This is a genomic window from Pseudomonas sp. SWRI68, assembly GCF_014269165.1.
Classification (GTDB): Bacteria; Pseudomonadota; Gammaproteobacteria; order Pseudomonadales; family Pseudomonadaceae; genus Aquipseudomonas; species Aquipseudomonas capeferrum.
This window is the reverse complement of the sequence record NZ_JABWRU010000025.1, coordinates 1-56,864: the sequence shown is the minus strand read 5'-3', so window position 1 is coordinate 56,864 and position 56,864 is coordinate 1. Positions and strand designations below refer to the sequence as shown.

Annotated in this window: 53 protein-coding genes and 1 other RNA gene (1 of these 54 running past the window's edge); 18 read left to right on the top strand and 36 right to left on the bottom strand. The window is 60.1% G+C overall.

Translation table 11 applies throughout. The annotated features are described in order from the left end of the window. From HU770_RS24145 to puuE, 4 genes are all read right to left on the bottom strand, one after another. Nucleotides 1-1,297: the 5' portion of a urate hydroxylase PuuD gene (locus HU770_RS24145; protein ID WP_033699385.1), read on the bottom strand. The gene continues 32 nt to the left of window position 1, outside the view; the window shows 1,297 of its 1,329 coding nt (coding positions 1-1,297); its start codon is at nt 1,295-1,297; its stop codon lies off the left edge, out of view. A 43-nt stretch (nt 1,298-1,340) separates the two neighbouring features. Beyond that, nucleotides 1,341-1,844: an ureidoglycolate lyase gene (locus HU770_RS24140; RefSeq protein WP_027592958.1), complete on the bottom strand. Its 504-nt coding sequence runs from the start codon at nt 1,842-1,844 to the stop codon at nt 1,341-1,343. Between the two features lie 61 nt (nt 1,845-1,905). Next, a complete protein-coding gene (gene uraD, locus HU770_RS24135; RefSeq protein WP_033699383.1) occupies nt 1,906-2,421 on the bottom strand; it encodes a 2-oxo-4-hydroxy-4-carboxy-5-ureidoimidazoline decarboxylase in 516 nt (171 codons plus the stop codon). After that, nucleotides 2,421-3,347: an allantoinase PuuE gene (gene puuE, locus HU770_RS24130; protein ID WP_019471481.1), complete on the bottom strand. Its 927-nt coding sequence runs from the start codon at nt 3,345-3,347 to the stop codon at nt 2,421-2,423. The genes uraD and puuE overlap by 1 nt, the downstream gene beginning before the upstream one ends. 377 nt (nt 3,348-3,724) lie before the next feature. Between puuE and uraH the strand changes: the two genes are divergently transcribed. Beyond that, nucleotides 3,725-4,078, top strand: a complete 354-nt coding sequence (uraH, locus tag HU770_RS24125) for a hydroxyisourate hydrolase (RefSeq protein WP_008091641.1) — start codon at nt 3,725-3,727, stop codon at nt 4,076-4,078. A 182-nt stretch (nt 4,079-4,260) separates the two neighbouring features. Here the strand turns inward: uraH and HU770_RS24120 are convergent, their stop codons facing one another. Beyond that, on the bottom strand, nt 4,261-5,580 hold the full coding sequence (locus HU770_RS24120) for an NCS2 family permease (protein ID WP_156311365.1): 1,320 nt from the start codon (nt 5,578-5,580) through the stop codon (nt 4,261-4,263). Between the two features lie 383 nt (nt 5,581-5,963). Here HU770_RS24120 and HU770_RS24115 point away from each other — a divergent pair, with 383 nt between their 5' ends. After that, nucleotides 5,964-6,719 carry a GntR family transcriptional regulator gene (locus HU770_RS24115; RefSeq protein ID WP_047583646.1) on the top strand — a complete coding sequence of 252 codons (756 nt, stop codon included), beginning with the start codon at nt 5,964-5,966 and terminating at the stop codon, nt 6,717-6,719. 151 nt (nt 6,720-6,870) lie between these two features. Beyond that, entirely contained in the window at nt 6,871-7,569 is a 699-nt protein-coding gene (gene aqpZ, locus HU770_RS24110) for an aquaporin Z (RefSeq protein ID WP_033699378.1), read from the top strand. Here the strand turns inward: aqpZ and guaD are convergent. The 4 genes from guaD to xdhA all read right to left on the bottom strand — a co-directional run bounded on the left by guaD (nt 7,566) and on the right by xdhA (nt 13,748). Further along, nucleotides 7,566-8,870 carry a guanine deaminase gene (gene guaD, locus HU770_RS24105; protein ID WP_033699377.1) on the bottom strand — a complete coding sequence of 435 codons (1,305 nt, stop codon included), beginning with the start codon at nt 8,868-8,870 and terminating at the stop codon, nt 7,566-7,568. The genes aqpZ and guaD overlap by 4 nt on opposite strands. Nucleotides 8,871-8,880: 10 nt before the next feature. Beyond that, a complete protein-coding gene (gene xdhC / locus HU770_RS24100; RefSeq protein WP_095063711.1) occupies nt 8,881-9,726 on the bottom strand; it encodes a xanthine dehydrogenase accessory protein XdhC in 846 nt (281 codons plus the stop codon). Nucleotides 9,727-9,901: 175 nt separating this feature from the next. After that, nucleotides 9,902-12,301, bottom strand: coding sequence for a xanthine dehydrogenase molybdopterin binding subunit (xdhB, locus tag HU770_RS24095; protein ID WP_186665948.1), 2,400 nt, complete (start codon nt 12,299-12,301; stop codon nt 9,902-9,904). Further along, nucleotides 12,294-13,748 (bottom strand): xanthine dehydrogenase small subunit, encoded by a 1,455-nt coding sequence (gene xdhA / locus HU770_RS24090; protein ID WP_186656407.1) that lies wholly within the window; start codon nt 13,746-13,748, stop codon nt 12,294-12,296. The genes xdhB and xdhA overlap by 8 nt, the downstream gene beginning before the upstream one ends. Nucleotides 13,749-14,015: 267 nt before the next feature. On the opposite strand from xdhA, the gene HU770_RS24085 reads away from it, so the two are divergent. From HU770_RS24085 to HU770_RS24060, 6 genes are all read left to right on the top strand, one after another. Next, nucleotides 14,016-14,675: a GntR family transcriptional regulator gene (locus HU770_RS24085; protein WP_033699372.1), complete on the top strand. Its 660-nt coding sequence runs from the start codon at nt 14,016-14,018 to the stop codon at nt 14,673-14,675. Nucleotides 14,676-14,677: 2 nt separating this feature from the next. After that, nucleotides 14,678-18,166, top strand: a complete 3,489-nt coding sequence (gene smc, locus HU770_RS24080; RefSeq protein ID WP_186665941.1) for a chromosome segregation protein SMC — start codon at nt 14,678-14,680, stop codon at nt 18,164-18,166. A gap of 204 nt (nt 18,167-18,370) precedes the next feature. Continuing rightward, nucleotides 18,371-19,252 carry a cell division protein ZipA gene (zipA, locus tag HU770_RS24075; protein WP_095063709.1) on the top strand — a complete coding sequence of 294 codons (882 nt, stop codon included), beginning with the start codon at nt 18,371-18,373 and terminating at the stop codon, nt 19,250-19,252. A gap of 236 nt (nt 19,253-19,488) precedes the next feature. After that, a complete protein-coding gene (gene ligA / locus HU770_RS24070) occupies nt 19,489-21,819 on the top strand; it encodes an NAD-dependent DNA ligase LigA (RefSeq protein WP_186665933.1) in 2,331 nt (776 codons plus the stop codon). Nucleotides 21,820-22,095: 276 nt separating this feature from the next. Beyond that, an RNA gene (gene ffs / locus HU770_RS24065) (signal recognition particle sRNA small type) lies at nt 22,096-22,192 on the top strand. Between the two features lie 307 nt (nt 22,193-22,499). Then, the gene (locus tag HU770_RS24060; protein ID WP_186665924.1) at nt 22,500-23,618 is read left to right on the top strand and encodes an NUMOD3 domain-containing DNA-binding protein; all 1,119 of its coding nucleotides are present in this window, start codon (nt 22,500-22,502) and stop codon (nt 23,616-23,618) included. Between the two features lie 107 nt (nt 23,619-23,725). Here HU770_RS24060 and HU770_RS24055 read toward each other — a convergent pair whose 3' ends face one another. Together HU770_RS24055 and HU770_RS24050 are read right to left on the bottom strand one after the other, a co-directional pair. Beyond that, nucleotides 23,726-24,733, bottom strand: a complete 1,008-nt coding sequence (locus HU770_RS24055; RefSeq protein ID WP_186665922.1) for a DUF2806 domain-containing protein — start codon at nt 24,731-24,733, stop codon at nt 23,726-23,728. 278 nt (nt 24,734-25,011) lie between these two features. After that, a complete protein-coding gene (locus HU770_RS24050; RefSeq protein WP_186665920.1) occupies nt 25,012-25,734 on the bottom strand; it encodes a hypothetical protein in 723 nt (240 codons plus the stop codon). A gap of 668 nt (nt 25,735-26,402) precedes the next feature. On the opposite strand from HU770_RS24050, the gene HU770_RS24040 reads away from it, so the two are divergent. Next, nucleotides 26,403-26,867, top strand: a complete 465-nt coding sequence (locus HU770_RS24040; protein ID WP_186665918.1) for a hypothetical protein — start codon at nt 26,403-26,405, stop codon at nt 26,865-26,867. 224 nt (nt 26,868-27,091) lie between these two features. On the opposite strand, the gene HU770_RS24035 is transcribed toward HU770_RS24040, so the two are convergent. The 4 genes from HU770_RS24035 to HU770_RS24020 form a co-directional block, all read right to left on the bottom strand. Continuing rightward, entirely contained in the window at nt 27,092-27,298 is a 207-nt protein-coding gene (locus HU770_RS24035; protein ID WP_186665916.1) for a hypothetical protein, read from the bottom strand. Between the two features lie 41 nt (nt 27,299-27,339). Beyond that, nucleotides 27,340-27,912: a recombinase family protein gene (locus HU770_RS24030; RefSeq protein WP_186665950.1), complete on the bottom strand. Its 573-nt coding sequence runs from the start codon at nt 27,910-27,912 to the stop codon at nt 27,340-27,342. A 415-nt stretch (nt 27,913-28,327) separates the two neighbouring features. Beyond that, the gene (locus tag HU770_RS24025) at nt 28,328-28,756 is read right to left on the bottom strand and encodes a hypothetical protein (protein ID WP_186665914.1); all 429 of its coding nucleotides are present in this window, start codon (nt 28,754-28,756) and stop codon (nt 28,328-28,330) included. A 626-nt stretch (nt 28,757-29,382) separates the two neighbouring features. After that, on the bottom strand, nt 29,383-29,613 hold the full coding sequence (locus HU770_RS24020; RefSeq protein WP_186665906.1) for a helix-turn-helix transcriptional regulator: 231 nt from the start codon (nt 29,611-29,613) through the stop codon (nt 29,383-29,385). A gap of 97 nt (nt 29,614-29,710) precedes the next feature. Between HU770_RS24020 and HU770_RS24015 the strand changes: the two genes are divergently transcribed. Continuing rightward, a complete protein-coding gene (locus HU770_RS24015) occupies nt 29,711-30,046 on the top strand; it encodes a hypothetical protein (protein ID WP_186665904.1) in 336 nt (111 codons plus the stop codon). 496 nt (nt 30,047-30,542) lie between these two features. Here HU770_RS24015 and HU770_RS24010 read toward each other — a convergent pair whose 3' ends face one another. From HU770_RS24010 to HU770_RS23985, 5 genes are all read right to left on the bottom strand, one after another. Next, nucleotides 30,543-31,451 (bottom strand): hypothetical protein, encoded by a 909-nt coding sequence (locus HU770_RS24010; protein ID WP_186665902.1) that lies wholly within the window; start codon nt 31,449-31,451, stop codon nt 30,543-30,545. 629 nt (nt 31,452-32,080) lie between these two features. Then, the gene (locus HU770_RS24000; protein ID WP_186665900.1) at nt 32,081-32,455 is read right to left on the bottom strand and encodes a Rha family transcriptional regulator; all 375 of its coding nucleotides are present in this window, start codon (nt 32,453-32,455) and stop codon (nt 32,081-32,083) included. Nucleotides 32,456-32,561: 106 nt separating this feature from the next. Next, nucleotides 32,562-33,149: an ATP-dependent Clp protease proteolytic subunit gene (locus HU770_RS23995; RefSeq protein WP_186665898.1), complete on the bottom strand. Its 588-nt coding sequence runs from the start codon at nt 33,147-33,149 to the stop codon at nt 32,562-32,564. 351 nt (nt 33,150-33,500) lie between these two features. Continuing rightward, complete coding sequence (locus HU770_RS23990; protein WP_186665889.1) at nt 33,501-34,238, bottom strand: phage antirepressor KilAC domain-containing protein; 738 nt, start codon at nt 34,236-34,238, stop codon at nt 33,501-33,503. Nucleotides 34,239-34,774: 536 nt separating this feature from the next. Then, complete coding sequence (locus tag HU770_RS23985) at nt 34,775-36,109, bottom strand: site-specific integrase (RefSeq protein ID WP_186665880.1); 1,335 nt, start codon at nt 36,107-36,109, stop codon at nt 34,775-34,777. A 485-nt stretch (nt 36,110-36,594) separates the two neighbouring features. Between HU770_RS23985 and HU770_RS23980 the strand changes: the two genes are divergently transcribed. Both HU770_RS23980 and HU770_RS23975 read left to right on the top strand, forming a co-directional pair. Beyond that, nucleotides 36,595-37,173, top strand: a complete 579-nt coding sequence (locus HU770_RS23980; protein WP_186656427.1) for a GNAT family N-acetyltransferase — start codon at nt 36,595-36,597, stop codon at nt 37,171-37,173. Nucleotides 37,174-37,241: 68 nt separating this feature from the next. Further along, entirely contained in the window at nt 37,242-38,411 is a 1,170-nt protein-coding gene (locus HU770_RS23975) for an MFS transporter (protein ID WP_186665878.1), read from the top strand. On the opposite strand, the gene HU770_RS23970 is transcribed toward HU770_RS23975, so the two are convergent. Next, nucleotides 38,358-38,801, bottom strand: a complete 444-nt coding sequence (locus HU770_RS23970) for a helix-turn-helix domain-containing protein (protein WP_186656434.1) — start codon at nt 38,799-38,801, stop codon at nt 38,358-38,360. The two genes, HU770_RS23975 and HU770_RS23970, sit on opposite strands and share 54 nt — an antisense overlap. An 81-nt stretch (nt 38,802-38,882) precedes the next feature. Between HU770_RS23970 and HU770_RS23965 the strand changes: the two genes are divergently transcribed. After that, nucleotides 38,883-39,368, top strand: a complete 486-nt coding sequence (locus HU770_RS23965; protein WP_186656436.1) for a DUF2938 domain-containing protein — start codon at nt 38,883-38,885, stop codon at nt 39,366-39,368. A 15-nt stretch (nt 39,369-39,383) separates the two neighbouring features. Here the strand turns inward: HU770_RS23965 and HU770_RS23960 are convergent, their stop codons facing one another. Continuing rightward, nucleotides 39,384-39,563 (bottom strand): hypothetical protein, encoded by a 180-nt coding sequence (locus tag HU770_RS23960; RefSeq protein WP_186656438.1) that lies wholly within the window; start codon nt 39,561-39,563, stop codon nt 39,384-39,386. A gap of 29 nt (nt 39,564-39,592) precedes the next feature. Further along, a complete protein-coding gene (locus tag HU770_RS23955) occupies nt 39,593-39,787 on the bottom strand; it encodes a hypothetical protein (RefSeq protein WP_186656440.1) in 195 nt (64 codons plus the stop codon). A gap of 412 nt (nt 39,788-40,199) precedes the next feature. On the opposite strand from HU770_RS23955, the gene HU770_RS23950 reads away from it, so the two are divergent. Next, nucleotides 40,200-40,370, top strand: a complete 171-nt coding sequence (locus tag HU770_RS23950) for a hypothetical protein (protein WP_186665954.1) — start codon at nt 40,200-40,202, stop codon at nt 40,368-40,370. A 38-nt stretch (nt 40,371-40,408) separates the two neighbouring features. On the opposite strand, the gene HU770_RS23945 is transcribed toward HU770_RS23950, so the two are convergent. Then, complete coding sequence (locus HU770_RS23945; protein ID WP_186665876.1) at nt 40,409-41,176, bottom strand: transporter substrate-binding domain-containing protein; 768 nt, start codon at nt 41,174-41,176, stop codon at nt 40,409-40,411. Nucleotides 41,177-41,299: 123 nt separating this feature from the next. On the opposite strand from HU770_RS23945, the gene dnaX reads away from it, so the two are divergent. From dnaX to recR, 3 genes are all read left to right on the top strand, one after another. Next, the gene (gene dnaX / locus HU770_RS23940; protein ID WP_186665874.1) at nt 41,300-43,372 is read left to right on the top strand and encodes a DNA polymerase III subunit gamma/tau; all 2,073 of its coding nucleotides are present in this window, start codon (nt 41,300-41,302) and stop codon (nt 43,370-43,372) included. Between the two features lie 64 nt (nt 43,373-43,436). Then, complete coding sequence (locus tag HU770_RS23935; protein ID WP_008093501.1) at nt 43,437-43,772, top strand: YbaB/EbfC family nucleoid-associated protein; 336 nt, start codon at nt 43,437-43,439, stop codon at nt 43,770-43,772. Between the two features lie 88 nt (nt 43,773-43,860). Beyond that, nucleotides 43,861-44,463, top strand: a complete 603-nt coding sequence (gene recR / locus HU770_RS23930; RefSeq protein WP_033699359.1) for a recombination mediator RecR — start codon at nt 43,861-43,863, stop codon at nt 44,461-44,463. 40 nt (nt 44,464-44,503) lie between these two features. On the opposite strand, the gene HU770_RS23925 is transcribed toward recR, so the two are convergent. The 12 genes from HU770_RS23925 to ccoN form a co-directional block, all read right to left on the bottom strand. After that, nucleotides 44,504-45,052, bottom strand: coding sequence for an adenine phosphoribosyltransferase (locus tag HU770_RS23925; RefSeq protein ID WP_156311360.1), 549 nt, complete (start codon nt 45,050-45,052; stop codon nt 44,504-44,506). Between the two features lie 53 nt (nt 45,053-45,105). Continuing rightward, the gene (gene fnrA, locus HU770_RS23920; protein ID WP_033699356.1) at nt 45,106-45,840 is read right to left on the bottom strand and encodes a Crp/Fnr family transcriptional regulator FnrA; all 735 of its coding nucleotides are present in this window, start codon (nt 45,838-45,840) and stop codon (nt 45,106-45,108) included. 185 nt (nt 45,841-46,025) lie between these two features. Next, nucleotides 46,026-47,408 carry an oxygen-independent coproporphyrinogen III oxidase gene (gene hemN, locus HU770_RS23915; RefSeq protein ID WP_033699355.1) on the bottom strand — a complete coding sequence of 461 codons (1,383 nt, stop codon included), beginning with the start codon at nt 47,406-47,408 and terminating at the stop codon, nt 46,026-46,028. A gap of 105 nt (nt 47,409-47,513) precedes the next feature. Further along, nucleotides 47,514-48,197 (bottom strand): sulfite exporter TauE/SafE family protein, encoded by a 684-nt coding sequence (locus HU770_RS23910; RefSeq protein WP_186665872.1) that lies wholly within the window; start codon nt 48,195-48,197, stop codon nt 47,514-47,516. Then, nucleotides 48,190-48,405 carry a cbb3-type cytochrome oxidase assembly protein CcoS gene (gene ccoS / locus HU770_RS23905; protein WP_033699353.1) on the bottom strand — a complete coding sequence of 72 codons (216 nt, stop codon included), beginning with the start codon at nt 48,403-48,405 and terminating at the stop codon, nt 48,190-48,192. Before ccoS ends, HU770_RS23910 begins: the two co-directional genes overlap by 8 nt. Nucleotides 48,406-48,419: 14 nt before the next feature. Further along, the gene (locus tag HU770_RS23900) at nt 48,420-50,864 is read right to left on the bottom strand and encodes a heavy metal translocating P-type ATPase (protein WP_186665869.1); all 2,445 of its coding nucleotides are present in this window, start codon (nt 50,862-50,864) and stop codon (nt 48,420-48,422) included. A 144-nt stretch (nt 50,865-51,008) separates the two neighbouring features. Beyond that, nucleotides 51,009-51,536, bottom strand: a complete 528-nt coding sequence (locus HU770_RS23895) for a FixH family protein (protein WP_186656477.1) — start codon at nt 51,534-51,536, stop codon at nt 51,009-51,011. Nucleotides 51,537-51,551: 15 nt separating this feature from the next. Continuing rightward, the gene (ccoG, locus tag HU770_RS23890; protein ID WP_186665861.1) at nt 51,552-52,967 is read right to left on the bottom strand and encodes a cytochrome c oxidase accessory protein CcoG; all 1,416 of its coding nucleotides are present in this window, start codon (nt 52,965-52,967) and stop codon (nt 51,552-51,554) included. A 341-nt stretch (nt 52,968-53,308) separates the two neighbouring features. Further along, complete coding sequence (gene ccoP, locus HU770_RS23885; RefSeq protein ID WP_186665852.1) at nt 53,309-54,289, bottom strand: cytochrome-c oxidase, cbb3-type subunit III; 981 nt, start codon at nt 54,287-54,289, stop codon at nt 53,309-53,311. Beyond that, the gene (locus tag HU770_RS23880) at nt 54,286-54,483 is read right to left on the bottom strand and encodes a CcoQ/FixQ family Cbb3-type cytochrome c oxidase assembly chaperone (protein WP_033699345.1); all 198 of its coding nucleotides are present in this window, start codon (nt 54,481-54,483) and stop codon (nt 54,286-54,288) included. Before HU770_RS23880 ends, ccoP begins: the two co-directional genes overlap by 4 nt. 5 nt (nt 54,484-54,488) lie before the next feature. After that, the gene (ccoO, locus tag HU770_RS23875) at nt 54,489-55,097 is read right to left on the bottom strand and encodes a cytochrome-c oxidase, cbb3-type subunit II (RefSeq protein WP_003254286.1); all 609 of its coding nucleotides are present in this window, start codon (nt 55,095-55,097) and stop codon (nt 54,489-54,491) included. Beyond that, nucleotides 55,097-56,539 (bottom strand): cytochrome-c oxidase, cbb3-type subunit I, encoded by a 1,443-nt coding sequence (ccoN, locus tag HU770_RS23870; RefSeq protein ID WP_047581310.1) that lies wholly within the window; start codon nt 56,537-56,539, stop codon nt 55,097-55,099. Before ccoN ends, ccoO begins: the two co-directional genes overlap by 1 nt. Nucleotides 56,540-56,864: the final 325 nt, after the last annotated feature.

Below are 56,864 nucleotides of genomic sequence, written 5' to 3'. Positions count from 1 at the left end.
CACCAACGAGCTTGCGCTCTTCGGTGGTCATCTGGGTGATGTTGCCCAGCGGCATGATCTGGCTGGCGACCGCTTGCGCCTGAATGCGCGCGGCCTGGGCCTGGATCTGCTGCGGGGTGTCGAACATCACGCCGGCAGGGGCGGCGCTGAACAGTGGGCTGGTCGGTTTCGACGAGTGGCACACGGTGCAGCGTTCCTGGATGACATTGTGGATCTTGTCAAAGTCGCCACCACCGGCCTGGGCAGCGGCCTGGGCCGGTGCTTGCGCAGGTGCGGCTGGCGCTTGCGCTGCCTTGGCGGCGTCCTCGGCGCGCTGCTCGGCAGCGGTCTTGCCACCGACAGCAGTTGCAGGCAGCGGCTGGTACTCGATCTTCGCTGCGGCTTGCTCAGGGCTTACGGCCATCGGTTTCGGGCCGGTGACGTAGGCCAGGCAGATCATCGCCAGGGCGCCTACCGGCAGGGTCCAGGCGTACTTGTTGCTGTCGTGGCGGGTGTTGAAGTAGTGGCGGATCAGAACCGCGGCTACTGCGATACCGGCCAGGATCAGCCAGTTGTACTGGCTACCGTAGGTGCTCGGGAAATGGTTGCTGATCATGATGAACAGCACCGGCAGGGTGAAGTAGTTGTTGTGGCGCGAGCGCAGCAGCCCCTTGGCCGGCAGGCGCGGGTCCGGGGTGGTGTTGCTCTCGATCGCGGCCACCAGCTGGCGCTGGGCCGGCATGATGATGCGGAACACGTTGCCGACCATGATGGTGCCGATGATCGCGCCGGTGTGCAGGTATGCGCCACGGCCGCTGAACACCAGGCTGAAGCCCCAGCAGGCGGCGATGATCAGCACGAACAGTACACCACCGAGCAGCGCTGGCTTCTTGCCCAGGGGCGAGTCGCACAGGAAGTCGTAGATGAACCAGCCAGCGATCAGCGAACCGATACCGATGGCCACGCCTTCGGCACCGCTCAGGGTGCTGCCAGGGGCCAGCAGGTACAGGGCCGGGTTCCAGTAGAACACCACGCACAGCAGGGCGATACCGGACATCCAGGTGAAGTAGGCTTCCCATTTGAACCAGTGCAGGTTCTCGGGCATTTTCGGGGGTGCGAGTTTGTATTTCTCCAGGTGGTAGATACCACCGCCGTGAATCGCCCAGAGATCACCCGACAACCCATCGCGCGGGTTGCTTCGGTTCAGGTGGTTCTCCAGCCAGACGAAGTAGAACGATGCACCGATCCAGGCGACACCGGTGATCATGTGAACCCAGCGAATGCTCAGGTTCAGCCATTCGTGAAGGTGTGCTTCCACAGTATGTACCTCTGCCAATCACCTTGCGATGATCGACCTTTTCTTATTGGTGGGGATTGAGGATCAGCATCTGTTCCTCGGTGAAGTAATGCTCATCGCAGTTGTTGCCAGAACCACTGCGATCAACCACCAGGAAATCATCCCGCTTTTCGATCGTCAGCACCGGGTGGTGCCAGACGCCGCGATGGTAATTGATGCCCTGCCTGCCGTTACTGCGGAAGGCGCGGACCAAACCTGATACAGGTGCATCGCCAACGGGCGCGACCACGATCAGAAAGGGGTTGCCGAGCAGCGGGATGAAAGCCTGGCTGCCCAGCGGATGGCGTTCCAGCATGCGTACGGTCAGCGGCATGTCCAGCGCGTCGGCGCGGAAGATGCTGATGATCGCTTTGTCTTCAGGCTCGGCGGTCTCGACCGTGGCGAGCTTGTGAAAGCGCATGGTCGAGCCGTTGTTGATCATGAAGTGGTCACTGCCATCGGTTTCGATCACGTCACCGAACGGGGCGAAGGCTTCTTTGGTCAGGGGCTCGATCATCAGGGTGCGCATGCGGTTATCTCTTCTATGTTCGTTATTCTTGAAAGGGCTCTAACGTTCGTTGCAGCGGTAATTACAGCTGCAGCAGACGGAACAGGGCGATCAGGTTGATCTGCGCCAGGGCTTCCTTGAATTCGGCATCGCTGTCGTTGTGGATGCGTTTTTCGAAAGCGGCGAGGATCTGGTGCCGGTTGCTGCCCTTGACCGCCATGATGAACGGGAACTGGAACTTGGCCTTGTAGGCGTCGTTGAGCTCGGTGAAACGGGCGAACTCTTCGGCGGTGCACTGGTGGATACCGGCGCCGGCCTGCTCGTTGGTGCTCGATTCGGTCAGCTCGCCCTGGATGGCCGCTTTGCCAGCCAGGTCCGGGTGAGCGTTGATCAGCGCCAACTGGTCGGCGTGGCTGGCGCTGAGCAGGATGTCGCTCATACGCTGGTGCAGCGCCTCGACCTCGTCCAGCTCGATCAGGTTGCCCAGGCCATAGGCTTTTTCAGCGACCCACGGCGAGTGCTCGTAGATGTCGGCGAAGGCGGCGACGAATGCGTCACGGCCCAGGGTGGAGGGCTTGAGGGTCTTGAAGGCGGTCATCAGGCGTTCTCTTTCTTGTACGGGTGGGTGGCGTGCCAGTGGCGGGCGATGTCCGCGCGACGGGCGAACCAGACCTGGTCATGGCTCTTGGCGTAGTCGACGAAGCGCTTCAGCGCGGCCAGGCGCGCCGGGCGGCCGACCAGGCGGCAGTGCAGGCCGATGGAGAGCATCTTCGGTGCTTCGGCGCCTTCGGCGTAGAGCACATCGAAGGCGTCCTTGAGGTACTGGAAGAACTGCTCGCCGCAGTTGAAGCCCTGTACCTGGGTGAAGCGCATGTCGTTGGTGTCCAGGGTGTAGGGGATCACCAGGTGCGGCTTGCCGGTCGGGTTGTTCGGCTCCCAGTAGGGCAGGTCGTCGTCGTAGGTGTCGCTGTCATAGAGGAAGCCACCTTCCTCCATCACCAGGCGGCGGGTGTTCGGGCCGGTGCGGCCGGTGTACCAGCCCACCGGGCGCTCGCCGGTCAGTTCGGTGAGGATGCGGATGGCCTCGAGCATGTGCTCGCGCTCCTGCGCTTCATCCATGTTCTGGTAGTCGATCCAGCGGTAGCCGTGGCTGCAGATCTCGTGGCCGGCTTCAGCCATGGCGCGGATCACGTCCGGGTGGCGCTGGGCGGCCATGGCCACGGCGAACACGGTCAGCGGCACGCCGCTGTCCTTGAACAGCTTGAGCAGGCGCCACACGCCGGCACGGCTGCCGTACTCATACAGCGATTCCATGCTCATGTTGCGCTGGCCCTGCAACGGCTGGGCAGCCACCATCTCGGACAGGAAGGCTTCGGACTCTTTGTCACCGTGCAGGATGTTGCGCTCGCCACCTTCTTCGTAGTTCAGGACGAAGGACAGTGCAATGCGGGCGTTGCCCGGCCATTGCGGGTGAGGTGGGTTGTTGCCGTAACCGATCAGGTCGCGAGGATAGTCAGCGCTCACTGCAGTCTTCCTTCTTGTGCGTTAGTGCGGGGGTGGGCGGGCCGCGTCGGGATGTCGCACCACCGGATGGGCTGATTGTATACAACTTCTGAAATCTTTTGTAAGCCTGTTTTTCCGCATTTCTTCCCTTTTGTCGCCTGAGAATCCCTTGCAATAAACCTGCCTGGTTGGTCAGCTAATGACGTGGGTGTCGGCATGGCGTCTGTATTTGCGACTGTATGACGGCTTTAGGGAGGCGGCGACGGATGGGTTCAAAAAATTGTGTACAATTTGACGATGGAATGTCTTAATAACGCCATTCCCGCACATCGCAGGCCGTTTGGCGTGATGATGGCCGTGTATTTTTTGCCCACAGATTGAACAAGAGGCGACAAGCAATGGGACGTTTGACCACACACGTACTGGATGCCGCGCATGGCTGCCCGGGCAGCTCGATCAAGGTCGAGCTGTACCGCGTCGAAGGCCAGCAGTTGGAGCTGGTTAACACCGCCCTGACCAACAGCGATGGCCGCGTCGATGCGCCGCTGCTGCAGGGTGACGATTACCGTACCGGCGTTTACCAGCTGCAGTTCAGTGCTGGCGCCTACTACCGTGCTCGCGGCGTACAGCTGCCGGACACGGCGTTTCTGGATGTTGTTGTGCTGCGTTTTGGCATCGACGAGCAGCAGGAGCACTACCACGTGCCGCTGCTGATCTCGCCGTATAGCTATTCGACCTATCGCGGAAGCTAGTTGGTCGCTAGAAGAATCTTCGTAGGTCCTTTGGCCCGCTCTCACACTGGCGGGCTTTTTTTCGTCTGGCGGAAAGTGATGGGGGGGTGGCTTGGATGTTGTAGTGGCCATGAGATCGAGCGCCGCGGGTGCGGCGCTTGATCTCGAATGCACTGAAACTCTAAAGCCGGGTAAGCAATGCCTTAAAGGAACACGAACTTGGCAATGAAGATGGCGCACAGCACCCAGAGGCTGGCCGAGATTTCCTTGTACTTGCCAGTGCCCGCCTTCAATGCCACATAGGTGATAAAGCCCAGGGCAATACCGTCGGCGACCGAGAAGGTCAGCGGCATCATGATCACTGTGACGATCGCCGGAATGCTGTCGGTGGCTTCGTCCCAGTGGATATGCGCCATGCTGCCCATCATCAGCATGGCCACGTAGATCAATGCACCCGCAGTGGCATAAGCCGGAATCATCCCGGCCAGCGGCGCGAAGAACATCGCCGCAATGAACAGCAGCCCCACCACCACAGCCGTGAGGCCAGTCCGGCCACCGGCGGCCACGCCTGCGGCACTTTCTACATAGCTGGTTACCGGCGGCACACCGACCACCGCGCCGAATACGCTGGACGCACTGTCTGCCTTCAGCGCCCGTGACAGGTTTTCGATACGCCCATCAGGCGCCACCAGGTTGGCCCGTTGTGCCACGCCCATCAGGGTGCCGGCGGTGTCGAACATGTGCACGAACAGAAACGCCAGCACCACGCTGATCATGCTGACGTTGAACACGCCGGCGACATCCATGGCCATCCAGGTCGGCGCCAGGCTCGGTGGCATCGATACCACCCCGCCAAACTTCACCAGGCCCAGCCCCCAGCCGGCGAGGGTGACGCCGATGATGCTGATCAGGATCGCGCCGAATACCCGTTTGTAGCTGAGGATGGCAATCGACAGGAAGCACACCGCCGCCAGCAGAGGGCCGGGTTCATGCAGCGAGCCCAGCTTGATCAGCGTGGCCGGGCTGTCGACGATGATGCCTGCGGTCTTCAGGCCGATCAGTCCGAGAAACAATCCGACGCCGGCCCCCATTGCATGGCGCAGGCTCAACGGGATGCTGTTGAGCAGCCACTCGCGCACCTTCGACAAGGTGAGGAACATGAACAGCACACCCGAGACGAATACCGCGCCCAGTGCTGTTTCCCAGTTGTAGCCCATGGTGCCGACCACGGTGTAGGTGAAGAAGGCGTTCAGGCCCATGCCGGGCGCCAGGCCCACCGGCCAGTTGGCATACAGGCCCATCAGCAGGCAGCCCAGCGCTGCGGCGATGCAGGTGGCGACGAAGGCCGCGCCGTGATCGATGCCGGCGTCGGCCATGATGTTGGGGTTGACGAAGATGATGTAGGCCATGGTGATGAAGGTGGTCACCCCGGCGATCATTTCAGTTTTGACGGTGCTGCCGTGTTGCTTGAGTTTAAAAATCCGTTCCAGCCAGCTCGTTTCGAGCGGTGGGGCGAGATCCAGCGTAGGGGCTTCGGATTTGCGGCTTTCCACAGCGGGTACTCCTCAAGTCTTTCTTGTTGTGTCGGAGCCATTGTCCTGCGCATGCACTTGGCGGCTCCGCGAGGGGAAGGCAGACGCCTGACCATTTTGTTGACTTATGGGTCAGGAAGTCGCACGGTGGATTATGCTTTTGTGTACAAAGAATGCAAATAATGTTTTATCTTTTGTGCGCACAAATGCGCGTACAACGGCTATATATGTGAAAGGCCACCTGCAGAAACGGGTCAGCCTGTGTACAATGGCGCCATACCTTGGTCCTTCATCCCTTTTCAGGACTTGCCAGCCACCCTCTGACACGCGTTACAGTCAAGGTCCGACTGGTGGATCCACGTGCTCGAGTGCCCATGAACGAACAGCTGCAACCTCTGAAAAAACCTGTGCGCACTGGCAAGGCCGGGCGCAGTGGTACCCAGGACGACATCGTCTACGCGCATATTTTCGAGGCGATCCTCGAACAGCGTCTGGCTCCGGGCACCAAGTTGAGCGAGGAAGCGCTGGGCGAGATCTTCGGCGTCAGCCGCACCATCATCCGCCGCGCCCTGTCGCGCCTGGCCCACGAAAGCGTGGTGCTGTTGCGGCCCAACCGCGGTGCGGTGGTGGCCAGCCCGACGGTTGAAGAGGCGCGCCAGGTGTTCTTCTCGCGGCGCATGGTCGAGCGCGCCATCACCGAACTGGCCGTGCAGCACGCCACCCTCGACCAGCTCAACGAGCTGCGGCAGATGGTGCGCGAGGAGCGCGACAGCTTCTCGCGCGGCGATCGGGGTGCGGGTATCCGTCTTTCTGGCGAATTCCACCTCAAGCTGGCCGAAGCGGCGGGCAATGCGCCCTTGGTCAGCTTCCAGCGCAGCCTGGTGTCGCAGACCTCGCTGATCATTGCCCAGTACGAAAGCGGCAACCGCTCGCATTGCTCCTATGACGAGCACATGCAACTGATCGATGCCATCGAAGCGCGTGACGCCGAGCAGGCGGTGAGCTTGATGATGCACCATATGGACCACATCGACAGCAAGCTGAACCTGGACGAGGAGAGTGCCTCGGACGATCTGCATGCGGTGTTCTCGCACCTGCTGAAAAAGCCAAAGGTTTCGGCCAAGGGTTGATCGTTTGCCTCGGTAGATGTGGGGTTTTGCAGGCGCGGGCTTGCCCGCTCCTACACATCAGCCAAAGGTCTGCTAAATTCTTGTGAGCAAACCTTCATCAAGCAGTTGGGCTTGCGCATTCGTTGCGTTCAACTTCTTGAGGAATGGATTCATGAGCATGTCCCTCGGTAAACGCATGGGTGCCGAATTGATCGGCACCTTCTGGCTGGTCCTTGGTGGCTGTGGCAGTGCGGTACTCGCAGCCAGTTCCCCCCTCGGTATCGGCGTTCTCGGTGTTGCTTTCGCCTTCGGCCTTACAGTGCTGACCATGGCCTTCGCCATCGGCCACATTTCCGGCTGTCATCTAAACCCTGCCGTATCGTTCGGGCTGGTGGTGGGCGGGCGTTTCCCGGCCAAAGAGCTGCTGCCCTACGTGATCGCACAGGTAATCGGCGCCATCCTGGCTGCGGGTGTGATCTACCTCATCGCCAGCGGCAAGGCCGGTTTCGAGTTGTCTTCGGGATTGGCTTCAAACGGCTACGCCGACCACTCGCCCGGCGGCTACACACTGGGTGCGGGTTTCATCAGTGAAGTGGTGATGACGGCGATGTTCCTGGTGGTAATCATGGGCGCCACCGACTCCCGCGCCCCAGCAGGTTTCGCGCCGATTGCCATCGGCCTGGCCCTGACCCTGATCCACCTGATCTCCATTCCGGTGACCAATACTTCGGTCAACCCCGCGCGTAGCACGGGGCCGGCACTGTTCGTCGGCGGTTGGGCCCTGCAGCAACTGTGGCTGTTCTGGCTGGCGCCGCTGATCGGGGCTGCGATCGGCGGCGCGTTGTACCGGGGCCTGGCGAAAGAACCTTAGCGCTGGTGCACGCAACGCCCGGCGGCGTAGGTTTCCCGCACGGTGCGGTCATCGCCCAGGGTGGTGAGCACGAACAGGGTCTCTTCGATGCTGTTGGACTGCTGGATACGGTAGTCCAGCAGCGGCGTGGCCTTGTAGTCGAGCACGACGAAGTCGGCATCGTTGCCGGGGCGCAGGCTGCCGATGCGATCGTCCAGGCGCAGTGCGCGGGCGCCGCCGAGGGTGGCCAGGTACAGCGACTTGTAGGGGTGCAGGCGCGCGCCCTGCAACTGCATGACCTTGTACGCCTCGTTGAGGGTGTTGAGCAGCGAGAAGCTGGTGCCAGCGCCCACGTCGGTGCCCAGGCCCACGTTGACCTTGAAGCGCTCGGCCTGGGGCAGGTTGAACAGGCCGCTACCGAGGAACAGGTTGGACGTCGGGCAGAAGGCCACGGCCGAACCGGTTTCGGCCAGGCGCTGGCACTCGTCGTCGCACAGGTGCACGCCATGGGCGAACACCGAGCGCTCGCCGAGCAGCTCGAAGTGGTCGTACACGTCCAGGTAGCCCTTCTGCTCCGGGAACAGTGACTTGACCCAGTCTATTTCCTTGAGGTTTTCCGACAGGTGCGTGTGCATGTACACGCCTGGGTGCTCCTTGAGCAACTGGCCAGCGAGTGTCAGTTGCTCTGGCGTGCTGGTCGGTGCGAAACGTGGGGTCACCGCGTAGTGCAGGCGGCCCTTGCCGTGCCAGCGTTCGATCAATGCCTTGCTTTCGCTGTAACCGGACTCGGCCGTGTCAGTCAGGTAGTCAGGGGCATTGCGGTCCATCATCACCTTGCCGGCGATCATCCGCAGGTCGAGGCGCTCGGCTTCTTCGAACAGGGCGTTGACCGACTCCGGGTGCACGCTGCCAAACACCAGGGCGGTGGTAGTGCCGTTGCGCAGCAGTTCCTTGAGGAAGATTTTCGCGACCTGGTCGGCATGGCCCTTGTCGGCGAACTGTTTCTCGCACGGGAAGGTGTAGGTGTTGAGCCAGTCCAGCAGCTGTTCGCCGTACGAGCCGATCATGCCGGTCTGTGGGAAGTGGATGTGGGTATCGATGAAGCCTGGGGTGATCAACGCATCCTGGTAATGCACCACTTCGATGCCGGCATCCAGGGTCGGCAGCAGGTCGCTGGCGTGGCCGAGGGCGCTGATGCGGCCATCGTCGACCACCAGCAGGCCGTCTTCGTAGTAAGCGTGGGAGGCGTCAAGGCCGACTTCGGCCGGGTCGGCGATGCTGTGCAGGATGGCGGCACGGTAGGCTTTGCGGGTTGCGGTCATAAAGCGCTCGTCAAATGGCTTGGCTGCGCCGGGAGGGCGGCAGCAACTGGGCAATGGGGCCGGCGTTGGCGGCAGCGTCATGCTGGCCGAAGCAGGCGTTGTAGGTGGCAATGATTTCACCGGCGATGGACACGGCGATCTCGATCGGCAGCTTGCCCTTGACCTCGGCAATGCCCATCGGGCAGCGCATGCGCGCCATGACGGCATCATCGAAGCCGCGCTCGCGCAGGCGGTGCTCGAACTTGGCCCGTTTGGTCTTCGAGCCGATCAGGCCGAACCAGGTGAAATCATTGCGTTTGAGAATGGCGGCGGTCAGTTCCAGGTCGAGCTGGTGGTTGTGGGTCATGACGATGCAGTAGCTGCCGGCTGGCAGGTCGGCCACTTCGTCGACGGGCTCCTCGTTGACCACCTTGGTCACCCCGTTGGGGATGAGCTCGGGAAACTCCTGTTCGCGCGAATCGATCCAGCGCACCCGGCAGGGCAACGCGGCGAGCAAGGGTACCAGAGCGCGGCCGACATGGCCCGCGCCGAACACCGCGATCTGCGCCTGCACGGCGGCCATTGGCTCGAACAGCAGCACGGTCACGCCGCCGCAGCACTGGCCGAGGCTTGCACCCAGGCTGAAGCGCTCCAGGTGCGGGGTGGTGCGCTGGTCTTCGAGCATTTGCCGGGCGATATGCAGGGCCTTGTATTCCAGGTGGCCGCCGCCGATGGTATCGAACAGCGCGGTGGCGCTGACGACCATTTTCGAGCCGGCGTTACGCGGGGTAGAGCCGCGCTCCTCGATGATGGTCACCAGCACGCAGGGTTCACCGCGGGACTGGTGGTCGGCGAGGGCGTTGATCCATTGGTGCATGATCCAACCTCTCTTCTGTCTACGCGGGGCTTGTGTAGGAGCGGCCTTGCGTCGCGAACGGGCTGCGCAGCGGCCCCAGGATTTCAGCTTCGCTGCTGAGCTGGCTGGGGCCGCTTCGCGCCCCTTTCGCGACGCAAGGCCGCTCCTACACACACACACCCAACGGAGCGCAGGCTCAGTGGCTAACGGTTTCCAGTTCCTGCGATGCAGGCTGCGCGGCGGCCACCGCCTTGCGCATCTGCTCGCAACCCCACAACACCCGCTCTGGCGTTGCCGGGGCATCAACCTGGGGTTGCAGGCGATAGTCGGCAATGCTGGCCACGGCGTCCTTGATCGCGCACCAGGCGGCGATGCCAAGCATGAATGGCGGCTCGCCCACGGCCTTGGAATGGAACACCGTGTCTTCGGGGTTCTTGCGGTTTTCCACCAGCTTCACGCGCAGGTCCAGCGGCATGTCGGCCACCGCCGGCACTTTGTAGCTGGCCGGGCCGTTGGTCATCAACTTGCCCTTGGCATTCCACACCAGCTCTTCGGTGGTCAGCCAGCCCATGCCCTGGATGAAACCGCCTTCCACCTGGCCGATATCGATGGCCGGGTTCAGCGAGGCGCCGACGTCATGCAGGATGTCGGCGCGCAGCATCTTGTATTCGCCCGTCAGGGTGTCGACGACCACTTCCACGCAGGCTGCACCGAAGGCGAAGTAGTAGAACGGCCGGCCGCGAGCCTGGCTGCGGTCGTAGAAAATCTTCGGCGTACGGTAAAAGCCGGTGCTCGACAGCGACACCTGGGCAAAGTACGCCTGCTGCACCAGTTGCTCGAAGCTGACGATCTGCTCGCGCACGCGCACATGGCCGTTGCGGAACTCGACGTCTTCCTCGGTCACCTGGTAATGCCGTGCGGCGAACTCGGTCAGGCGCTTCTTGAGGATTTCGGCGGCGTTCTGCGCGGCCTTGCCGTTCAGGTCGGCGCCGCTGGAAGCTGCGGTAGGCGAGGTGTTGGGGACCTTGTCGGTGTTGGTGGCGGTGATCTGGATGCGGTCGATGTCGACCTGGAAGATCTGCGCCACCACCTGCGCCACCTTGGTGTTCAGGCCCTGGCCCATCTCGGTGCCGCCGTGGTTCAGGTGGATACTGCCGTCGGTGTAGATGTGGATCAGCGCACCGGCCTGGTTGAGGAAGGTGGCGGTGAACGAGATACCGAACTTGACCGGGGTCAGCGCCAGGCCCTTCTTGAGAATCGGGCTGTTGGCATTGAAGCGGCGAATCGACTCGCGCCGCTCGGCGTAATCGCTGCTGGCCTCAAGCTCGGCGGTCATCTCTTCGAGCATGTTGTGCTCGACGGTCTGGTAGTAGTGGGTGACGTTGCGGTCGGTCTTGCCGTAGTAGTTGGCCTTGCGCACCGCCAGCGGGTCGCGGCCCAGGTGGCGGGCGATATGGTCCATCACCTGCTCGATGGCGACCATGCCCTGCGGGCCGCCAAAGCCGCGGTAGGCGGTGTTGGAGGCGGTGTTGGTCTTGCAGCGGTGGCCGTGCACGGTGGCATCGCCCAGGTAGTAGGCGTTGTCGGAGTGGAACATGGCGCGGTCGACGATCGAGCCGGACAGGTCGGGCGAGTAGCCGCAGTTGCCGGCCAGGTCGAAATTGATGCCGTGCAGGCGGCCAGTGTCATCGAAGCCCACGTCGTACTCAACATAGAACGGGTGGCGCTTGCCGGTCATCATCATGTCTTCGACGCGCGGCAGGCGCATCTTGGTTGGCTGGCCGGTCAGGCGCGCAACCACCGCACACAGGCACGCCGGGCTGGCGGCTTGGGTTTCCTTGCCGCCGAAACCACCGCCCATGCGGCGCATGTCGAGGACGATCTTGTTCATCGGCACGTCCAGCACTTCGGCGACCAGCTTCTGCACCTCGGTGGGGTTTTGCGTGGAGCAGTAGACGATCATGCCGCCGTCCTCGGTCGGCATCACCGAGGAAATGTTGGTTTCCAGGTAGAAGTGCTCCTGGCCGCCGATATGCAGGGTGCCTTGCAGGCGGTGCGGGGCGCTGGCCAGGGCGGCGGCGGAGTCACCGCGCTGGTGGGTGTGGCTGTCGAGCACGAAGTGCTTCTTGCGAAACGCTTCGACCACATCCAGTACCGGCTCCAGGTCTTCGTACTCGATGATGGCCGCCATCGCTGCGCGGCGGGCGGTTTCCAAGTCGCGGGCAGCCACGGCGAGCACCGGCTGGCCGAAGAATTCGACTTTGTCGATGGCCAGCAGCGGGTCGCCGGCCACCACCGGGCCGATGTCCTTGAGGCCGGGGATGTCTTCGTGGGTGATGGCGATGCGTACACCCTCGAAGGCATAGCACGGCGTCGTGTCGACACGCAGGATGCGCGCATGGGCGCGGTCGGCGGTGCGCGCATAGACGTGCAACTGGTTGGGGAATTCCAGGCGGTCATCGATGTACACCGCTTCGCCGGACACGTGCTTGTCGGCACTGTCGTGCTTGACGCTGCGGCCGACCCCGGTGGTCAGGTCCTGGCTGAACAGTTCGGCCATCTCGGCCTGGCTCTTGGCTACGTGATGGTTAGACATAAGCGGTCACCCGGGTTTCGATGTGCGGTGTTTGCTGTTCGATGAAGTACTTGCGCAACAGGTTCTGTGCGGTCAGCAGGCGGTACTCTTTGCTGGCGCGGAAGTCGCTGAGCGGGGTGAAGTCTTCGGCCAGCGCCTGGCAGGCGCGCTCGATGCTGGCCTGGTTCCACGCTTTGCCGCGCAGGGCTGCTTCGCAGGCACGTGCACGCTTTGGAATGGCGGCCATGCCGCCGAAGGCGATCCGCACGCCGCTGACCACACCGTTCTCGATGCTCAGGTTGAACGCTGCGCACACGGCGGAAATGTCGTCGTCCAGGCGCTTGGACACTTTATAGGCGCGGAAGGCCCAGTCATCGCTGGCGCGCGGCACGATGATCTTCTCGATGAACTCGCTGTCCTGGCGCGCGGTGATGCGGTAATCGATGAAGTAGTCTTCCAGCGCCAGGGTGCGCTGGCGTTCGCCCTGGCGCAGCACCACCTGGGCATCCAAGGCAATCAGCAGGGGCGGCGAGTCGCCAATCGGCGAGGCGTTGCCGATATTGCCGCCCAAGGTGCCCTGGTTGCGGATCTGCAGCGAGGCAAACCGGTGCAGCAGGTCGCCAAAGTCGGGGTACTCGGCATTGAGCGCTTCATAGCAGTCGGTGAGCGGGGTAGCCGCGCCGATTTCCAGGTGGCTGGCGGTCTTGTCGATGCGCTTGAGCTCGGCCACGTGGCCGACATAGATCATCACCGGGAGCGTTTTGTGGAACTGGGTCACTTCCAGTGCCAGGTCGGTACCACCGGCCAGCAGGCGTGCTTCGGGGTGCGAGCTGTACAGGTCGGCCAGGTCGGCCACGGTCAACGGCACCAGGCAGCGCTTGTCGCCACTGTTGAGCTCGCCGGTCTGGGTCGGCGCGATGGCCTTGAGGCGGCTGATGGTCTGGGCTTGCTGGGCGTCGAACTGGTCGCGGCAAGGCTGGCGGCAGCTTTGCTCGGCAGCATCGAGGATCGGCCGGTAGCCGGTGCAGCGGCACAGGTTGCCGGCCAGGGCTTCCTGGGCCAGGTGCAGGTCGGGGCCTTGGCTGTTTTTCTGCAGGGCGAACAGCGACATGACAAAGCCTGGGGTGCAGAAGCCGCATTGCGAACCATGGCAGTCGGCCATGGCTTTTTGCACGCTGTGCAGTTCGCCCTGGTGCTTGAGGCCTTCGACGCTGATCAACTGCTTGCCATGCAGCGAAGACACGAAGGTCAGGCACGAATTGAGGCTGCGGTAGCGCAGGGTGTCCTGGCCCTGGTCGTCCTGGGTCAGTTCGCCGACCACCACGGTGCATGCACCGCAGTCACCACTGGCACAGCCTTCCTTGGTGCCGGGTTTGCCCAGGTGCTCGCGCAGGTATTGCAGCACCGTCATGTTTGGGTCCAGGGCGTGCTCATTACGCAGCTCCTGGTTGACGAGAAACTGGATCACGGGGGTGGCCTCGCAATGGTTTTATTGTTGTTGGGCGGACAATAAGCAGACCTGACGAACTGGTCAATATTTTTCTGACTCAAAGGTCAGGAAAATACGCATCTCTACACCCGGCCCTACACATGGCCTTTACTACAAGCATAGATCGCGCCGGGCAGGCGGCTGTCTGGCAGGCCAAATAAAGCGCAAGGCCCCTCTGCGCGCGTGCCGGTCAAGTACGCTACAATCCGCCCCTTGTGCCCAGTTCAATGATTTTGAAGGAAAACCATGACGTTCAAGGCCCCGGACAGCCTCTCCGAGCAGATTGCCGATTACCTGGCCGAACGCATCATCCGCGGCGAGCTGGCGCCAGGCGAGCGCATCCAGGAGCAAAAGGTCACCCAGGCGCTGAATGTCAGCCGCGGTTCGGTGCGTGAGGCACTATTGATCCTCGAACGTCGGCATCTGGTCGCGATTTTGCCGCGTCGTGGCGCCCATGTGACCAAGCTGGACGAGCGCAGCGTGCGCAGCCTGTGCAACCTGATGGGCGAGTTCTACATCCTGCTGGGCAACGCCGTTGCACAAAAATGGCGCCTTGAGGCTGATCTGCGCCCGTTTCTGGAGATCCAGCAGCGTCTGCAGCTAGCCCGCGACAAACGGGACATCAAGGTGTTCGTTGCCGAAAGCTTCGCGGTGATGCGGGCGGCCTATCCGTTCGCCGACAACCCTTACCTGCAGGAAACCGTAGAAAACCTGCAGCCGGCCATGAGCCGCGCCTACTACTTGGCCCTGGACCAGCGCCAGGCCAGCACCGACGACTACTTGCAGCTGTTCGCCTGCCTGCTTGAGGCCGTGGTCTCGCGCGACCTGCCGCGCATCCGCGAGGTGCTCACCGCTTACTGCCAGCGCAGCTGTGAACTGGTGCTGGCGGCGTTGGCCCGGGCCTGACCATGCGCCTCAAATGCATTCGCCTGGCCGGGTTCAAGTCGTTCGTCGACCCGACCACGGTCAACTTCCCCAGCAACATGGCGGCCGTGGTCGGCCCCAACGGTTGCGGCAAGTCCAACATCATCGACGCGGTGCGCTGGGTGATGGGCGAGAGCTCGGCGAAAAACCTGCGCGGCGAGTCGATGACCGATGTCATCTTCAACGGCTCCACCAGCCGCAAGCCGGTCAGCCAGGCCAGCATCGAGCTGGTGTTCGACAACAGCGACAACACCCTGGTAGGTGAATACGCGGCCTACGCCGAGATTTCCATCCGCCGCAAGGTGACCCGCGACGCGCAGAACAGCTACTACCTCAACGGCGCCAAATGCCGTCGCCGCGATATCACCGATATCTTCCTCGGCACCGGCCTTGGGCCGCGCAGCTACTCGATCATCGAGCAGGGCATGATCTCCAAACTGATCGAAGCCAAGCCCGAGGAGCTGCGCAACTTCATCGAGGAGGCGGCGGGCATCTCCAAGTACAAGGAGCGCCGTCGCGAAACCGAAAACCGCATCCGCCGCACCCAGGAAAACCTGGCGCGCCTGACCGACCTGCGCGACGAGCTGGAGCGCCAGCTCGAACGCCTGCACCGCCAGGCCCAGGCCGCCGAGAAGTACCGCGAGTACAAGGCCCAGGAACGCCAGCTCAAGGCGCGCCTGTCGGCCCTGCGCTGGCGCGACCTGGACGAACGCGTACGCCAGCGCGAAGCGGTGATCGGCGACCAGGATGTGTCCCACGAGGCCTTGGTGGCCGAGCAGCGTAACGCCGACGCCAGCATCGAGCGCCTGCGCGATGGCCATCACGAATTGTCCGAACGCTTCAACCAGGTCCAAGGCCGCTTCTATTCGGTGGCAGGCGATATCGCCCGGGTCGAGCAGAGCATCCAGCACGGTCAACAGCGCCTGCGCCAATTGCAGGACGACTTCAAGGAAGCCGAGCGCACGCGCTTGGAGACCGAGTCGCACCTGGGCCATGACCGCACCCTGCTGGCAACCCTTGGCGAAGAACTGGCCATGCTGGTGCCTGAGCAGGAAATGACCCTGGCGGCCGCCGAAGAGGCCGCCGCCACCCTCGAAGAAGCCGAGCTGGGCATGCACGGCTGGCAAGAGCAGTGGGACAGCTTCAACACCCGCTCCGCCGAGCCCCGGCGCCAGGCGGAAGTGCAGCAGGCGCGCCTGCAGCAGCTGGAAACCAGCCTGGAGCGCTTGGCAGAGCGCCAGCGCAAGCTGGGTGAAGAGCGCGACCTGTTGGGCGCTGAGCCACAGGATGCCGCCCTGCTCGAACTGGCCGAACAGTTGGCCAGTAGCGAAATGCTGCTGGACGAGTTGCAGGGGGCCGAAGAGCAAGTGGTCGAGCGCCTCGAAGGCACGCGCGAGCAGTTGCAGCAGGCCACCCAGGCGCAACAGCAGGCGCAGGGCGACCTGCAGCGTCTGGGTGGTCGCCTGGCATCGTTGGAGGCCTTGCAGCAGGCTGCGCTGGAGCCTGGTGTAGGCGCCGCAGACTGGTTGCGCGAGCAAGGCCTGGCGCAGCGCCCCCGCCTGGCGGAAGGGCTGCGGGTCGAGCCGGGCTGGGAGCTGGCAGTAGAAACGGTGCTTGGCGCCGACCTGCAGGCGGTGCTGGTCGATGACTTCAACAACCTCGATTTCGCCGACCTGGAGCAAGGCGAGTTGCGCTTGCTGCAGGCCGGCGGCGAGGGTGCGCGGCTGGCGGGCAGCCTGCTGGACAAGGTCGAAGGGCGTACCGACCTGACGCCCTGGCTGGGGCAGGTAAAGCCGGTCGATGACCTGGCCCAGGCGCTGGCGCTGCGGGCCACCCTGAATGAAGGGCAGAGCCTGGTCAGCCGTGACGGTTACTGGGTGGGCCGGCATTTTTTGCGGGTCAGCCGAGGTGGCGAAGCCGAAGGCGGGGTGTTGGCCCGCGGCCAGGAAATCGAACGCCTGGGCCAGGAGCAGTTGGAGCAGCAAGCCGCCCTGGAGCATCTTGAGCAACAGCTTCAAGGCCTGCGCGAGCAGCAGTTGGGCTTTGAAGAGCAGCGCGAGCAGTTGCGCCGCCGTACCCAGGAAGAGAGCCGCCAGCATGGCGAGTTCAAGGCCAGCCTGTCGGCCAGCCGTGCCCGTGCCGAGCAAGTCGAATTGCGCCGCCGCCGTCTGCAGGAAGAACTGACCGAACTGCAGGAGCAGCGCGCCCTGGAACACGAGCAACTGGGCGAGGCGCGGCTGGTGCTGCAGGAAGCCCTGGACCTCATGGCCCAGGACACCGAACAGCGCGAGCAGTTGATGGCCCGTCGCGATACCTTGCGCGAAGGCCTCGATCGCGTTCGCCAGGAGGCGCGCCAGCACAAGGACCATGCCCACCAGCTGGCCGTGCGCCTTGGCTCGCTGCGGGCCCAGCATGACTCCACCCGTCAGGCCCTGGAGCGCTTGGAGCAGCAGGCCGCACGCCTGACCGAGCGCCAGGAGCAACTGAGCCTGAACCTGGAGGAGGGCGAAGCACCCCTCGAAGAGTTGCGCCTGAAGCTCGAAGAGCTGCTTGAGCGGCGCATGAGCGTCGACGAGGAAATGCGCCAGGCCCGGCTGCACATGGACGAGGCCGACCGTGCACTGCGCGACGCCGAAAAACGCCGCAGCCAGGCCGAGCAGCAAGCCCAACTGCTGCGCGGCCAGCTGGAGCAGCTGCGTTTGGAGTGCCAGGGCCTGGATGTGCGGCGCAAGACCCTGCAAGAGCAATTGCTGGCCGACGGTTACGACCTGCAAGGCGTGCTTGCCACGCTCGAAGCCGACGACAGCGAACAGGGCACCGAGCAGGCGCTGGAACAGACCGAGGCGCGTATCCAGCGCCTGGGCGCGATCAACCTGGCAGCGATCGAAGAATACGAGCAACAGTCCGAGCGCAAGCGCTACCTGGACGCGCAGAACGCCGACCTGGTCGAAGCGCTGGAGACCCTCGAAAACGTCATCCGCAAGATCGACAAGGAAACCCGCAACCGCTTCAAAGATACCTTTGATCAGATAAATGCTGGATTACAGGCGCTTTTTCCAAAAGTTTTCGGTGGTGGCAGCGCTTATCTGGAACTGACGGGCGAAGATCTACTCGATACAGGGGTGACGATCATGGCGCGACCACCGGGCAAGAAGAACAGCACCATCCATTTGCTGTCCGGTGGCGAGAAGGCACTGACCGCCCTGGCGCTGGTGTTTGCCATTTTCAAGTTGAACCCCGCACCGTTCTGCATGCTCGACGAGGTCGATGCGCCGCTGGACGATGCCAACGTCGGGCGTTACGCGCGGCTGGTGAAGGAAATGAGTGAGAGCGTGCAGTTCATCTACATCACCCATAACAAGATTGCCATGGAGATGGCGGATCAATTGATGGGGGTAACCATGCACGAGCCCGGCTGCTCCCGCCTGGTGGCGGTGGATGTGGAGGAGGCGATGGCAATGGTCGACGCCTGATGAGCGAAGATACGGCACATTCTGTAGTGAAATGGCCCCGTCATGTGCGACAGACGGTGTAAAGTTCTCTTTGGTCGTGCTAGCTTAATGTCACTCGTTTTTTGCGTGGGTAAAACGCCTGTCAGAACATAGAGTTGGCGCCACGTGTTAAAGGGCTTTGAACCCTTTGTTTTCAAGCATATTTTTATAGAGGCACGGGATTACATGGAAATCGGTCTGCGCGAGTGGCTGATCCTCATCGGCATCATTGTCATTGCCGGTATTCTTTTCGACGGCTGGCGCCGCATGCGCGGCGGAAAAGGCAAGTTGAAATTCCGCCTGGATCGCAGTTATACCAACGCCCCCGACGAAGAGGGCGGCGCCGAAGTGCTCGGCCCGTCGCGGGTGCTGGATAACCACAAGGAGCCAGAACTGGATGAGAGCGACCTGCCCTCGCTCAGTGCGTCGTCGCGTGATCGCGAGCGCGAGCCCAAGCCGGTCAAGGCCAGCAAGCGTGGCAAGCGTGCCGCAGAAGTGCCGCAGGGTGACTTGAACCTGGTGGCCGAGTCGCGTGAGCCTGACCTGTTTGCCGATGCCGATGATGACTTTGCTGCCGACAACAACCGCAACAGCGGTGCGTCGTCCGCCAACAACACGGTCAAGGAATTGCCCCCCGCTGAAGAAGTGCTGGTGATCAGCGTTATCTCCCGCGACGAGGGTGGCTTCAAAGGGCCGGCGTTGCTGCAGAACATTCTCGAGAGCGGCCTGCGTTTTGGCGAGATGGACATCTTCCACCGCCACGAGAGCATGGCCGGCCACGGCGAAGTGCTGTTCTCCATGGCCAACGCGGTGAAGCCCGGCATTTTCGACCTGGACGATATCGACCACTTCAGCACCCGTGCGGTGAGCTTCTTCCTGGGCCTGCCGGGCCCGCGTCATCCGAAGCAGGCGTTCGACGTGATGGTTGCAGCGGCGCGCAAGTTGGCCCATGAGCTCAATGGTGAACTCAAGGATGATCAGCGCAGCGTGCTGACCGCCCAGACCATCGAGCATTACCGCCAGCGCATCGTCGAGTTCGAGCGCCGCGCGCTGACCCAGAAACGCTGATAGATCCAGACAAAGAGCAGCCTGCGGGCGCGCTGGTCGGTTCAGGTTTTGAGTGTGCCTGTACTGACCCTTTCGCGGGTCAAGCCCGCTCCCACAGGTACACCACTGCCTGCAAGGCTTACGGTGTACCTGTGGGAGCGGGCTTGACCCGCGAAAGGGTCGGCATTGACAACCTCAAACCCTGTTCTGGCACGGTGCCCCAAGGCTGCTTTTTGCTTTGCAAGAGACCCTGACCCATGAACGCCGAATCCCGAATCCACGCCCTGCGCGCCGCACTCGACCAGCATAACTACCGCTACTACGTGCTCGATGAGCCCAGCGTGCCCGATGCCGAATACGACCGCCTGTTCAACGAACTCAAGGCGCTAGAGGCTGAGCACCCGCACCTGGTGACGCCCGACTCGCCAACCCAGCGCGTCGGCGGCCAGGCCTTGGCCGCGTTCAGCCAGGTGCGTCACGAAGTGCCCATGCTCAGCCTGGGCAACGCCTTCGAAGAAGCCGACCTGCGTGAATTCGGCCGTCGTGTGGTCGACGGCCTCGACCAGCCAGGTGCGGTCGACTTCAGCTGCGAACCCAAGCTCGATGGCCTGGCTGTGAGCCTGCTGTACCGTGACGGCCAATTGGTGCAGGGCGCTACCCGCGGCGACGGCACGACCGGTGAAGACATCAGTGCCAACGTGCGCACCGTGCGCAACATCCCGCTAAAGCTCCAGGGCGAAGGCTGGCCGGCGGTGCTGGAAGTGCGTGGCGAGGTGTACATGAGCAAGGCCGGTTTCGACCGGCTCAATGCGGCCCAGGCAGAGGCGGGCGGCAAGACCTTCGCCAACCCGCGTAACGCTGCGGCCGGTAGCCTGCGCCAGCTGGACTCGAAAATCACCGCCAGTCGCCCGCTGGAGTTCTGCTGCTACGGCGTAGGTCAGGTGTCCGAAAGCATCGGCGACAGCCACATTGGCATCCTCGAACAGCTCAAGGCCTGGGGCCTGCCGGTCAGCCGTGAGCTCAGGCATGCCGCCGGCATCGAAGAGTGCCTGGCGTACTACCGCGACATCGGCGAGCGCCGCAACAGCCTGCCTTACGAAATCGACGGTGTGGTGTTCAAGGTCAACAGCCTGGCGTCCCAGCGTGAACTGGGCTTCCGCGCCCGCGAGCCGCGCTGGGCGATTGCCCACAAGTTCCCGGCCATGGAAGAGCTGACCGAAGTGCTGGATGTCGAATTCCAGGTCGGCCGCACGGGGGCGGTAACCCCTGTGGCGCGTCTGAAGCCGGTCAAGGTGGCTGGTGTGACCGTGTCCAACGCCACCCTGCACAACATGGACGAAATCGCCCGCCTGGGCCTGCGCATCGGCGATACGGTCATCATTCGCCGGGCCGGTGATGTCATCCCGCAAGTCATGCAAGTGGTGCTCGAGCGCCGTCCCGAAGATGCCCGCCCGGTCGAAGTGCCGAGCGAGTGCCCGGTGTGTGGCTCGCAGGTCGAGCGTACCCAGCTGGTCAAACGCAGCAAGGGCAAGGAAACCACCAGCGAAGGCGCGGTGTACCGTTGCGTCGGCCGGCTGGCCTGTGGCGCTCAGCTCAAGCAGGCGATCATCCACTACGTTTCGCGCCGCGCGATGGATATCGACGGCCTGGGCGAGAAGAGTGTCGAGCAGTTGGTGGACGAAGGGTTGATCGGCTCGCCGGCGGACCTGTACAAGTTGGAATTCGACCAGATCGTTGGCCTGGAAGGGTTTGCCGAGGTGTCCAGCAAGAAGCTGCTGGATGCCATCGAAGCCAGCAAGCGCCCGAGCCTGGCGCGTTTCATCTATGCCCTGGGTATTCCAGATGTGGGTGAAGAGACAGCCAAGGTGCTGGCGCGCTCGCTGGGTACGCTGGAGCGGGTGCAGCAGGCCCTGCCGCAGGTGCTGACCTACCTGCCGGACATCGGCCTAGAAGTGGCTTACGAGATCCACAACTTCTTTGAAGACGAACACAACTGCAAGGTCATCGAACAGTTGCTTGCGTGTGGCATGCAATTGCAGGACGAAGGCGACCTGGCCGCCGAGTTTGCTGCCAGCACCACCTTGGCTGGGATGATCGCCAAGCTCGACATTCCCTCGGTCGGCCCGACCGGCGCTGAAAAGCTGGTGGCCAAGCTCGATAGCCTGGACAAGATCATCGCTGCCGATGGCATCGACTTGCGCCAGGCCTTGGCTGCCAAGCAGGCCGAGGCGGTGCGCGAGTTCTTCAAGGACGAAGCGAACCAGAAGCTGGCGCGGGCCATCGAGGCCCAGTTGCTGGCGTTCGGCATGCACTGGCACAGCGAGAAGAAAGTCGCCGAAGGGCTGCCGCTTGCGGGGCAGACCTGGGTGTTGACCGGCACCCTGGAGCGCATGAGCCGCGACATTGCCAAGGAGAAGCTGGAAAGCCTTGGCGCCAAGGTTGCCGGTTCCGTTTCCGGCAAGACCCACTGCGTGGTCGCCGGCCCAGGCGCGGGCTCCAAGCTGGCCAAGGCCAGTGAGCTGGGGGTGAAGGTGCTGGACGAAGACGCGTTCATTGCCTTCCTCGGCGAGCAAGGCATCACCCTCTGACCCTGCGCGGACCTCGTAGGAGCGGCCTTGCGTCGCGAAAGGGGCGCGAAGCGGCCCCAGCAATCTCTGCGGCGAAGCTGAAATCCAGGGGCCGCTGCGCGACCCTTTCGCGACGCAAGGCCGCTCCTACAAAGGCCGTCGTTCGCCAAGGTACCCCCAGATTCAAACAAGTCATTGAGAAATGATGACTTTTTCTCCGGCCAGAGGTTGTAACTTCGCCTCAGACCGGTACAATGGCGCGGCTCGCTGCTTAGCGAGTCGCGTTAGTGGTGGCCCCATCGGTCCCCCCGCATTGATTACCCGTTAACCTGGTCAGGCCCGGAAGGGAGCAGCCATAGCGGGAACATCGAGTGCCGGGGTGTGGCTGGTGGGGCCGCCTCCATTACGTAAGTCCTTGAAATCTCAAGGATTTCTCGCTCAAAAAACTCGAAGTGTGACAGCGTTTAGGTACACCTAGGTGTGCACCTTAAGCAGCATGTTATCGCCTGCCTATCGTTTCTCCAACTTTTCTCCAAGCCAACCATCTTGGCCACCTCATGCTGCTGGCTGCTGGCTGCTGGCCGTGTCGCTCAGTACAATCATTGAACCTAATGATGACGCGTGATGATGAGCCGTAAGCCTCCAAGTAAGGTGCGTAGCGGTTCACCAAACAGGGCATCTCCTTGGACATGGAGTAATGTGTGGACTACGCAAAGATTTATGCCGCCTTGGTAAAGAACGCGAAGGCGAGAGGTCTGAACAAGAGTAAGGTTGAGGGGTATTTCGAAGCCCACCATATCATCCCCCGCTGCATGGGCGGGAGCGATCACAAGAGTAATCTGGTGATGTTTACGGGCCGTGAGCACTACATTGCACACATGCTGCTTTGGAAGGCTTACCCAGAAGATGTCAGCCTGATGCGGGCTGCCCACATGATGTCGTCTCGTTGGCGAAGTTCAACAGGTGTGAAAACAACCTCCAGACTGTACGCCCAACTTCGCCTTGAGTACGCCGTTGCCGTAAGCGAGCAAGTAGCCGGAGAGGGGAATCCTTTTTACGGAAAAAAGCACAGCGAGGAATCTATCCAGAGTATTCGGAACAGTAAGTTGCCATATTATGCAGGTCAGCGCCTCATAAACTGGCGAGCAAATAACGACCGATACCTGAGGCAGGTATTGCGACCTATTTCAGTCCCGCAACCATTCTTCCCATCTAAAGTCGATGAGTTCAAGGCCTTCCGTTTTAAGGGGGCATTAGAGGATTGGCTTACGTTCCACTGCTATAAGGATTTTTGGGTTCGATCTGGAAAGACCTCTAACAAGGATTTTGCAACAAAAATTAACAGAGTCACTGCGGGAGCGTTTACTTCTTCCTATTTCAAAACCATGTGCGAGCGATTCGCTAGCGGTTGGGAACCAGAGGGATGTTCTGACTTCATTGTGAAGGCTCTGAATACTTCTTGTGGCGATTACATCCAGCTTCGCAAGTCGCAACTGGAAAAGACTGTGGAGGAAATAGAGGCAGAGTACGTCGCGGAATGGATGAGCACTCGGGTGATTAAGAGGATTATTATTCAAGCAACCATAAATTCACTTGGTCTAAAAGTCCATCCTAATACCAGTGTGGCCAAGCTATCCTTGCTAGATGTCGCGGAAGCGTTGATACTATGGCGATCAGGTAACATGCAGCAAAAAGACATCGCGCAGTTGTACGGAGTTGCAAAGAATAGTTTGTCTGTCGCCCTGAGTGGAGCTGATAGTTGGAAAGTTCTTAAGGACAATATCGAGATGATAGAAAGGATAGTCCTTGCAAAAACTTAATTCGGATGGGGTGCTTCGACTAGGCTGATTAATAATTAGATGGTAGACATTCAATCGAAAACATGAGCTGCCCCGGAGCTGGGAGGCAGCCCACATCTCAATAAATTCTAGTTATTAGGGATCTTAGTGATCGATGCTGTATCGACCTGGTTTTTTTCTACATCGATATACCTTGTATAGTTAGTGAAACTTAAATACTGTTCGTCACTTTTAAAAATTGATTTTGCAACATCTTCAATTTTTGCGTTCATGTTTTTTTGAACTATTTTGTAAAGCTCGCGTCCAGCCATTGTAAGTTCCCAATAGCAAAAACTCGGATCTTCCAATTTTGAGGACTTTAACTCATCTTCATAGATAAAGATGAAAAACTCACCGCATCTTACATAAAGTGCCGGCTTTACATAATTTTCCGATATTTCAAGGTTCGTCTTTGACCAACGGCTAGAGCGGTAGTTGCCGGGAGTAAAGTTAATAATCAATCCAGCATCTCGCATCGAAGCAAACACTTCGTTGCTAATGGGCTTGCCTTTCTGATTATCTATAACCACCTTGTCAAATGCAACATAGTTACAAATATTGTTAAAATTGATTGCTTCTATCTTGGAGATGTTTCTGATTACATCAAGTGTCCTCAGGCTAATGCTTCCTGGCGAGCTGACTTCTTGAGCAAGCACTCTTCCCCAAATGGCCTGCGCTGCGTTAGAGGAAATGAACTTTGCCTCGTTCTTCCATCGATTAACAAAATCCTCAAGATCTTCAGCTTCGGCTGCATCAGGCTCTTCTTCAATGTATGCTGCTGCGTGAATCGAGCACTCAATCAGATTGGAAGCCTCATCAATGCGAACTCTTTCCGCAACCAGAAGCTTTGGATCACCAGTGTTGGCGGTTGTGAGCTTGTGATTTGAGTGATCATAGGTGGCCTCACCAGACAATATCTTCCTGACATCAACGGCATTTTGAGCTTCGGCCAGTTTTAGCATCCGCTCGGCCTCAGCATGCTTTTTTCCAAACAGGAGGTTAAATATATACTTTATTCCGGTTGGAGTTGCTGTTAAGACGGGGGCAAGATCGGCGTTAACATTGATGCCACTGCTTTCACCGCTTTGATCGGTCACTATTTTTCCTCCATGTTGGTCCGCGCCACGGCTGGTTGAACTGTCAGCCTTAGGCTGACGCTAGCAAAATGCCACTCTGTAGTCTATAGAGCCTTGGCAGTCTCTCAATAGCCGTTCCCTGCAGCAGTTCCAAAGCATCAGCGGTTGCAGCGGTCTTGTCATCCATGCGCTGATACCTCGTATGTGCGTGGGTGCGTAGCATTGATTGGTTTGGCGCTGATTAGATTCAGCTTCACGCCAGTTTGAGGAATGATATTTCCAGCTGGGTGTTGCCCTAGTCATAGCAGGGCAGGCCTTAAGGCTTGCAGTCTTACCACTTCCTCGATCATCGCCGGGCTTTCCGGGATCAGGGCTTCAGTACACGCTATACGCATATCCAGCCAGAACAGCACTACTGCGTTCACCAAGTCTCGCAGTAGGTCGACGGTAATCTGCATCGCGCCTAAAGGCAGTGAGGTTAGTAGAGAACCCCCGGTCTGTACGGCTTCAACCATTGCCTGTGGCCATAACTCGGGGTATCGCGCCTGTAGCTTGTCCGCTGAATCCCCCGCACCGTGCCGACATGCGTTCCCCAACAGGTGGAGTTTGTCGAGGCGCCTATACGACTCAAACCCTTCAATCGGCAAGCCGCGTATTTCGCTAAACCGCTCGTTGAGCGTTGGCGCCTTGGGCGAGAAGCCCCAGCTGGCTTTTCTAATTATCTTCCACGTGGCCCCGCCCGCCCTTGGGCAATTGCAAAGGTAGTCGCGTAGCTGCTGCTCCCACAGCGACTGGATGCCTAAGCACAGCGCCATGCTGGTCTTGGTGATCAGGTGGCGATGATCATGTAGATGGAAGGCAGCAAGCACTTGATCTTCCTGTTTCGCAATTTCAACAGCTTTCTGCTCCAGGGCTGCCAGCGATGGAATGACCACGAGCGACAAGAAGTCTTCAGCTACCTCGCCGTATTTATTGGCGTAGGCGTCGGCTATCATCGGCGTCCATTTCGGTTTTATGGTCATCAAATGTCCTTTGCCTTGGGCAAGATGCGTACGTCACTAGCCACATAAGAGAGCGTCACAATGAAGTCAGCAGGGATAGCGGCAGTCATCGCGATGATGGGGGCGGGCAACGCTTGGGCATCCCCAGACTACCGCTGCACCGTAGAGCGGGCAGTATCTGCCTCCGAAAGCTCACTTGGTCATATGTACATCGGCAAGCAGTTCACAGTCGAGCGTAACACTGGTCTGATGGCTGGCGCCCTAAAGAACTCGTACGTTACCGAACCGCAGGTTATCGACTACGGCTCTAGTGAGAATAGCTACAAAGTCGTCACGACTATGCGGAATGATCAGGGAGCCGGGGCTGGGTCGAGCTTGTTCGCACTCACGATCAACGAGTACGCCGATGATGTACGCAAACCGTTCGTCTTCCTCAGCGACAGCGATGTGTACTTCGGGTGGTGCGAGCATTTCTGAAGCGGACCTTCACCCGCAGTGAATATCGTCCCTGAAACATGGGCTTGAATATCGTCATATGACGAACCAGATTTGGTTAATCAGTGCACAGGGCTAACAATCATCATCGAAGTTAGACAGGCCGCTGCAAACTGCTGGGTGCCGCCGCTTGGTGCTGGCATTCTACCATTGCAGGGGGTAACGTGAACGTCCCTGTCTTGTGAGACATCGCAATGGACCACCTTGTAACATCCATCATCACTCTCTTTGGCGGCATCCTGATCTTCGTCATCAGCCAAGCCATACTGAAGCTAATCATCGAGCCGGTACAGCAGCTTAAAAGCGCGTTGGGCCAGCTATCCGATACCCTGCTACGCCACCAACCTAGGATTACCATATCCACACCCAACAGCGAGATTGCCGCGTCTCTAAGAGAACACGCAGCTGACATTACGGCCAAAGCAGCAGTAATTTCCCAATACCAGCGAGCTGCTCGACTATTCGGCCTGCCATCTAGAGAAGATATTGCAGCTGCTGCTAGCGCCCTGCACCGCCTAGCACACGCGATGAGAACCAAAGAAGACGAACAAAGAGACTTGGACGAAAGCCGGCTTGTGCTGTCAGAGGCGATGACTAGCCCGACCGAACTGCTTAGATTGGTAGGGCAGAAGCTGAAGATCCAAACCACTTGGAACTGAAAGGGCGCGGGTGCCAATCACCTAATAGGCGGAATACCGCCCATTTTCAAACCGACCTTTGCCCACCGCCGAATATTCACTTGTGAGCCGGGGCTGAAATATCATAGGGAGATTGACCAAAGAAGGCTAAGTGTGGGTCAGTCTCTAACCCTCACGCCGATTACCGCCCTACCTACCAGCTAGAATACTGAAATATCAGGCACGAGAAACCGCCCGAAGGCGGCTTAGGTGCGAAGGCGTTCTATTGCTGAAGCAATGGCAGCGGCGGTGGTATCAAGTGCCTCAAGACAGGCCATTGTGTTTTCGTGGGCATTCACAGATCCACGCTGCCTGATCCATGTACTTACTTCTTCGATGGCTGCCCTCAAGGCTGTCTGGTTCATATGCAGCAGCTCTAGGGCGTCGGCAGTAACAGCGGCCTTATCATCCATGTGGCGTTCTCGTTATAGGGCAGATACCGCAGCGTAGGGCCTTACAGCGCTTTGTTCCAGTGCCGTTTGACCGTGGCGATACCGATATTGAGTTCGGCTGCCACTTCCGCCTGTGTCATGTTCTTGGCCTTGGCCTTCTGCACCGCCTTGGTGGTATCAACCGCTTCAGGGCGCCCCAGCTTCTTGCCTTCTGCTTTGGCACGTTTCAGGCCGGACTGGGTTCGCTCGATCAGCAAGTCACGTTCAAACTCTGCGACAGCGCCAAGCACCTGCATAGTCATCTTGCCTGCTGCACTGGTCAGGTCTACGCCCCCTAGGGCGAGGCAGTGAACGGGGATATCGGTGGCTGCCAGTTGCTCTACTGTCTGCCTTACATCCATAGCGTTACGGCCAAGGCGGTCCAGCTTGGTGACGATCAGCACATCACCTGATTCCATCCGTTCAAGTAGCTTCTGGAAGCCGGGACGCTCGCTGGCAGGGACGCTGCCGGAAATGGTCTCTTCGATTACCCGGCTGGCCTGTACATCGAAGCCAGCGTTCTTCACGTCCTGGACTTGGTTCTCGGTGAACTGATTGGACGTGCTTACACGGCAGTAAAGAAAGGTACGGGGCATCGGCATCACCAAAGGGATCATTTAACGTAGGATCATAGCATGGGTATCACTATACGATGTAAACCCTATTTTGTTGATACCACTACAGGCCAGATTTTACGGCATCGTTTAACGGTCGTTTGCTGATACCAGCTGAAGCCGCTAACGCTTGCACATAGAAAAGCCCGCACGAAGGCGGGCTGATTAGGACTCAGCAAATCTGCTGGCTCCTACAGTTGCGGAGTGCAGTAGCCCACAGTCTTGGGGTCTAGTCATATTTCCATGTAATTCTTGTGGAATAAGCTGATATGTAGGACTTGGCTAAGCCCCTTGTAGCGTAGGCCCCCGTAAACACTGGGCTGTAGTCGTGTAGCGGCATCCAGACGGGCCGAAAAGGTGGTCAACTGGATTAGTTACGGCGTTAGCTCCCCATTAGTTATCTGGCTGCTGCCCGTTTGGCCTTGTATGCCCTGAACTCATCCATCGTGAGGGCTGGGGCGCCCACCAACCTGCCGATGAGATTGTGTCTCTTCACTTCCTGTTCTTCTGGGGTTCCCTTGTAGTGCAGCTCCATCGCTGCAAGGTCAAGGTCGGCGGGCCAGTACTTCAGCCTCGTCTGTACAAACCAACGGTCGATACATCCGTTTTTACCGGGCATATCCACCCGCCCCATAGAAGACTTGGCCAATCCTTGGTCCACCAGTGCTTTTAAGGTGCGTGTTAGGTTGGCCAAGTCGAAGTATCCGTAGCTGAGATCGTCTTTGAGGATTTGCTGAACAGTGACAGCGTTGTACGGTGGGTACTGGTTCTGGGAGGAATCAATATAGGCGAGTGCTTCAAGCACCCGCACCTTGTTGGTCGTCATTCTCATAGATGGTTCACAATTCTTACTGACAAGTAGCGTGGGGAGCAAAATTTCACTCTCTCCTACGCAGCCTGTGCCGCTGGCTCTGCGGCTAGTGGTGGGTACTCAAGGTGTGCGGGGTAGCCCTTAAAGCCCCACTGGCTGTAATAGCGGCCACGATACACTCGCTTGAATCGGGGCTGTGCCAAGTAGTCTCGACGGCCCTTTTCGATGGCTGCGTGCAGGCAATCAAGTAAGCCAGTACGGGCAGCTTCAACCTGTTCAGCGGTACACAGGGATAATGCAAGCAATGGCTGCCACTCGAGTTCGGCATCTGCGTACAGGGCAGCGATGTAATCAGGCCATGTATCCAGCTTTTTGAACCGCTGCTAATCAGGTACAAGCACCGTTGGCATCAGAACGGCCACATCAAGACGCTTCAGCAGGCGGGCGCGTAGCAACCCTTTCGGGATATCTGGACCCGACAGTGCGTGGTAGCAGAGTTCGGGGATGCTCTCGGTCGGCAAGCGGTGGTCAGCTTCACTGAATTACTGACTGGGTTTGCCTCACGATTGCCGCCAGGTCATGTAGGTCTGCGGCTGCCATTCGATTGGTGTCAGCGGTTGGGGCTTTGGCTTTGGGCCGTCTCACATGCCTTCAAAAAGATCAGAGATGCTGACGCCTAAAGCGTCGGCTAACACCTTGATGGCGTTAATTGACGGGTTAGCGCCACCGGTCTCAATGCGAGACATGTACGTCCTGGCGAAGCCGCAACGATCAGCGAAGGCTTCCTGGCTCATGCCCATAGCAACACGCAGCTCCCTGACACGGGTGCCGAACTGATGTTGAAGCACGGGGGAAGGCGGTGGTGCGGGCATTCCCCAATGGTCCGAGGATGTGATCTAATCGGACACACACTAATCGTGACATCCGTCGGCGGAGCTACCTTCCAATGGTGTGCAAAGGATCCCATCTATGACCGAGCTAGCCTCAAATTCCCATGCCTCCCAAGGCGCGGTGTACTTCAAACCTGACGCCATGACGCACGTGCTCAGGTTAGTGCTCTCAGATCGCTCTGCTGGCGCAATCATGCTTTCCCTATGGTCGAACGTGGGCGAAGGCGGAATAGTGCGAGTTACGCAGGCAGCCATCGCTCATGAGTGCGATATCACCCTACGCAGGCTGTCCAAAGAGCTCACCTACCTTGTCGATGGCGGCTGGATAGAGTTGGTAGACGTGAGCATCGAACCGGGCGGTCCACTTGTATGCGTCATTAATTCTGGCGTTCTTCAGGTTATCAATCCCGGATAACGTGCTCGATCGTAGCTGGTTGAGATGGTCCTAGAGGGCCTTCTCGACAGCGTTCAGGTGTATCCCACACCTGCTTTCAATGCAAAGAGCGGCATCCTGCAGTGCTTGTCACGCTGGCTCAAGCGAGGCATGGCTACAGTGCTATGAGACTTACCTGTCCAAGTTATTTTGTGACGCTTGGTCACGAAGTAATGCTCCTTCTATGTTCAATCAGGTGGAGATGGGTTGGTGGTGCACCACATCGCCCTAGTATTTCCTGTGATGCCTTGCGGCATGGTAGTTATAAAGGCGGGGGTAGAAGCGGAAGCCCCCGATCTGCTTAGGCTGAGCTGTAGGTTTAGATATAATGTGTCGTTGCTGGGTTATGCTGCACTGATGCCTGTAGAGTTAGAAGCAAGATCAAAAGCGGGGAAGGGGTTGTGCCCCTTCTTTCCCTACTTAATAGATATTGTTTATTCTGAAGCGTGTGTGCGTGGTAGGTAGCCACTCCCTTATATTATCTGTCGTTAATTGGTGCTGGTTGACCCCCTGTGCCAAGCTCAATGTCAATCTCACGATACCATTTCTTCACCGTGTTCTTGGATATGCCCAGCTCCTTCGCAATAGTCCTTTTCTGTACCTTGGATCTCATCATCATTAACGCCGCCTGTTTCATGGGGTGCTCTGTATTTTTGGTCGGCTCAGTGTGGTAGTCACCTGTTCTCCACAGTTTGTCGAATTCGATAGATATGTCTAAGGACTGTACAATATGTGGATGCCGCTCAAGATACAGAGCAATGCCTCTCAATGCTATTCTCGCTGCTTCGACAACTCGCTGTATCTGCCGGGTGCACATAGGTTTACGGTCATGGTTTAGCAATCTATCTGCGATAGCCGCTGTGGTAATTATAGGTAGTCTAAGCACTCGCATTACATCTCCAAGGGAGACGCTTTGCTTCCCGTTGATCACTCCCGGTCCTGTATGTATTGCCCCGAATGCGATGTCATCTAGCCAAGGTGTAGATCGTTGTTCAATGTTGAGAATGCAAAGCGCCGGAGCTATAGGGTTGTAGATTATTTGTGGCTTAGGTCCGCGAGTGCTGCTGGATCTGGCCTCTGGTAACGTCTCTTGTGGAAGTAGCTCGATAACAGGGGCAAGCACGGGTACTTGGGTCGAGGTGTCGAGAGTTTGCAACAGGGATACGGTGCCGTTATCCTCTGCGAACCAGTTCTCGCCTAGTATTGCCGGTGTGCCCGCAACGTAGATAGTTGGCTCTGGTGTGTAGGGCTGAGAGATGTACTCGCCATACCACTCTCCAGTTACTCTGTCGTAGACGTTTCCTTCGATTACTCTGGTGTGCGCCTCAGAAATACGGAGGCGAAGTGATTCTTGGAGGGCAGTGGGGCTGATGCATGGAGTGCTCATAGTTGTGATTAGATCGTTTTGTTATGTGGTGTATGCTGTAGAGTTGATATGTTTTAGATGGCGGTAGGTTTGAGTTGGGTGCAACTGTCTTATATGTAGAAAATTATTGGGGTTATTTTATTCGCTTGCTCGGAATAGTAATTGGCTGAGGCAGGGTGGGCTAGCCTCGTGGAACTTATGATTCGTAAAGGGTGCCGAGATGCCTCTAGGTTTGCCTTGTGTTTGTTATTCTCAGCCATAATTGGTTGTCGGCTTGGTTTAAACTAACTATACCGCCTGCTTCTGCATCGGCCAGTCAGGCTTGCGAAGCAGATCCCTGATGTAAATTCAACTTTGCCAGTTGCTTGGTCTATTGGCTAGGTAAAAACCGCTAGCGGTTACATGTAGCTTGCCTGTAACTACGAAGTTTCCCTATTCAATGTGTCGCTGCTGGGGCTTTTCATCACCCATCAAGATGTTCTGCTCAAACAGCCACTTGAACAGCTTGGTATGACCGAACCCAAGTATCCTGGCGAAGTCGCCAATAGTCTGTATGTTCTTCGCATCCCGAACCTAGGCGTAGTAATCGACCTTCGGTTCGTCTTCAGCGATTTTCTCTGCTTGGATACCAGTCTTATGTTCCAACTACATCACCTGGTGTAGCCCAGCAGCAGGCTACGCAGAGCAGAGGCATCGCTGAGGTTCACGGTTGCCGGCTTGGCCACCTCGGCTTCCAGCTCACGCCAACGGTCGATAACCTTGGCACGGAGCGTTACGCTGTAGCCCGTGAGCAGGATGTCAGTCTCTCGCCGTGGAAGCATGATTTGCGAGGTGTACCCCCGCGAATCCTTGAGCACTTCCACATGACGTAGATTTGCGTCATCTTCTGCGACCAGATCATCCATCATTTTCTTGACGTCACGGATAACGTCACAGTGACGCTTACTCATGAGCTTCGCGATTTCTTTGCTGCTCATGGTCAGCGGTGCATCAGTGTTGCCAGTAATATGTGTAACTTGACTCATTAAATCTGTTGCCCTCCAGGGCATGAATTGGCGCCCACCTTTGTAGACGCATTATTGTTTATGCTGCGTCGTTCAAATCGTTAATGTACTGCTGCATCTCTGCCATCTACTCTGCTTCCCATTCTGCCCGGTACTCAGCGTAAATAGGCAGACGTTCACGCAAATCATCAGCGAAGAAATACAGGTCCTTGCCGTTGTCCAAGATAGCCACAAACTCATCGTCAGTCAGGAACCCTGCGTAAGTTCGTTGTACCCATTCACGATTTACACGCTCGGTATAAGCCACTCCTGCACGCACATCCGATTCTTTGCCATAGCCTGGTGAATAGGAACAGGCATGAATCATCATGGTGCTACTGTCGTGAATAACCCACTCATCAGCTTGTAGTGCGATAGCAGAGGCGGCTGAGGCACAAGTCATGCCGATTTCTACAACGATGTTTGCTGTGCATTCAGCGATGCGACGGCAGAGATAGTCGCAGGTCTCAAGGCTGCCGCCTGGTGAGAACAGTTGAATGTGGATTTCATCTTTAGCTGTTGCGTTAGCGAGAATTTCGGTTAGCTCGCCGTATTCGTCGATTTCTCCAATTGGTCCGGTTGTTGGAACAACGTATTGAGTGTATTTCAGTTGCTTGATGAGGATGTTTTTCGAAGGGTAAATGGTTACAAGGTCTTGCCGTTGGGTGGTATTCATAGTTTCACTTTTCAACTTTTGTTTCTCAGATAATGAGTGTCCGTAGCTCGATTGAAATATTCATCGGGCTTGGTTGGTGTTGGGTTTGTTGTTTTTAGGTCTAGCAGTGGTTGCTACATGATTTTGTTTAGTTGCTAGTGCACAGCTTCCAAGCTAAGGGGCTGATATGTAGTGCACAAATGTAGGCGCTAAAGGGTGGCTTGTTCAGATGCGAGTCACCCCTGAAGTATATGTCTTCCAGGTCGGTTTATGATGTCGCCCAAGTAGATTGTAACTTCAATTCTAGCGCTCTGTTGTGTCAATGCTATCTGTGCAGCAATGGACGTCTGTGACTGTTCGGTACTTAGTTATTTACAGTCCAGTACGACCATGCTTATCGATATACTGTTTAAGCCAGATCAGCCCTTTTCCAGTTACAAGTATGATTGGTTTGAGATGGCGATTTCCTTCGGAGTCCTCATAAAAACCCCACTCTACTTTAAAGCGTCCGCAGTCCAAGTGTTGCTGATATGGAAGGTTCTTTTTGTAGCCGCCTGCTGTGAGAATTCCGTGGTCGCGAAGGTAGCGAACAAGCCGGACTTTTCCTGTATCCAGGGCCTTGGCGGCTACACCAAAGTTAAATACATCCTTTGCTTCCTTCATGCTGTCGTAGAACTCAATTTTCTCAGCATTAACAATGATCTTCTCTTGAAGTTCTTGCACCTGCTCTTGGTGGTCGTACACAAACTGCTCCAAGATGGACTGCACCATATTAGACCCTGAGATGATGATGTTCGGGTCGCAGTGACGCAGCTTAAAGCAAGGTACTACCGTACCCGAACTGTCGGTGGATTCAGCCAAAAATTTACTTGGGCACAGTTTAAGAACTTTAAGTGCTGCGTAAATTTCCGACATGATCTGATGGTGTGTTTTTCCAGAAAGCAGTGCTACTTCCGTGCTGTACACAGTCGTTGGAACCACTTTGTTGAGCTCGTTATTCACGGTCGCCGGCGGCACATATTCGCTATCGCTTTGGCGCCGTGGAGTAGCCCGGCGATGATGGCGAGTGGTAAAGTAACTGTTCTGTTGCGTGCTGTATTTCTGATTCATAATGTAACCTTATTTTGGGCAAAGCTCTCCCGTGCTCTAGATGTGAGCGTGTAGGTGGGAGAATATATTTGGTGTTCTTTTTGAGTGTGATGTTTATTTGGCTGGCTAACGCATAGTGCTTACCTTTGGTAGGGTGTGGAGGGTGTAAGTGTTGGCTGCTTGGGTTTTATATCATTATCTTGCCTCTTGTTGTTGGCGTACAGAGAGCGTATTGGCTTTCAAGGTCGGCATAATAAAAGTGGTTTCTTGTTATGCCGCCTCTAATAGTGCGGAGTGCAGTCTTCTTTCTGTTGGACCGTCGTCGTTCTGTGTGGCGCCATCCTAACAAGGTGATTTTTTAATGCAAGAACTTTTTGAGTTAACATTTCGACTGTTTTAGAGTATTAGTCCGTATTTGCTGGCTTACCACTTAAAATCATTTTTGTTAATTTTCATATTCTTCAGTTTTCCATGTCGTTAATACCCTGAAAGTTGTCAAAATGTTAATTATTAGTTGTCTGGGTAGTACTTGGATGGTGGCGCCGTGCTCAGCGTGCCTAAGTACTTCTATTGCCGGGGTCAGCGTGAAAGCTGTGTTCGATGTGAATGTGCTTCAGGGCATCTGCCATGGCTCTCAGCGGGCTACGGCTGCCGTACACGCTGAATGTCACTGCGCCATCCTCGTGGCCGGCTATCCGCTTAATCAGCGAGTCCTGCACGCCTGCATCACGCAGATCGTCAATGAGCGTGTGGCGGAAGCTGTGGAACGTCTTCCTAGCATCAGTGATGCCCAGCTTCGTTTTGTATCGACCGAACCACTTCGATGGGGCGTGGCCCAACTTCCCTCGCACTGCATCTAGCTCTGGGAACACCCGATCAGCGCCACTGGCTCTGACTGACTCGACATGCTGAAGCAGGCCCAGGTCCAACAGGGCAGGGTGTATAGGTAGGATGCGACGACTACTGGCGTTCTTCAGGTTCTGGCCTTCACGGCTGTCATCAATGCGGATGCACTGAATCCCCTGGTGCTCAGTGAAGTCATCAACTCGCAACTGGCACAGCTCTTCCAGTCGTGCCCCGGTCGTCCTTCCCATTAGTGGCAGCCAGTAGCGCCACGGGTGCTTGCGTGCTTCCTTTCGCAGCGCCTCATAATCCAGCAGGGCTGCCAGATCGCGGGGGTCAAATGACAGGCGTGCTTCCTTCGCTGATCCCGTCATGACCTTCATGCCGGCTAGCGGGTTGTCAGTCACGTACCCATTCGACTTGCACCAGTTCATGAACGCAGTGAGCTTGCGTAGCCGGTTATTAATGGTGACGGCAGTGATGGCCTTGTACGTGCTGCCTGACTCGACTACCTGCTTCAGTGTCTTACCCTTGAACTCGGGGCGTAAGCCGAAGTACTGGGGGCAGCGGCTAAGTCGTTCTTTCAGCAGGCGTGCTTGCTGAGCATCGAAGGCTAGGGCAGGCATGTCACCCATTAGCTCGAACAGGTCAGATAACGCACGCTCGACTTCATCCGCACTGACCTGTCGCCATGTGCCGCCCCGTTTCCCTTCTTCTATATAGAGCTTCGATAGGGCGGCGAGGGTTGGGCTGTCGCTCCCGACCTTCACTGGGGCAGTTGAGGTCGCACGTGGTGCTACAGGAATGGCTGGTGTTGGGGCTGAGTCCCGCCACTGCGAACATAACGCACGAAGCGTCTGAAGGTCTGTTAGCGGGTGTTCGCTTAGGTGCCCATGTAGCCGTTGGACGATGGATGCGGCGAGGAACAAGGCGCTCTGCCGGTGCCTGATGTTTAAGCTCAAACGCAAAGTGTGACACCTCGGGAAGAGGTGCTTGGGCAGCTTGAGATTCAGGTAGTAGACGGCTTTGCGTCGGATCAGATAGGCCATGGGTGTGACACCAAAGTGTTACAGCAAAGTGTGACAGTGCTGGCTACACCCCAAGTTTTGAGCGACCGTGCTGAGTGTCTGCACGGGTAGAGCGTCTGCTACCCAATCAGCCTGAAACCCTTGCCCCGTAAGGCCTGCATTGATTCCCGAGCATGCTTGCATGCCACCTGGTCAGATCCGGAAGGAAGCAGCCACAGCGGGAACATCGTGTGCCGGGGTGTGGCTGGTGGGGCCGCCTCCATTTCTGGGGTCCTAAAACCTCAGCCTTTCAGACTAAGGCCTTCCCTCTGGCCTGTTCTGCGCTCCTGCTGTTGCCAACTTCTGCAATCGCTGAAATTCAAGACTGCCACTTTCGGACACGTTGCCGCGCTCGGGTTGCCCTCATGCACGTTGTAGCCGCTGGGCAGTTGAGAATATCCGGACGCTATGTAAGGGTTGGGCTGCGCCTGCATCCCAGATCGCCTACATGAATGGACTCCGCGAAAATGCACAGCCTACCGATCCTCGAAACTCCGCGCCTCATACTTACGCCGCTGCAGCTCGGTGACGCGGACGCCATTCAGCAACTGTTCCCACACTGGGACATTGTTCGCTACCTGGACAGCCGCGTACCTTGGCCTTACCCAGAAGACGGCGCGCTGGTCTACGTCCGAGACATCGCATTACCCGCCATGAACGCCGGGTGTGAATGGCATTGGATGATTCGCCTGAAGACGGAGCCTGCGCAGATCATCGGAAGCATCAGTCTCTATGACCAGCCGGGCAACAACCGTGGCTTCTGGCTTGCACAGGCATGGCAGAAAAACGGCTACATGCGGGAGGCCTGCGGGGTCATCAACCACTACTGGTTCGAAACGCTTGGGCGTTGCGTCATGCAGGTGCCCAAGGCCGCGAGCAATGACCGATCGCGCAGTGTTTCCGTGCACGAAGGCATGCGGCTGGTGGGAACTGAAGAGGGCCATTTCGTCTGTGGCCCCGTGCTCAAGCAGATCTGGGAGTTGAGCCGTGAGCAGTGGCGTCGACGGGGCGGGCGTTTAGGTAATGAAGTGACGATCTCAACGTAAGCAAATGCTTGCCTTTGCCTGTGCCTTGCCGTGATAGAAAACAGCACCTACCCGCAAGGACTGCTTTCATGAGGTTTCAGCCATTCACGGTGTTCTGCATCGCGTGCTTCCTGCTGTCCATCAGCTATGGCACGACGTTCCTGCTCTCGATGCTGGTGCAGACGCTGGGCGGCACTGCAAGCGAGGCCGGGCAGGTATTCGCTGTTGCCATGCTAAGTACGTTGCTCTCTGTGCTCGGCTCGGGGCACCTGCTGCAGCGCTTTGGCGCTGCTCGCAGCATCGCTGTGGGGGCGCTCTGCCTGGTCGGGTCATCAGTGGGCTTTGCCATGGTCTCAAGCCTGGGCATCGCTTTGTTGGCATGCGGCTTGATGCTTGGCATCGGCTGGGGGGTGTTCTACACCATTGGCCCCATCATGGTGACGCAAATGGTCGAGCCCACGCGCCGTACCCATTGTTTTGCACTGCTCTCTGGCAGCATGCTGACCGGCATTGGCACCGGGCCCTTGCTGGGCAAGTTCGCCGCTTTTGTTGCACTGCCTACCCAGCTCGCGTTCTGGGTGGCGGCGTGCGCTGCAGGGTTGGCGGGGTTGTACTTTGCTTGGCTCGCTTCGACTTCTCAGGGGCAGCGACCTGCTGAGAAGGTGCAAATCGGGTTGGCGTCCGCGCTCAAAGTGATGAGCTCGCGCTCTGGGCTGTCGATCCTGATGGTAGGGCTAGGCGGGGCAATCTTCGGCACCATGGGCAGTTTCCAGACCAGCTATGCCGCCCGCCTGGGGCTTGATTACTCGACCTTCTTCATTGGCTTCATGGGCGCTGCGATCTCCTGCAGGCTCCTGCTGGCCGGCTGGGTCGTGAAGCAACACCCGCTGGCGACCTCCTGGGTTTTAACCTTGATCATGGCAACGGCCGTGCTGGGGTTCGACCAGTGGGTGCACAGCACGGAAAGTTATCTGGCCATGGCCGTTCTTCTGGGCGTGGGTTACGGCCTGAATTACTCGGTGATCAACGGGCTGGCTGCCAACGAGGCACCGGCAGGGCTTACGGCACAAGCGCTGCTGCTGTTCAGCTTGTCGTATTTCATCGGTGTGTTCGGCTTCCCCTACGTCGCCAGCCAATTGATCACGCAGCTTGGGATCAACGCGATGATGCTGAGCATTGAAGGCGTGGCGTTCCTGGTCGTAGGGCTAAGTACGGCCAGGTGGCTGGCTTCGCGCTTTTCCAGGCCTGCTCTGGTGTAGGTGTTTTTCCCCAAGGGCGCCTGCTGCTGACAGCTTCATCAAACGCTGAAATTTCGGACAGGCCAGGTGATCTACCTCAGGGCACTGCGCTGCATGCCGCAGCCCCTTGCTCATGGCCCGCAAGCGTTTGACCCGGGTGTCGATTTCGTCCGCCTTGGCTATCAGCATCTGTCGATCGACCTGAAGGTCCACCAGCATCGCCCCGATCTCATCCAGGGAAAACCCTGATGCTTGCCCCAAGGCGATCAGTGCCAGCCTATCCGCAATGTCGGCGGCGAACTGGCGTCGCTGGCCACGCCCGGCGAGCGACGTGAGCAGGCCTTTCTTTTCGTAGTAACGCAGGGTCGACGCAGGGACGCCTGTGCGTTTGGCGACATCGGCAATGTCCATCGAGGTCCTTGACTTGAAGTTGACTTCAACTTCTATGCTGCGCGGCAGGTAACTGAACGTCAATCCTAGGGGGCTGAATCAATGACGCTTGCCATGCTACAAGCCGCTTTGCTGATCGGGGTCGGCGCCACCGTGATCATGGACCTATGGGGCGTGTTGCTGCGGCGCTTGGGCATCGCCACCTTGAATTTCGCCATGGTCGGGCGTTGGGCGGGGCATTTGATGAAGGGGCGAGCGCGGCATGAGGCGATTGCCAAGGCGGAGCCTGTGGCCAACGAGGTGGCCTGGGGTTGGCTGATTCACTATGGCATCGGTGTGCTGTTTGCGGTGATGTTGGTGGGGATGGTCGGGGAGGGCTGGCTGAGTGCGCCGACGCTGTGGCCTGCGCTGGCGTGGGGTGTGGTGACAGTGGCGGCGCCGCTGTGCTTCATGCAGCCGTTGATGGGGGCAGGGTTCTTTGCCTCCAGAACGCCGACGCCTGGGCGTAACTGCCTGAAGAGTCTGGTGACGCATTCGGTGTTTGGGGTTGGGTTGTTTTTGAGTGCCGGTTTGATTGCGGTTGTGTGAAGACAGTGCTCAGGCTTACAGCAGTCGCAAGATCAAGAGGCCCGCAAGAAACAACGCCAAAGCAAAGCCCGCACCGAGGCTGAACGGCAATAGCGCTGACCAAGGAGAAAACGATCTGGCCTTGCGCATGTCTTCGGCCAGGGCCTCTACTTCGCGATGGGATTGCTCAACCCTATCTTGAGTGGAACGCGGCATGATCTTTCCTCTTGCCAAAACGAGCGTGCTTAGAGTTTAACCAGCAGGGTCATGATACCCGCAATGGCAGTCAAAATGACCGAGCCGGTTGCGAAGGGGTGCCAGAACGCTTCTTGTCTAAGCTTGCGCTCTTCTGCCATGAATTTAAGTGCTTCTGCAGCTAGCTTGCGATTCTCGATCTGTAGTTTGTCGAGTTCCAGATTGTCTCGATCATCTTGGAGCATGAGGCTGTCTTTTTGAGGGGTAGCGGTAATTATGCGGCATCACTGTTAAGGGTCGATATCGCTCTCTACACCAGATCTTGTAGTCCAATCACCAGCAAAGAAGTTTCCTACATTCGTATAGGCGACTTCCTGCTGTATCTGTAAGGCTCGCAGAAATATCCTACGCATCCCGTCGACTCGCGTCTGATTGTCCTGGGGAACCCCACCCCATAGGCTTTTGCGGTCGCTGTCGGTCCAGCGATCGGGTGTGGAAGCCCGGGAAAGACTTGGAGCAGTTGTCTGTTATGGCAGCTGTGCGTGGGAGGTATTCATACCTGCCGGGTTTTCCATGTGCCTGGTCTTCCACCCCGCGTACAGTTGTCACCCTAATGCGTGGAAGCAAAAGGGTGCAGCTCACCCACATGGAGCCTGCATGAAAAAAATCGTCCCCGACCCACCCCATACCTTCGACTTGCCCCCGGGCAAGTCCCTTTCCCGCGCCATCAGCGAAGGCATCGTGCCAATGCACTTCGCGCTGATGAATGTCTCCCACTACCTGATGTTCGCCTACAGCGACAGCCGCCGAGTTGAGCGTCAGCACTGACCGATTGTCGCGTAGGGCGCAAGGCCGCTATCACATCATCACGGCCTTGGCGCTGCGGCATTCCCGGCATACCCCGCAGCCCCATACCGCTGGCTGATCCGCTCGATCTCCCCCGTCTGTTTTATGCGCACCAGCGCCCTGAGCACCCCTTGCGTCGGTACCGCCGGGTCGCTGCGCACCATGCACCCCAGCTCCTGCTCCTCCAGCACCGCCAGCACCTGCAACCGCTGCCCCGCCGGCAAGCTGTGGTTGAACCACTGCAACGACAGTTCATTGCTCACCGCATGCAGGTATCGCCCCGCGTGCAGCTTCTGCAGGGCCAAAAGTTGGCTGCGGCTGTCTTCGCGGTGCAGCCGGCCCTGTTCGAACAACGGCTGCAGGGTTGAATAGGCATAACCCAGCACGGTGCCGATGGCTTGCGGCGCCAGTTGTTCCGGGCGGGTGGGGCCGGCTTCGCCAGCGCCGCCAACCAGCACGTCGCGCTGATGAATCAACGGGATGCTCCAGACATAATTGCCCGGCCGATCATGAAACCATTGGGAGCTGACATAACAGCGCACGTCGATATCGCCGCTCTCCATGGCCTCCTGCAGGCGCAGGCGTGCCAGTACGTGATACTCCGGGCGTACACCTGCTTCCCGGGCAATGGCCTGCATCAGGTCGAACAGCAAACCCTCCACCGGTTTGTCGCCTTCGACGCGCATCAGCGGCATGCTCCAGCTCTCGGCGACGGAAAAACGCAGCACCGGTTGTTCGGCCAGGCTGTGAGTGGCCCAGAGCAATAGCAGGGGCAACAGTCTTCGCAAGGCACATCCTCCCTGGATAGCGCGCCAGTTTCATAGCTTAGACCAGTCGCGCAGGGTGCAATTTCGGCCCCGCTCCGCTAGCATTAGCGATCTTCCGCTCGATCAGGCTACGATGGTTTTTCGATGAGTTATCAGGTTCTTGCACGAAAATGGCGTCCGCGCTCGTTCCGCGAAATGGTCGGCCAGGCCCATGTGCTCAAGGCCTTGATCAATGCCTTGGACAACCAGCGCCTGCACCATGCCTACCTGTTTACCGGCACCCGTGGCGTGGGCAAGACTACCATTGCCCGCATCATTGCCAAATGCCTGAACTGCGAAACCGGCATCACCTCCACGCCCTGCGGCACCTGTTCGGTGTGCCGGGAGATCGACGAAGGCCGCTTCGTCGACCTGATCGAGATCGACGCCGCCAGCCGTACCAAGGTCGAAGACACCCGCGAGCTGCTGGATAACGTGCAATATGCCCCGAGCCGTGGGCGCTTCAAGGTCTATCTGATCGACGAAGTGCACATGCTCTCGACCCACTCGTTCAACGCCTTGCTCAAGACGCTGGAAGAGCCGCCGCCCTACGTCAAGTTCATCCTCGCCACCACCGACCCGCAGAAATTGCCGGCGACCATCCTCTCGCGCTGCCTGCAGTTCTCGCTGAAGAACATGAGCCCGGAGCGGGTGGTCGAACACCTCAGCCATGTGCTCACCGCCGAAAGCGTGCCGTTCGAGCCCGATGCCCTGTGGTTGCTTGGCCGCGCCGCCGATGGCTCGATGCGCGATGCCATGAGCTTGACCGACCAGGCCATCGCCTTCGGTGAAGGCAAGGTGCTCGCCGCCGATGTGCGCGCCATGCTGGGCAGCCTCGACCACGGCCAGGTCTACGGGGTGTTGCAGGCACTGCTCGAAGGCGATGCGCGGGCGCTGCTGGAGGCCGTGCGCAACCTTGCCGAGCAAGGCCCGGACTGGAGCGGTGTGCTGGCCGAGATGCTCAATGTGCTGCACCGTGTCGCCATCGCCCAGGCGCTGCCAGAGGCGGTGGACAACGGCCAGGGCGACCGTGACCGCGTGTTGGCGCTGGCCCAGGCGCTACCGGCCGAGGACGTGCAGTTCTATTACCAGATGGGGCTGATCGGCCGTCGCGACCTGCCCTTGGCGCCCGACCCGCGTGGCGGCTTCGAGATGGTCCTGCTGCGGATGCTGGCCTTCCGCCCGGCCGATACCGACGATGCACCGAAGCCGGTGCTAAAGCCGGTGGGGATCAGCCAAGCCACAGCTGATCCTGCAACCCCGGTGGCAGCGGCGCTGGTGGCCCCTGCGCCGCCAGTCGCAGAGCCCGTGGTGCCGGTTGTCGCGCAAGCTGTGCCGGCCCCGGCCGCGCCGGCCGTCGAGCAGGCGCCTGCGGTTGATCAGCCCGCGCCTGTCGTTGAGGTGCCCGTAGAGACCGCAGCACCGGCGCCGGAGCCCGTCGCCGAGGTCATCGACCTGCCTTGGGAAGAGCCTGTAGCGCCTATAGCGCCTGTGCAGCCGGTTGCTGTCGCCCCCGAGCCCGTTGTTGCGCCGCAGCCTGCCGTGGCCGAGCCACAGCGTGATCAGCCGGCCTACGACGAGCCGCCGTTCGACCCGTCCGCCTATGCAGCGGCGGGCATGGACCGTGATGACGAGCCGCCGGCGGACGAAGACTATTACATCGGTGACAGCGACCCGGTCGGCTTCAGTTACCTCGATGAACTGGCCGAGCATGTTCAGGAAGAGCAGGCCAAACCCGCTGCCGAACCGCTGCCGGCCGCCAAGCCGGCCACCGGCCTGGCCCTGCAATGGCTGGAATTATTCCCACAGTTGCCTGTCTCCGGTATGACAGGCAACATCGCGGCAAACTGTACGTTGATGGCCGCCGACGGCGACGACTGGCTGCTGCACCTGGACCCTGGCCAGGGCGCGCTGTTCAACGCCACCCAGCAGCGGCGTTTGAACGAGGCGCTCAATCAGCACCTGGGGCGCACCCTGAACCTGCGTATCGAGCTGATTCGCCCAGAGCAGGAAACCCCGGCCCAGGCGGCCTCGCGCAAACGTGCCGAGCGCCAGCAAGACGCCGTGGTGTCGATCGAGCAGGATCCGTTGATCCAGCAGATGATCAAGCAGTTCGGTGCCAAGGTGCGACAGGATACTATTGAGCCTGTAGAGGCCCTGGCCAATCAGGGCCAGTAACGGATAACCATGCGGCCGGCCCGGTGCCAGGCCGCATCACACGACCCAATCGAGGTATACCCCCATGATGAAAGGTGGCATGGCCGGCCTGATGAAGCAGGCTCAGCAGATGCAGGAAAAAATGGCCAAGATGCAGGAAGAACTGGCCAACGCCGAAGTGACCGGCCAATCCGGTGGTGGCTTGGTGAGTGTGGTGATGACCGGTCGTCACGACGTGAAGCGCGTCAGCATCGACCAAAGCCTGATGTCGACTGATGAAGACGACAAGGAAGTGCTCGAAGACCTGATCGCTGCCGCACTGAACGACGCGGTACGCAAGGTGGAGCAGAGCAGCCAGGAAAAAATGGGCGGCATGACCGCTGGCATGCAGTTGCCACCGGGCTTCAAGATGCCGTTCTGATCGACCTTTTGCGTCAAATGGGGAGTAACGGCCGTAGGGTCGTTGCTCCCTTGTTCATTCTGTTCCCCCGACTTGCAGGCCTGTCTACATGAGCTTCAGCCCACTGATCCGCCAACTGATCGACGCTTTGCGCACCCTGCCGGGTGTCGGCCAGAAAACCGCCCAGCGCATGGCCCTGCAGTTGCTCGAACGCGACCGCAGCGGCGGCCTGCGCCTGGCTCAGGCGCTGACCCAGGCCATGGAAGGGGTGGGCCATTGCCGCCAATGCCGCACCCTGACCGAGCAGGAACTGTGCCCGCAGTGTGCCGACCCGCGCCGTGACGACACGCAATTGTGTGTGGTCGAGGGGCCGGTGGATGTGTATGCAGTGGAGCAGACCGGTTACCGCGGCCGCTATTTCGTGCTCAAGGGGCACCTGTCGCCACTCGATGGCCTGGGGCCTGAGGCGATCGGTGTGCCGCAGCTGATGGCGCGGATCGAAGCGCAGGGCACCTTTACCGAGGTGATCCTGGCGACCAACCCGACGGTGGAAGGGGAGGCGACGGCGCATTACATCGCCCAGTTGCTGAACGAGAAAGGCCTGGTGGCGTCGCGGATTGCCCATGGCGTGCCGCTGGGGGGCGAGCTGGAGTTGGTGGATGGCGGGACGCTGGCGCATGCCTTTGCAGGGCGCAGGCCGATTTCACTCTGATTTCAGATCTTGGGGCTGCAAAGCAGCCCCGGTATGTAACTCAATTTTCGTTAAGCGAAAACTCGGTCAGGCAGAACGTCGGCACACCCGCCGCCTGCAGCCGGCGCGAACCTTCCAGCTCTGGCAGGTCAATGATCGCCGCCGCCTCAAACACTTGGGCCCCGGTACGACGCACCAGGTTCGCCGCCGCCAGCAGCGTGCCGCCAGTGGCAATCAGGTCATCGAAAATCAGCACCGAGTCGCCTTCACACAGGCTGTCGGCATGCACTTCGAGGAAGGCCTCGCCATACTCGGTCTGGTAACCCTCGCAAAGCACGTCAGCCGGCAGCTTGCCTTGTTTGCGGAACAGGATCAGCGGCTTGTTCAACTGGTGGGCGATGATCGAGCCGATCAGGAAGCCGCGCGCGTCCATGGCGCCGATGTGGCTGAACTCAGCCTCGACATACCGCTCGATGAACTGGTCGGCGACATAGCGCAGCCCGCGCGGGGACTGGAACAACGGGGTGATGTCGCGAAAGATCACGCCCGGTTTGGGGAAGTCCACTACCGGGCGGATCAGGGCTTTGAGGTCGAAGGCTTCGCTGTGCATTGGTGCGGGTATCCTGGAAAAACGATTGCGCCAGTATACCCGTTAACCCAGGCTCAGGCGTCCATTGCACCGCCGGCCAGTGCACACAGCTGGATCGGGTCGAGGATATGCACTTCCTTGCCTTCGGCGCGCAGCAGGCCGTTTTGCTGGAAGCGGGTGAACACCCGCGACACGGTTTCCACCGCCAGGCCCAGGTAATTGCCGATTTCGTTGCGCGACATGCTCAGGCGGAACTGGTTGGCCGAATAGCCGCGGGCGCGGAAGCGCGCGGACAGGTTGACCAGGAAGGTGGCGATGCGTTCGTCGGCGGTTTTCTTCGACAGCAGCAGCATCATCTGCTGGTCGTCACGGATCTCGCGGCTCATTACCCGCATCAACTGGCGGCGCAACTGCGGCAGTTGCACCGAGAGTTCGTCGAGGCGCTCGAAGGGGATTTCGCACACCGACGTGGTCTCCTGGGCCTGGGCCGACACCGGGTAGGCCTCGGTGTCCATGCCGGACAGGCCGACCAGCTCGCTGGGCAGGTGGAAGCCGGTGATCTGCTCTTCGCCGCTGTCACTGAGGCTGAAGGTCTTGAGGGCGCCGGAACGTACTGCATAGACCGAGCCGAAATTGTCACCCTGGCGGAACAGGAACTCGCCTTTTTTCAGCGGCCGGCCACGTTTGACGATTTCATCCAGTGCATCCATGTCTTCCAGGTTGAGCGAAAGAGGCAGGCACAGGGGGGCCAGGCTGCAATCCTTGCAATGGGCCTGGGCATGTGGGCGCAGTTTAACTGGCTCGGACATTTTCAATCGATCCTTGTGGGAAAGCACACATAAGACGTAAGGGTAACTCACGGCGTGGGTGTAGGCCAGCGGGCGCTATTGTGGTGCGTGCTGGCCAGGCCTCGGCGGGTGCGCGCCGAGGCCCTGTGTGTGCCCATAGTGTGCTGGCCAAAGGCGCTTGTCCATGCGGTCGAACGCCTCGCTTTTCAGATCACCCGCGAGAAGCGTTGGCGGTTGTGCATGGCCAGGTAGGCATCGAACACCATGCACACAGAGCGCGCCAACAGGCGGCCGGCAGGCAGGATGCGGATGCCCTTGTCGTCCAGGCTGATCAGGCCGTCCCGCTGCAAGGTCAGCAGTTCTGGCCAGAGGTCGTTGAAGTAGCCGCGAAAATCGATGGTGAAGGCCTGTTCGATTGGCTCGAAGTCCAGTTCGAAATGGCAGATCAACTGCTGGATCACAGCCCGCCGCAGGCGGTCGTCGTGGTTGCACAGCAGGCCACGCTGGGTTGCCAGCTGGGCGTTGGAAAGGGAGTCCTGGTAGGTGTTGAGGTCGCTGCTGTTCTGGCAGTAGAGATCACCGATCTGGCTGATGGCAGAGACCCCCAGGCCGATCAGGTCGCAGTGACCGTGGGTGGTGTAGCCCTGGAAGTTGCGTTGCAGGGTGCCTTCTTCCTGGGCCATGGCCAGCTCATCGTCAGGCAGGGCGAAGTGGTCCATGCCGATGTAGCGGTAACCGGCGGCGGTCAGCTGGTCGATGGTGGCATGCAGCATCTCCAGTTTCGCCGTCGGGCTCGGCAGGTCGTTGTTGTCGATGCGCCGCTGGGGCATGAAGCGCTCCGGCAAATGGGCATAGTTGAACACTGACAGGCGATCGGGCTGCAGGCGGATGACTTCCTCGACGGTACGCGCGAAGCCTTCTGGCGTCTGCTTGGGCAGGCCGTAGATCAAGTCCAGGTTGACCGAGCGGAACTGCAGGGTACGCGCCGCCTCGATCAGGGTGCGGGTCTGCTCCAGGCTTTGCAGGCGGTTGACCGCACGCTGCACGGCCGGGTCGAGGTCCTGCACGCCCAGGCTGACACGGTTGAAACCCAGCTCGCGAAGCAGCCCCATGGTCGACCAGTCGGCTTCGCGCGGGTCGATTTCGATGCCGTAGTCACCGGAGTCGTCGTCCAGCAGGTTGAAGTGCTGGCGCAGGGTCGCCATCAGCTGGCGCAGCTCCACCGGGCTGAGGAAGGTGGGCGTGCCGCCGCCGAAGTGCAGTTGTTCAACCCGTTGCTTTGGGTCCAGGTGGCAGGCGATCAGCTGGATTTCCTGCTCCAGGCGTTGCAGGTACGGCGCGGCGCGGCCGCGGTCCTTGGTGATGACTTTGTTGCAGGCGCAGTAGTAGCAGATGTTGGCGCAGAACGGCACGTGCACGTACAACGACAGCGGGCGCACGGCCCGACGGCTCTCGCGCAGGGCGTGCAGCAGGTCGAACGAGCCCACTTCGCTGTGCAGTTGCACGGCGGTCGGGTAGGAGGTGTAGCGTGGTCCGGCCAGGTCGTAGCGGCGGATCAGGTCGGTATCCCAACGTAGGTCGTCGAGCATGTGGGCGGTCCCCGGATAGAGCGAGCAGTGTCCGGAGTCTAGGGGCGTCTGTAGGAATCTGTGTTGATTTGTATCAAAAGCTGCTGGGGCTGCACAGCAGGCCTATCAGTGCCCCATCAGCCAATGCTGGTGCGGCCCTGGCAGCGTCCACAGGCCAAACAGGATGACCAGCAGCCCGCCCGCCATGCGCACACTGCGCCGCCGCAGCAGGCTGCTGACGCGCTCCGCCGCCAAGCCCGTCGCCAGCAGCACCGGCCAGGTGCCGAGGCCAAACGCAAGCATCAACGCCGCGCTGTACCCCGCATTGCCCTGGCTCGCAGCCCACAGCAAGGTGCTGTACACCAGCCCGCACGGCAGCCAGCCCCACAAGGCGCCCAGCAACAAGGCGCGGGGCAGGCTGGACACCGGCAGCAAGCGCGAGGCCATGGGCTGGATATGCCGCCACAGCCCTCTGCCCAAGGCTTCGATCCGCGTCAGCCCGCTCCACCAGCCCGCCAGGTACAGCCCCATGGCAATCAACAGCAGTGCTGCCAGCACCCGCAGCGCCAGGGCCGCCGGGCTGCTGGCCACGGCCCAGCCTGCCAGGCCCAGCAACAGGCCGGCGCAGGCATAGCTGAGAATACGCCCGACGTTGTACGCCAGCAGCAGGCGCAAACGCCGGCCGCGTTGCTCGGGCGGGATGGCCAGGGTCAGCGCGCCCATCAGGCCGCCGCACATGCCCAGGCAATGGCCGCCGCCGAGCAGGCCAAGGATCAGCGCCGAGCCGAGCAGGGGAAGCAGGTCAGGCACGGGGAGGGGGTTCCTTGTCGTCTTCGGCCGGGGTGTCGTCCGTTTTCACCGCAGCCTGGTGGCGCGGGTCCTGGTCGTCGAAGAGGATGCTGTGGGCAGGGCCGTCGAGGTCGTCGTACTGGCCGCTGTCCACCGCCCAGAAGAAGATGTAGACGGCAACACCGACCAGCAACAGGGCGGCCGGGATCATGACATAAAGGGCTGGCATCGGGCGGCTCCTGCTCAGGCGGTGGCGGGTTGCCGGTGGCTGCTGGTGGCCGGCGCAGTTGGCAGCCGGGTCAGGCGCAGGGCGTTGAGGACCACGATCAGCGAACTGACCGACATGCCGATGGCCGCCCACACCGGGGTGATCCAGCCGAGCGCGGCAAACGGCAACATGAGGCCATTATACAGGGTTGCCCACAGCAGGTTCTCGAGGATGTTGCGGCGGGTGCGGCGGGCCAGGTCGAAGGCCTGTACCAGTGCCTGCAGGCGGTTGGACAACAGCACCGCATCGGCGCTGGTCTTGGCCAGGTCGGTGGCGCTGCCCATGGCAATGCTGATGTCGGCAGCAGCCAGCACCGGCACGTCGTTGACCCCGTCGCCCAGCATCAGCACCTTGCGCCCTGCCGCCTGCAGCGCCTTGAGCCGGTCCAGTTTGTCGTCCGGGCGCAAGCCGCCGATGGCCTGGTCGATGCCCAGCTGTGCAGCCACCTCGGCGACCATGGGTGAACTGTCGCCGGACAGCAGCAGCGTCCGCCAGCCACGCGCCTTGCAGGCGGCGAGCAGGGCGGGGGCGTCGTCGCGCAGGCGGTCGTCCAGGCCGAACCAGGCCAGCGGCCCCTGGCGATCGCCCAGCAGCAGCCATTGCCCACGTGGCTCGGGCACGCCGGGTATCTCGGCGCCACTCAGGGCGCAGACGAAGGTGGCCTGGCCGATGCGCAGGCGCTGGCCGTCGACCCGCCCCTCAAGGCCCAAGCCGGGTACTGTCTGCACATCGTCGGCAGGCGCGGCAGTGCGGCCGAACGCACGGGCGATGGGGTGTTCGGAGCGGTTTTCCAGGGCGGCGGCCAGGGCCAGGCAACGGTCGGCGGCCAAGCTGCCCAGTGGGCGGATGCTGCGTAGGGTCAAGCGGCCTTCGGTGAGCGTGCCGGTCTTGTCGAAGATGACCGTGTCGATCTGGTTGAGGCCTTCGAGCACATGGCCGCGGGTCACCAGCAGGCCGAGCTTATGCAGGGTGCCGGTGGCGGCGGTGAGGGCCGTCGGGGTGGCCAGGGACAGTGCACACGGGCAGGTGGCTACCAGCATGGCCAGCACGATCCAGAAGGCCCGGCCCGGGTCCAGGTGCCACCACCACAGGCCGATGGCCACGGCGGCGATCAGGGTGAACAGCAAAAACCACTGCGAGGCGCGGTCGGCGATCTCGGCCAAGCGCGGTTTTTCGGTCTGCGCGCGTTCCAGCAAGCGGACGATGGCCGACAGCCGCGAGTCGTGGCCGAGGGCTTCGACCTCAATGTTCAAGGTGCTCTCGACGTTCAGCGTGCCACCGGTGACCCGCTCGCCGACGCGGCGCGGTTGCGGCAGGTATTCGCCGGTCAGCAGTGACTCGTCGACACTGGAGCGGCCTTCGACGATGCGCCCATCGGCGGGTATTACCGCGCCGGGCAGCACTTGCACCGTGTCGCCACGCTGCAGTTCGCTGAGCAGGATGCGCTCGGCGCGGCCGAGGGTGTCCAGGCGCAGGCACGAGGCCGGCAGCAGGTTGACCAGTTGTGCGGTGGCCGCCGCAGTGCGCTCGCGGGCGCGCCGTTCGAGGTAGCGGCCGGTCAGCAGGAACAGGGCAAACATGCCCACGGTATCGAAATACAGCTCGCCGCTGCCGCTGATCGCCGTCCAGATCCCGGCGCCGAACGCCAGGGCAATGGCCAGCGAGACCGAGACGTCCATGGTCAGGTGGCGGGTGCGCAGGTCACGCGCCGCGCCCTTGAAGAAGGGCGCGCAGCTGTAGAACACGATCGGGATGGTGAGGAACAACGCGACCCAGCGCAGGATGGTGTGCAGCTCGGGTGAGAGGTCGATGTTGAATTCAGGCCAGGTGGCCATGGTCGCCATCATCGCCTGGAACCACAGCAAGCCGGCGACGCCCAGGCGCCTGAGAGCGCTGCGGTTCTCGCGGGCCAGTTGTTCGGCGGCCTGGTCGGGTTGGTAGGGGTGGGCGGCGTAGCCGATCTGGCGCAGCTCGGCGAGCAGGCGCGAGAGCGCCAACTGGTTGTCGTCCCAGCTGAGCAGCAGGCGGTGGTTGGACAGGTTCAAGCGAGCTTCGGCGACCCCGGGCAGGTTGCGCAGGTGTTTTTCGATCAGCCAGCCGCAGGCGGCGCAACTGATGCCCTCGACCAGCAGGGTGGCTTCGGCCAGGTCGCCTGTATGGCGGACGAAGGTTTGTTGCACGTCGCTGCGGTCGTAGAGTGCCAGCTCATCCTGCAGTTGCCTGGGCAGCGCCTCGGGGTTGGCGCTGGTGTCGCTGCGGTGCTGGTAGTAGTGCTCCAGGCCCCCGGCGACGATCGACTCGGCCACTGCCTGGCAGCCCGGGCAGCAGAACTGTCGGGTTTCGCCGAGCACCACAGCGGTGAAGCGGTTGCCGCCGGGGACGGGCAGGGCGCAGTGGTAGCAGGGGGTGGGTTGGGTCATAAGGCAAGCACGCATTGAGTAGCGGGGACGGGGCCTGTGGGAGCGGGCTTGCCCCGCGAATGGGCCGGTAGGGTCAACATCAATAAGCAGGCCTGGCCCTTTCGCGGGGCAAGCCCGCTCCCACAGGTTGGGTAAGTGTCGCGATTATTTGTGTTCCGCACCCAGCAGCGCTTCATCGCCCAGTTGCAAGGTTACCCCATGCTCCACTTTCTCTTCCTCGAACAGCCGCCATACCTGCCCTTCCTGGCTGCCCAGCAACTCGACGAAGCGCCGCCCGTCGACCTTGTCGTCCAGTTGGCCGACATAACGCCCCGCCTCGGCACGGCTCAGCAGCACCTTGCGGTCCTTGTCCGGCTGGGTGGGCGATATCAGGTTCAGTTCCAGTGTCTGCGGGTCGCTGTCGCCGCTCAGGCGCAGGTCCACTTCGCCGGTCAGGTCGTCCAGGTGCACGCTGGCCTTGAGCTTGAGGGTCTGGGCCAGCAGCTCGCGGTCCAGCGAGCGGTTGATGCCCTTGCCGGCCTCGTAGTAGTTGTCATTCACCAGGTTGTCGGGGTTGCGCACGGCAATGCTGACCATGGTCAGGCTCAGGCACACGGAGGTGGTGAGGATGCCGATGATGATCCAGGGCCAGAGGTGTTTGTACCAAGGGCTGGCGGCGGTGGCGGCAGGCATTGTCGATAGTCTCTCTCAGCGGATCTGTGGGCCGATGAAGCGGCTCTTGGCTTCAACCTGGGCGTCGCTGTCATCGGCGCTCTTGAGGGTGAAGATGATTTCGTTGGTGGTCGATGGCAGTTTCTCGGGCGCCACCGACAGTTGCACCGGCAGGCTGACGATATCGCCGGCCGCCACGCGGATTTCGCGTTGGCCTTCGAGCTTGAGGTCCGGTAGGCCGGCGGCGTCCAGCACGTAGACGTGGTCGCGCTGGTCCTTGTTCATGACCTTGAGGCTGTAGACGTTCTCGATCCGCCCCTGGGCGTTTTCGCGGTACAGCACCCGGTCCTTGCTGACGTCGAAACCGACCAGCGAGCGGGTAGCGAAGGCGGTGGCCAGGGCGCCGATCATCACCAGCAGCACCAGCGCGTAGCCGATCAGGCGGGGGCGCAGCATGTGGGTTTTCTGTCCGGACAGGTTGTGCTCGGTGGTGTAGCTGATCAAACCTCTGGGGTAGTTCATCTTGTCCATGATGGTGTCGCAGGCGTCGATGCACGCGGCGCAGCCGATGCACTCGATCTGCAGGCCGTCGCGGATGTCGATGCCGGTGGGGCAGACCTGTACGCACATGGTGCAGTCGATGCAGTCGCCCAGGCCCTGGGCCTTGTAGTCGATGTCTTTTTTACGCGGGCCACGGGTTTCGCCACGGCGCGGGTCGTACGACACGATCAGCGTGTCCTTGTCGAACATCACGCTCTGGAAGCGCGCATAGGGGCACATGTACACGCACACCTGCTCGCGCAGCCAGCCGGCGTTGCCATAGGTGGCAAGGGTGAAGAACCCGACCCAGAAGTAGGCCCAGCCATCGGCTTGGCCGGTAAAGAATTCGATGGCCAGTTCGCGGATCGGCGAGAAGTAGCCGACGAAGGTCATGCCGGTGACGAACCCGATCAGCAGCCACAGGCTGTGCTTGGCGAACTTGCGCAAGAACTTGTTGCCGCTCATGGGCGCCCTGTCGAGCTTCATGCGCTGGTTGCGGTCCCCTTCGGTGACCTTTTCGCACCACATGAAGATCCACGTCCATACGCTTTGCGGGCAGGTGTAGCCGCACCATACGCGGCCGGCATACACGGTGACGAAGAACAGGCCGAAGGCGGCGACGATCAGGATACCCGACAGCAGGATGAAGTCTTGAGGCCAGATGGTGGCGCCGAAGATGTAGAACTTGCGCTCGGGCAGGTTCCACCAGACGGCCTGGTGGCCGCCCCAGTTCAGCCACACGGTGCCGAAGTACAGCAGGAACAGCAGCGCACCGCCGATCATGCGCAGGCGGCGGAAGACGCCGGTGAAGGCGCGGGTGTAGATTTTCTCGCGGGCGGCGTAGAGGTCGACGGAATCCTTCCCTTTGCTGGCAGGCGGGGTGACGTCATGTACCGGAATTTGCTTGCTCATCATCAAGTCCCACGGCAGTGGAGAAATGCCGCGGCCAGTGCATGCCGGCCGCAGTCTCGCGCAATCTGCTAGCGCGCTGCGCCCCATGATACGCCGGTGATGGCAGCCTGGGGTCGTGCTGCGACCTTTAGTCGCGTTGGGTTCGTGGCGTGAATCGTGTTATGGCGGGTGTCAATTGATCCAGGTCATCTGGGGTTGCATTCGCCGGCCCTTTCGCGGGGCAAGTCGGATCGCCGCACCGCCGCTCCCACAGGTAACCCATTGCTCCCATATTCGGTGGGGTACCTGTGGGAGCGGCGGTGCGGCGATCCGACTTGCCCCGCGAAGCGGCCAGGCCTGCCTTACTCGGCCTTGGCCGGCTCCTGCTCCTGATGCGACAGGCTGTACACATAAGCGGCCAGCAAATGCACCTTGTCATTACCTTGCAGTTGTTCCTGCGCCGGCATCTGCCCCTGGCGACCATAACGGATGGTCTGTTGCAGTTGAGCAAAGCTCGACCCGTAGATGAACGCCTGCGGGTGGGTCAGGTTCGGCGCGCCCATGGCTGGGGTGCCCTTGCCTTCAGGCCCATGGCAGGCCACGCAGTTGGCGGCGAAGATCTTCTGCCCGTTCTCGGCATCGGCCTTCACGCCTTCGGGCAGCGTACGGCCATCGAGCTTGCTGACCACAAAGGCCGCCACATCAGCCACACCCTGCTCGCCGATCACCTCGGACCAGGCCGGCATCACGCCGTGGCGCCCGCCCATGATGGTGGTCTTGATGGTTTCCGGCTCACCGCCCCAGCGCCAGTCCTTGTCGGTCAGGTTGGGGAAGCCGTAGGCGCCCTTGGCGTCGGAGCCGTGGCACACCGAGCAGTTGGAGGCAAACAGCCGTGCGCCCATTTTCAGTGCCTGCGGGTCCTTGGCCACGTCCTCGATGGGCATGGCGGCGAACTTGGCGAAGATCGGCCCGAAGCGGGCATCGGCCTTGGCCATTTCCTTCTCCCACTCGTGCACGCCGGTCCAGCCCGGCTGGCCGTTGGCAAACTCGGTCTGCTTGTCGGTATCCAGGTACGAATAGCCTGGCAGGATGCCTTTCCAGTTACCCAGGCCCGGGTACAGCACCAGGTAGCCGAGGGCGAAGATGATGGTGCCGACGAATAGCCAGAACCACCATTTGGGCAGTGGGTTGTCATATTCCTCGATGCCATCGAAGGCATGCCCGACGGTCTCGTCGGTGACCTCTTCGCGCTGGCCCTTGCGGGTCGACAGCAGCAGCCAGGTCAGCGAGGAGATGGTGCCCAGGGTCAGGACGGTGACGTACAGACTCCAGAAGGTTGTCATTGTTTTTTGCTCCCAGAAGCTTTTGCTTGCGCTTGCTCGACGTGCCGGGTGGCTTCGGGGTCATCCGCGAAGGGCAGCCGGGTCGCCTCGTCGAACTCCTGCTTGCGCCGCGGGTTGAACACCCACAGCGCCAGGCCCACGAAGGCCACCATCACCACGACGGTGCCCAGGCCGCGAATCATCCCGATATCCATCAGCGTCACCGTTTGCTTTTGATGATGGTGCCAAGACCCTGCAGGTACGCGACGATGGCGTCCATTTCGGTCTTGCCCTTGACCGCGTCACGCGCGCCGGCGATGTCGGCGTCGGTGTACGGGGTGCCGAGGGTCCGCAGGACCTCCATCTTCTTCGCGGTGTCCTTGCCGTCGAGCTTGTTCTCGACCAGCCACGGGTAAGACGGCATCTTCGACTCGGGCACCACGTTGCGCGGGTTGTACAGGTGCGCACGGTGCCAGTCATCGGAGTAGCGGCCACCGACGCGGGCCAGGTCCGGGCCGGTACGTTTGGAGCCCCACAAGAACGGGTGGTCCCACACGCTTTCACCGGCCACCGAGTAGTGGCCATAGCGCTCGGTTTCGGCGCGGAACGGGCGGATCATCTGCGAGTGGCAGCCCACGCAGCCTTCGCGGATGTAGATGTCGCGGCCTTCAAGCTCCAGCGCGGTGCGCGGCTTCATGCCTTCAACGGGTTTGTTGGTGACGTCCTGGAAAAACAGCGGGACGATCTGGGTCAGGCCACCGACGCTGACGGCGATGACCATGAAGAAGGCCAGCAGGCCTATGTTCTTCTCGACGGCTTCATGCTTCATCAGTGCGCTCCCACGACGACGATCTTGGCGGCTTCATCCGCTTCTACCGGGTTGGCCGCGCGTACGGTGCGGAACACGTTATAGGCCATCAGCAACATGCCCGAGGCGAAGAACGCACCGCCCAGCGCACGGACGATGTAGCCCGGGTGGCTGGCCTGCAAGGCTTCGACGAAGGAGTAGGTGAGCGTGCCGTCATCGTTGATGGCGCGCCACATCAGGCCCTGGGTGATGCCGTTGACCCACATCGAGGCGATGTACAGCACGGTGCCGATGGTCGCCAGCCAGAAGTGCGCGTTGATCAAGCCGACGCTGTGCATCTGCGCGCGACCATACAGGCGCGGGATCATGTGGTAGACCGCGCCGATCGAGATCATCGCCACCCAGCCGAGGGCGCCGGCGTGGACGTGGCCGATGGTCCAGTCGGTGTAGTGCGACAGCGAGTTCACGGTCTTGATGGCCATCATCGGGCCTTCGAAGGTGGACATGCCGTAGAACGCCAGCGAGACGACCAAAAAGCGCAGGATCGGGTCGGTACGCAATTTATGCCAGGCACCGGACAAGGTCATCATGCCGTTGATCATGCCGCCCCAGCTTGGCGCCAGGAGGATGATCGACATCACCATGCCCAACGACTGCGCCCAGTCGGGCAGTGCGGTGTAGTGCAGGTGGTGTGGGCCGGCCCAGATGTACAGGGTGATCAGCGCCCAGAAGTGCACGATCGACAGGCGATACGAGTAGATCGGCCGCTCGGCCTGCTTGGGCACGAAGTAGTACATCATCCCCAAAAAGCCCGTGGTCAGGAAGAAGCCTACCGCGTTGTGGCCGTACCACCACTGGATCATCGCGTCGGTGGCACCGGCATAGGCCGAGTACGACTTGAACAGGCTGACCGGCAGCGAGATGTGGTTGACGATGTGCAGCATCGCGGTGACCACGATGAATGCACCGTAGAACCAGTTGCCGACGTAGATGTGCTTGGTCTTGCGCTTGACGATGGTGCCGAAGAACACCAGCCCGTAGGTGACCCAGACGATGGCCAGCAGGATCGCCAGCGGCCATTCCAGCTCGGCGTATTCCTTGGTGGTGGTGTAGCCCATCGGCAAGGTGATCAGTGCGCCGACGATTACCGCTTGCCAGCCCCAGAAGGTGAAGGCCGCCATGCTGTCGGAGATCAGCCGGGTCTGGCAGGTGCGCTGCACCACGTAGTAGCTGGTGCCGAACAGCGCACAGCCGCCGAAGGCGAAGATCACCAGGTTGGTGTGCAGCGGGCGCAGTCGGCCGAAGCTGGTCCAGGGCAGGTCCAGGTTCAGTTGCGGCCATACCAGTTGCGAGGCGATGAAGACGCCGAGGCCCATGCCAAGGATCCCCCAGACCACCGTCATGATGGCGAACTGGCGGACGACCTTATAGTTATAAGCAGTCGGACTGATTGCTGTGCTCATTCTAAGGTTCCACGGTTTTAATGTTCTTGTTGGTCGAAAAATCGGCGCCAGTATCGATAACCACCGGGGTTATCGCAACGCAACTTTGGTACGCCGACCCGTGTCCAAGCCCGTTCACCTGTGTCCAGCGGTGTCAGGGTTCGAACGATTGTACACAAATAAATATTTGTAATGTGTACCGTTTTTCATCTTTTTCTGATCGATCGGTCAGGCTTTTTTATCGGACGGCGCTAGGCTGTGCGCCGCGTCTGCTTCGCTGGATTGGCAGCGAAGCCCACTGAGGCAACAAGCTTAGTTCGGTTAGGGGGGGGTGCAAGGGAGGGCG

Coding starts and splice junctions, on each gene's coding strand:
- xdhC (WP_095063711.1), bottom strand. CDS start 9,726: ATGCACCAATGGATCAACGCCCTCGCCGACCACCAGTCCCGCGGTGAA.
- HU770_RS23970 (WP_186656434.1), bottom strand. CDS start 38,801: ATGGACATTGCCGATGTCGCCAAACGCACAGGCGTCCCTGCGTCGACC.
- HU770_RS23880 (WP_033699345.1), bottom strand. CDS start 54,483: ATGGATATCGGGATGATTCGCGGCCTGGGCACCGTCGTGGTGATGGTG.
- HU770_RS23995 (WP_186665898.1), bottom strand. CDS start 33,149: ATGAATACCACCCAACGGCAAGACCTTGTAACCATTTACCCTTCGAAA.
- HU770_RS24010 (WP_186665902.1), bottom strand. CDS start 31,451: ATGAGCACTCCATGCATCAGCCCCACTGCCCTCCAAGAATCACTTCGC.
- HU770_RS23990 (WP_186665889.1), bottom strand. CDS start 34,238: ATGAATCAGAAATACAGCACGCAACAGAACAGTTACTTTACCACTCGC.
- ccoO (WP_003254286.1), bottom strand. CDS start 55,097: ATGAAGCATGAAGCCGTCGAGAAGAACATAGGCCTGCTGGCCTTCTTC.
- HU770_RS23900 (WP_186665869.1), bottom strand. CDS start 50,864: ATGACCCAACCCACCCCCTGCTACCACTGCGCCCTGCCCGTCCCCGGC.
- HU770_RS24085 (WP_033699372.1), top strand. CDS start 14,016: ATGACGTTCAAGGCCCCGGACAGCCTCTCCGAGCAGATTGCCGATTAC.
- HU770_RS24020 (WP_186665906.1), bottom strand. CDS start 29,613: ATGCCCGCACCACCGCCTTCCCCCGTGCTTCAACATCAGTTCGGCACC.
- smc (WP_186665941.1), top strand. CDS start 14,678: ATGCGCCTCAAATGCATTCGCCTGGCCGGGTTCAAGTCGTTCGTCGAC.
- aqpZ (WP_033699378.1), top strand. CDS start 6,871: ATGAGCATGTCCCTCGGTAAACGCATGGGTGCCGAATTGATCGGCACC.
- ligA (WP_186665933.1), top strand. CDS start 19,489: ATGAACGCCGAATCCCGAATCCACGCCCTGCGCGCCGCACTCGACCAG.
- guaD (WP_033699377.1), bottom strand. CDS start 8,870: ATGACCGCAACCCGCAAAGCCTACCGTGCCGCCATCCTGCACAGCATC.
- HU770_RS23895 (WP_186656477.1), bottom strand. CDS start 51,536: ATGCCTGCCGCCACCGCCGCCAGCCCTTGGTACAAACACCTCTGGCCC.
- HU770_RS24025 (WP_186665914.1), bottom strand. CDS start 28,756: ATGACGACCAACAAGGTGCGGGTGCTTGAAGCACTCGCCTATATTGAT.
- uraD (WP_033699383.1), bottom strand. CDS start 2,421: ATGACCGCCTTCAAGACCCTCAAGCCCTCCACCCTGGGCCGTGACGCA.
- zipA (WP_095063709.1), top strand. CDS start 18,371: ATGGAAATCGGTCTGCGCGAGTGGCTGATCCTCATCGGCATCATTGTC.
- HU770_RS23980 (WP_186656427.1), top strand. CDS start 36,595: ATGCACAGCCTACCGATCCTCGAAACTCCGCGCCTCATACTTACGCCG.
- HU770_RS23965 (WP_186656436.1), top strand. CDS start 38,883: ATGACGCTTGCCATGCTACAAGCCGCTTTGCTGATCGGGGTCGGCGCC.
- hemN (WP_033699355.1), bottom strand. CDS start 47,408: ATGCTCGACGACCTACGTTGGGATACCGACCTGATCCGCCGCTACGAC.
- HU770_RS23975 (WP_186665878.1), top strand. CDS start 37,242: ATGAGGTTTCAGCCATTCACGGTGTTCTGCATCGCGTGCTTCCTGCTG.
- HU770_RS24015 (WP_186665904.1), top strand. CDS start 29,711: ATGACCGAGCTAGCCTCAAATTCCCATGCCTCCCAAGGCGCGGTGTAC.
- HU770_RS23960 (WP_186656438.1), bottom strand. CDS start 39,563: ATGCCGCGTTCCACTCAAGATAGGGTTGAGCAATCCCATCGCGAAGTA.
- HU770_RS23935 (WP_008093501.1), top strand. CDS start 43,437: ATGATGAAAGGTGGCATGGCCGGCCTGATGAAGCAGGCTCAGCAGATG.
- dnaX (WP_186665874.1), top strand. CDS start 41,300: ATGAGTTATCAGGTTCTTGCACGAAAATGGCGTCCGCGCTCGTTCCGC.
- HU770_RS23950 (WP_186665954.1), top strand. CDS start 40,200: ATGAAAAAAATCGTCCCCGACCCACCCCATACCTTCGACTTGCCCCCG.
- HU770_RS24050 (WP_186665920.1), bottom strand. CDS start 25,734: ATGACCATAAAACCGAAATGGACGCCGATGATAGCCGACGCCTACGCC.
- HU770_RS23925 (WP_156311360.1), bottom strand. CDS start 45,052: ATGCACAGCGAAGCCTTCGACCTCAAAGCCCTGATCCGCCCGGTAGTG.
- recR (WP_033699359.1), top strand. CDS start 43,861: ATGAGCTTCAGCCCACTGATCCGCCAACTGATCGACGCTTTGCGCACC.
- HU770_RS24035 (WP_186665916.1), bottom strand. CDS start 27,298: ATGGATGATAAGGCCGCTGTTACTGCCGACGCCCTAGAGCTGCTGCAT.
- HU770_RS24030 (WP_186665950.1), bottom strand. CDS start 27,912: ATGCCCCGTACCTTTCTTTACTGCCGTGTAAGCACGTCCAATCAGTTC.
- HU770_RS23985 (WP_186665880.1), bottom strand. CDS start 36,109: ATGGCCTATCTGATCCGACGCAAAGCCGTCTACTACCTGAATCTCAAG.
- HU770_RS24140 (WP_027592958.1), bottom strand. CDS start 1,844: ATGCGCACCCTGATGATCGAGCCCCTGACCAAAGAAGCCTTCGCCCCG.
- uraH (WP_008091641.1), top strand. CDS start 3,725: ATGGGACGTTTGACCACACACGTACTGGATGCCGCGCATGGCTGCCCG.
- HU770_RS24040 (WP_186665918.1), top strand. CDS start 26,403: ATGGACCACCTTGTAACATCCATCATCACTCTCTTTGGCGGCATCCTG.
- ccoS (WP_033699353.1), bottom strand. CDS start 48,405: ATGCCAGCCCTTTATGTCATGATCCCGGCCGCCCTGTTGCTGGTCGGT.
- ccoG (WP_186665861.1), bottom strand. CDS start 52,967: ATGAGCAAGCAAATTCCGGTACATGACGTCACCCCGCCTGCCAGCAAA.
- HU770_RS23955 (WP_186656440.1), bottom strand. CDS start 39,787: ATGCTCCAAGATGATCGAGACAATCTGGAACTCGACAAACTACAGATC.
- xdhB (WP_186665948.1), bottom strand. CDS start 12,301: ATGTCTAACCATCACGTAGCCAAGAGCCAGGCCGAGATGGCCGAACTG.
- fnrA (WP_033699356.1), bottom strand. CDS start 45,840: ATGTCCGAGCCAGTTAAACTGCGCCCACATGCCCAGGCCCATTGCAAG.
- ccoN (WP_047581310.1), bottom strand. CDS start 56,539: ATGAGCACAGCAATCAGTCCGACTGCTTATAACTATAAGGTCGTCCGC.
- HU770_RS24000 (WP_186665900.1), bottom strand. CDS start 32,455: ATGAGTCAAGTTACACATATTACTGGCAACACTGATGCACCGCTGACC.
- ccoP (WP_186665852.1), bottom strand. CDS start 54,289: ATGACAACCTTCTGGAGTCTGTACGTCACCGTCCTGACCCTGGGCACC.
- HU770_RS24115 (WP_047583646.1), top strand. CDS start 5,964: ATGAACGAACAGCTGCAACCTCTGAAAAAACCTGTGCGCACTGGCAAG.